The 57671-nt window shown below is 27.4% G+C and carries 60 protein-coding genes and 1 pseudogene (1 of these 61 running past the window's edge); 42 read left to right on the top strand and 19 right to left on the bottom strand.

Features of this window, described 5'->3' with window-relative positions:
• Positions 1-76 carry the 5' end (the start) of a transcriptional regulator gene (locus ACH5BK_RS09885; protein WP_404306903.1) on the bottom strand. Its footprint begins 533 nt before the window's first position, so the window shows 76 of its 609 coding nt (coding positions 1-76); the start codon lies at positions 74-76; the stop codon falls past the left edge of the window.
• Between the two features lie 107 nt (positions 77-183).
• On the opposite strand from ACH5BK_RS09885, the gene ACH5BK_RS09880 reads away from it, so the two are divergent.
• The 11 genes from ACH5BK_RS09880 (at position 184) to ACH5BK_RS09830 (ending at position 10797) form a co-directional block, all read left to right on the top strand.
• On the top strand, positions 184-534 hold the full coding sequence (locus tag ACH5BK_RS09880; RefSeq protein ID WP_404306901.1) for a CidA/LrgA family protein: 351 nt from the start codon (positions 184-186) through the stop codon (positions 532-534).
• Positions 531-1247: an LrgB family protein gene (locus tag ACH5BK_RS09875; protein WP_404306899.1), complete on the top strand. Its 717-nt coding sequence runs from the start codon at positions 531-533 to the stop codon at positions 1245-1247. The genes ACH5BK_RS09880 and ACH5BK_RS09875 overlap by 4 nt, the downstream gene beginning before the upstream one ends.
• 3 nt (positions 1248-1250) lie before the next feature.
• Entirely contained in the window at positions 1251-1937 is a 687-nt protein-coding gene (locus ACH5BK_RS09870; RefSeq protein ID WP_404306897.1) for an MOSC domain-containing protein, read from the top strand.
• 86 nt (positions 1938-2023) lie between these two features.
• Positions 2024-2329, top strand: a complete 306-nt coding sequence (locus tag ACH5BK_RS09865; protein WP_404306895.1) for an ArsR/SmtB family transcription factor — start codon at positions 2024-2026, stop codon at positions 2327-2329.
• Positions 2329-2679 (top strand): gamma-glutamylcyclotransferase, encoded by a 351-nt coding sequence (locus ACH5BK_RS09860; protein WP_404306893.1) that lies wholly within the window; start codon positions 2329-2331, stop codon positions 2677-2679. The genes ACH5BK_RS09865 and ACH5BK_RS09860 overlap by 1 nt, the downstream gene beginning before the upstream one ends.
• A 78-nt stretch (positions 2680-2757) precedes the next feature.
• Complete coding sequence (locus ACH5BK_RS09855) at positions 2758-4026, top strand: arsenic transporter (protein WP_404306891.1); 1269 nt, start codon at positions 2758-2760, stop codon at positions 4024-4026.
• A gap of 27 nt (positions 4027-4053) precedes the next feature.
• A complete protein-coding gene (locus ACH5BK_RS09850; protein ID WP_404306889.1) occupies positions 4054-4455 on the top strand; it encodes an arsenate reductase ArsC in 402 nt (133 codons plus the stop codon).
• Complete coding sequence (arsD, locus tag ACH5BK_RS09845; RefSeq protein ID WP_404306887.1) at positions 4455-4778, top strand: arsenite efflux transporter metallochaperone ArsD; 324 nt, start codon at positions 4455-4457, stop codon at positions 4776-4778. Before ACH5BK_RS09850 ends, arsD begins: the two co-directional genes overlap by 1 nt.
• Positions 4779-4789: 11 nt before the next feature.
• On the top strand, positions 4790-6568 hold the full coding sequence (gene arsA / locus ACH5BK_RS09840) for an arsenical pump-driving ATPase (RefSeq protein ID WP_404306885.1): 1779 nt from the start codon (positions 4790-4792) through the stop codon (positions 6566-6568).
• 93 nt (positions 6569-6661) lie between these two features.
• Positions 6662-7300 carry a MerR family transcriptional regulator gene (locus ACH5BK_RS09835; protein ID WP_404306883.1) on the top strand — a complete coding sequence of 213 codons (639 nt, stop codon included), beginning with the start codon at positions 6662-6664 and terminating at the stop codon, positions 7298-7300.
• Positions 7300-10797, top strand: a complete 3498-nt coding sequence (locus ACH5BK_RS09830; protein WP_404306881.1) for an acyl-[ACP]--phospholipid O-acyltransferase — start codon at positions 7300-7302, stop codon at positions 10795-10797. The genes ACH5BK_RS09835 and ACH5BK_RS09830 overlap by 1 nt, the downstream gene beginning before the upstream one ends.
• A gap of 18 nt (positions 10798-10815) precedes the next feature.
• Here the strand turns inward: ACH5BK_RS09830 and ACH5BK_RS09825 are convergent, their stop codons facing one another.
• Both ACH5BK_RS09825 and ACH5BK_RS09820 read right to left on the bottom strand, forming a co-directional pair.
• Positions 10816-13350, bottom strand: coding sequence for an HD domain-containing protein (locus ACH5BK_RS09825; protein ID WP_404306880.1), 2535 nt, complete (start codon positions 13348-13350; stop codon positions 10816-10818).
• Positions 13347-14099: a Fis family transcriptional regulator gene (locus tag ACH5BK_RS09820; RefSeq protein WP_404306878.1), complete on the bottom strand. Its 753-nt coding sequence runs from the start codon at positions 14097-14099 to the stop codon at positions 13347-13349. The genes ACH5BK_RS09825 and ACH5BK_RS09820 overlap by 4 nt, the downstream gene beginning before the upstream one ends.
• 182 nt (positions 14100-14281) lie before the next feature.
• Here ACH5BK_RS09820 and ACH5BK_RS09815 point away from each other — a divergent pair, with 182 nt between their 5' ends.
• The gene (locus ACH5BK_RS09815) at positions 14282-16075 is read left to right on the top strand and encodes a sensor histidine kinase (RefSeq protein WP_404306876.1); all 1794 of its coding nucleotides are present in this window, start codon (positions 14282-14284) and stop codon (positions 16073-16075) included.
• Between the two features lie 2 nt (positions 16076-16077).
• Here the strand turns inward: ACH5BK_RS09815 and ACH5BK_RS09810 are convergent, their stop codons facing one another.
• Positions 16078-16941: a hypothetical protein gene (locus ACH5BK_RS09810; protein WP_404306874.1), complete on the bottom strand. Its 864-nt coding sequence runs from the start codon at positions 16939-16941 to the stop codon at positions 16078-16080.
• A gap of 229 nt (positions 16942-17170) precedes the next feature.
• On the opposite strand from ACH5BK_RS09810, the gene ACH5BK_RS09805 reads away from it, so the two are divergent.
• The 6 genes from ACH5BK_RS09805 (at position 17171) to pyrC (ending at position 22981) form a co-directional block, all read left to right on the top strand.
• The gene (locus ACH5BK_RS09805) at positions 17171-18358 is read left to right on the top strand and encodes an EAL domain-containing protein (protein WP_404306872.1); all 1188 of its coding nucleotides are present in this window, start codon (positions 17171-17173) and stop codon (positions 18356-18358) included.
• Between the two features lie 117 nt (positions 18359-18475).
• Positions 18476-19690 (top strand): ammonium transporter, encoded by a 1215-nt coding sequence (locus ACH5BK_RS09800; RefSeq protein WP_404306870.1) that lies wholly within the window; start codon positions 18476-18478, stop codon positions 19688-19690.
• Positions 19691-19702: 12 nt separating this feature from the next.
• Positions 19703-20041: a P-II family nitrogen regulator gene (locus ACH5BK_RS09795; protein WP_404306868.1), complete on the top strand. Its 339-nt coding sequence runs from the start codon at positions 19703-19705 to the stop codon at positions 20039-20041.
• Between the two features lie 129 nt (positions 20042-20170).
• Positions 20171-21355 (top strand): ammonium transporter, encoded by a 1185-nt coding sequence (locus ACH5BK_RS09790; protein ID WP_404306866.1) that lies wholly within the window; start codon positions 20171-20173, stop codon positions 21353-21355.
• A gap of 262 nt (positions 21356-21617) precedes the next feature.
• Complete coding sequence (locus ACH5BK_RS09785; RefSeq protein ID WP_254576450.1) at positions 21618-21956, top strand: P-II family nitrogen regulator; 339 nt, start codon at positions 21618-21620, stop codon at positions 21954-21956.
• On the top strand, positions 21956-22981 hold the full coding sequence (gene pyrC, locus ACH5BK_RS09780) for a dihydroorotase (protein ID WP_404306864.1): 1026 nt from the start codon (positions 21956-21958) through the stop codon (positions 22979-22981). The genes ACH5BK_RS09785 and pyrC overlap by 1 nt, the downstream gene beginning before the upstream one ends.
• 20 nt (positions 22982-23001) lie before the next feature.
• Here the strand turns inward: pyrC and fliM are convergent, their stop codons facing one another.
• Both fliM and ACH5BK_RS09770 read right to left on the bottom strand, forming a co-directional pair.
• Entirely contained in the window at positions 23002-24120 is a 1119-nt protein-coding gene (fliM, locus tag ACH5BK_RS09775) for a flagellar motor switch protein FliM (protein WP_404306862.1), read from the bottom strand.
• A gap of 1 nt (position 24121) precedes the next feature.
• Positions 24122-25180, bottom strand: coding sequence for a flagellar basal body P-ring protein FlgI (locus tag ACH5BK_RS09770; protein ID WP_404306860.1), 1059 nt, complete (start codon positions 25178-25180; stop codon positions 24122-24124).
• A gap of 90 nt (positions 25181-25270) precedes the next feature.
• Between ACH5BK_RS09770 and ACH5BK_RS09765 the strand changes: the two genes are divergently transcribed.
• From ACH5BK_RS09765 to ACH5BK_RS09715, 11 genes are all read left to right on the top strand, one after another.
• Positions 25271-26398, top strand: coding sequence for a hypothetical protein (locus ACH5BK_RS09765; RefSeq protein ID WP_404306858.1), 1128 nt, complete (start codon positions 25271-25273; stop codon positions 26396-26398).
• 2 nt (positions 26399-26400) lie between these two features.
• Positions 26401-26661: a flagellar biosynthetic protein FliQ gene (locus ACH5BK_RS09760; RefSeq protein WP_404306856.1), complete on the top strand. Its 261-nt coding sequence runs from the start codon at positions 26401-26403 to the stop codon at positions 26659-26661.
• A gap of 3 nt (positions 26662-26664) precedes the next feature.
• Positions 26665-27069: a hypothetical protein gene (locus ACH5BK_RS09755; RefSeq protein WP_404306854.1), complete on the top strand. Its 405-nt coding sequence runs from the start codon at positions 26665-26667 to the stop codon at positions 27067-27069.
• Positions 27070-27079: 10 nt separating this feature from the next.
• Positions 27080-27574, top strand: a complete 495-nt coding sequence (locus tag ACH5BK_RS09750; RefSeq protein WP_404306852.1) for a hypothetical protein — start codon at positions 27080-27082, stop codon at positions 27572-27574.
• Complete coding sequence (fliL, locus tag ACH5BK_RS09745) at positions 27574-28113, top strand: flagellar basal body-associated protein FliL (protein ID WP_404306850.1); 540 nt, start codon at positions 27574-27576, stop codon at positions 28111-28113. The genes ACH5BK_RS09750 and fliL overlap by 1 nt, the downstream gene beginning before the upstream one ends.
• Positions 28114-28122: 9 nt before the next feature.
• A complete protein-coding gene (locus tag ACH5BK_RS09740) occupies positions 28123-28548 on the top strand; it encodes a hypothetical protein (RefSeq protein ID WP_404306848.1) in 426 nt (141 codons plus the stop codon).
• Positions 28541-29245 carry a flagellar basal body L-ring protein FlgH gene (locus ACH5BK_RS09735; RefSeq protein ID WP_404306846.1) on the top strand — a complete coding sequence of 235 codons (705 nt, stop codon included), beginning with the start codon at positions 28541-28543 and terminating at the stop codon, positions 29243-29245. Before ACH5BK_RS09740 ends, ACH5BK_RS09735 begins: the two co-directional genes overlap by 8 nt.
• 56 nt (positions 29246-29301) lie before the next feature.
• Entirely contained in the window at positions 29302-31212 is a 1911-nt protein-coding gene (locus ACH5BK_RS09730; protein ID WP_404306844.1) for a flagellar hook-associated protein FlgK, read from the top strand.
• 13 nt (positions 31213-31225) lie between these two features.
• Positions 31226-32587 (top strand): flagellar filament capping protein FliD, encoded by a 1362-nt coding sequence (gene fliD / locus ACH5BK_RS09725; RefSeq protein WP_404306842.1) that lies wholly within the window; start codon positions 31226-31228, stop codon positions 32585-32587.
• A gap of 90 nt (positions 32588-32677) precedes the next feature.
• Positions 32678-33034 (top strand): flagellar export chaperone FliS, encoded by a 357-nt coding sequence (gene fliS / locus ACH5BK_RS09720; protein ID WP_404306840.1) that lies wholly within the window; start codon positions 32678-32680, stop codon positions 33032-33034.
• Positions 33010-33279, top strand: a complete 270-nt coding sequence (locus tag ACH5BK_RS09715) for a hypothetical protein (RefSeq protein WP_404306838.1) — start codon at positions 33010-33012, stop codon at positions 33277-33279. The genes fliS and ACH5BK_RS09715 overlap by 25 nt, the downstream gene beginning before the upstream one ends.
• Here the strand turns inward: ACH5BK_RS09715 and tilS are convergent.
• The 6 genes from tilS to ACH5BK_RS09685 form a co-directional block, all read right to left on the bottom strand.
• Positions 33268-34248 carry a tRNA lysidine(34) synthetase TilS gene (gene tilS, locus ACH5BK_RS09710; protein WP_404306921.1) on the bottom strand — a complete coding sequence of 327 codons (981 nt, stop codon included), beginning with the start codon at positions 34246-34248 and terminating at the stop codon, positions 33268-33270. The two genes, ACH5BK_RS09715 and tilS, sit on opposite strands and share 12 nt — an antisense overlap.
• A 2-nt stretch (positions 34249-34250) precedes the next feature.
• Positions 34251-36293 carry an EAL domain-containing protein gene (locus tag ACH5BK_RS09705; RefSeq protein ID WP_404306836.1) on the bottom strand — a complete coding sequence of 681 codons (2043 nt, stop codon included), beginning with the start codon at positions 36291-36293 and terminating at the stop codon, positions 34251-34253.
• A 21-nt stretch (positions 36294-36314) separates the two neighbouring features.
• Positions 36315-37667 (bottom strand): 30S ribosomal protein S12 methylthiotransferase RimO, encoded by a 1353-nt coding sequence (gene rimO / locus ACH5BK_RS09700; RefSeq protein ID WP_404306834.1) that lies wholly within the window; start codon positions 37665-37667, stop codon positions 36315-36317.
• Positions 37668-37846: 179 nt separating this feature from the next.
• A complete protein-coding gene (locus ACH5BK_RS09695) occupies positions 37847-38329 on the bottom strand; it encodes a YceI family protein (protein ID WP_404306832.1) in 483 nt (160 codons plus the stop codon).
• Positions 38330-38402: 73 nt separating this feature from the next.
• Positions 38403-39221, bottom strand: coding sequence for a pantoate--beta-alanine ligase (panC, locus tag ACH5BK_RS09690; RefSeq protein ID WP_404306830.1), 819 nt, complete (start codon positions 39219-39221; stop codon positions 38403-38405).
• 23 nt (positions 39222-39244) lie between these two features.
• Positions 39245-40204 (bottom strand): ABC transporter permease, encoded by a 960-nt coding sequence (locus tag ACH5BK_RS09685; RefSeq protein WP_404306919.1) that lies wholly within the window; start codon positions 40202-40204, stop codon positions 39245-39247.
• Positions 40205-40232: 28 nt separating this feature from the next.
• Between ACH5BK_RS09685 and acpS the strand changes: the two genes are divergently transcribed.
• Positions 40233-40583 (top strand): holo-ACP synthase, encoded by a 351-nt coding sequence (gene acpS / locus ACH5BK_RS09680; RefSeq protein ID WP_404306829.1) that lies wholly within the window; start codon positions 40233-40235, stop codon positions 40581-40583.
• A 34-nt stretch (positions 40584-40617) separates the two neighbouring features.
• Here acpS and ruvX read toward each other — a convergent pair whose 3' ends face one another.
• Positions 40618-40998, bottom strand: a complete 381-nt coding sequence (gene ruvX / locus ACH5BK_RS09675) for a Holliday junction resolvase RuvX (RefSeq protein WP_404306827.1) — start codon at positions 40996-40998, stop codon at positions 40618-40620.
• A 65-nt stretch (positions 40999-41063) separates the two neighbouring features.
• Here ruvX and serB point away from each other — a divergent pair, with 65 nt between their 5' ends.
• The 3 genes from serB (at position 41064) to ACH5BK_RS09660 (ending at position 44199) form a co-directional block, all read left to right on the top strand.
• Positions 41064-41684 (top strand): phosphoserine phosphatase SerB, encoded by a 621-nt coding sequence (gene serB, locus ACH5BK_RS09670; RefSeq protein ID WP_404306825.1) that lies wholly within the window; start codon positions 41064-41066, stop codon positions 41682-41684.
• An 11-nt stretch (positions 41685-41695) separates the two neighbouring features.
• Positions 41696-42688, top strand: coding sequence for a transaldolase (locus tag ACH5BK_RS09665; RefSeq protein WP_404306823.1), 993 nt, complete (start codon positions 41696-41698; stop codon positions 42686-42688).
• Between the two features lie 146 nt (positions 42689-42834).
• A complete protein-coding gene (locus ACH5BK_RS09660) occupies positions 42835-44199 on the top strand; it encodes a class II 3-deoxy-7-phosphoheptulonate synthase (protein ID WP_404306821.1) in 1365 nt (454 codons plus the stop codon).
• 59 nt (positions 44200-44258) lie between these two features.
• Here ACH5BK_RS09660 and ACH5BK_RS09655 read toward each other — a convergent pair.
• Both ACH5BK_RS09655 and gatC read right to left on the bottom strand, forming a co-directional pair.
• A pseudogene (locus ACH5BK_RS09655) lies at positions 44259-44555 on the bottom strand (arsenate reductase family protein); the annotation flags it as partial.
• Positions 44556-44617: 62 nt separating this feature from the next.
• Positions 44618-44908: an Asp-tRNA(Asn)/Glu-tRNA(Gln) amidotransferase subunit GatC gene (gene gatC, locus ACH5BK_RS09650; RefSeq protein WP_404306819.1), complete on the bottom strand. Its 291-nt coding sequence runs from the start codon at positions 44906-44908 to the stop codon at positions 44618-44620.
• 129 nt (positions 44909-45037) lie between these two features.
• On the opposite strand from gatC, the gene ACH5BK_RS09645 reads away from it, so the two are divergent.
• Both ACH5BK_RS09645 and ACH5BK_RS09640 read left to right on the top strand, forming a co-directional pair.
• A complete protein-coding gene (locus ACH5BK_RS09645; RefSeq protein ID WP_404306817.1) occupies positions 45038-45226 on the top strand; it encodes a hypothetical protein in 189 nt (62 codons plus the stop codon).
• Positions 45227-45238: 12 nt separating this feature from the next.
• Complete coding sequence (locus tag ACH5BK_RS09640) at positions 45239-45649, top strand: prepilin peptidase (RefSeq protein WP_404306815.1); 411 nt, start codon at positions 45239-45241, stop codon at positions 45647-45649.
• A gap of 8 nt (positions 45650-45657) precedes the next feature.
• Here ACH5BK_RS09640 and tgt read toward each other — a convergent pair whose 3' ends face one another.
• Both tgt and ACH5BK_RS09630 read right to left on the bottom strand, forming a co-directional pair.
• Entirely contained in the window at positions 45658-46776 is a 1119-nt protein-coding gene (gene tgt / locus ACH5BK_RS09635; protein WP_404306813.1) for a tRNA guanosine(34) transglycosylase Tgt, read from the bottom strand.
• A 43-nt stretch (positions 46777-46819) separates the two neighbouring features.
• Positions 46820-47302 (bottom strand): response regulator, encoded by a 483-nt coding sequence (locus ACH5BK_RS09630; RefSeq protein WP_404306811.1) that lies wholly within the window; start codon positions 47300-47302, stop codon positions 46820-46822.
• Between the two features lie 122 nt (positions 47303-47424).
• On the opposite strand from ACH5BK_RS09630, the gene ACH5BK_RS09625 reads away from it, so the two are divergent.
• From ACH5BK_RS09625 to nhaA, 7 genes are all read left to right on the top strand, one after another.
• On the top strand, positions 47425-48786 hold the full coding sequence (locus ACH5BK_RS09625; protein ID WP_404306809.1) for a TolC family protein: 1362 nt from the start codon (positions 47425-47427) through the stop codon (positions 48784-48786).
• 1 nt (position 48787) lies between these two features.
• The gene (locus ACH5BK_RS09620; protein WP_404306807.1) at positions 48788-50410 is read left to right on the top strand and encodes an ATP-binding protein; all 1623 of its coding nucleotides are present in this window, start codon (positions 48788-48790) and stop codon (positions 50408-50410) included.
• A 36-nt stretch (positions 50411-50446) separates the two neighbouring features.
• On the top strand, positions 50447-51880 hold the full coding sequence (locus tag ACH5BK_RS09615) for a COG3400 family protein (protein WP_404306805.1): 1434 nt from the start codon (positions 50447-50449) through the stop codon (positions 51878-51880).
• Between the two features lie 19 nt (positions 51881-51899).
• Entirely contained in the window at positions 51900-53036 is a 1137-nt protein-coding gene (locus ACH5BK_RS09610) for a succinyldiaminopimelate transaminase (RefSeq protein WP_404306803.1), read from the top strand.
• A complete protein-coding gene (locus ACH5BK_RS09605) occupies positions 53023-53604 on the top strand; it encodes a hypothetical protein (protein WP_404306802.1) in 582 nt (193 codons plus the stop codon). Before ACH5BK_RS09610 ends, ACH5BK_RS09605 begins: the two co-directional genes overlap by 14 nt.
• Positions 53605-54909 (top strand): UDP-N-acetylmuramate--L-alanine ligase, encoded by a 1305-nt coding sequence (gene murC / locus ACH5BK_RS09600; protein ID WP_404306800.1) that lies wholly within the window; start codon positions 53605-53607, stop codon positions 54907-54909.
• A gap of 79 nt (positions 54910-54988) precedes the next feature.
• Complete coding sequence (gene nhaA, locus ACH5BK_RS09595) at positions 54989-56179, top strand: Na+/H+ antiporter NhaA (protein ID WP_404306798.1); 1191 nt, start codon at positions 54989-54991, stop codon at positions 56177-56179.
• 22 nt (positions 56180-56201) lie between these two features.
• Here nhaA and ACH5BK_RS09590 read toward each other — a convergent pair whose 3' ends face one another.
• Positions 56202-56768: a GNAT family N-acetyltransferase gene (locus ACH5BK_RS09590; protein WP_404306796.1), complete on the bottom strand. Its 567-nt coding sequence runs from the start codon at positions 56766-56768 to the stop codon at positions 56202-56204.
• A gap of 73 nt (positions 56769-56841) precedes the next feature.
• Complete coding sequence (locus ACH5BK_RS09585; RefSeq protein WP_404306794.1) at positions 56842-57618, bottom strand: DNA-processing protein DprA; 777 nt, start codon at positions 57616-57618, stop codon at positions 56842-56844.
• Positions 57619-57671 lie beyond the last annotated feature (53 nt).

Genomic DNA, 57671 nt, shown 5'->3' with positions numbered 1-57671 from the left:
CAACTTCCACATTTGGATAAAAAAGCTTTCCTATTGAGTCACATAAAGGGGTAAATGTTTTTAAAATTTTATTCATAAAATATAATACAATAAAGAGCTTTAAAATACAAAGTGTCTATATGTTAAATAAAATTGACAAAATGTCTATATTGGAGTATACTTTCATTTTTTTAAGGAATTATAATGTTAAAAGGAATTATTACACTTTTAGTTTTTCAGTTTTTAGGTGAATGTATAGTAAAGCTTTTTGATTTACTTATCCCAGGTCCTGTAATAGGAATGGTCTTACTACTTATATTTTTAATGATTAGAAAATCAAGTTTTAAAAGTTTAGATAATGCAGTTTTTATTCACTTAAGATATTTACCAATGCTTTTTATACCAGCTGCTATGGGGATTGTAACTCAAATCGATATTATCTCAAAAGAGTTTTGGGCTATTGCTATTGCACTATTTCTAGGAACTATTATAGCACTAGCCTTTTGTGCTAAATTAATGGATTATTTAACTATAAGACAAGAGAGTAAAAAATGAATATAGACGCATTAATACAATATATATCAGACTCAACACTTATTTGGTTGATTTTAACTCTTGGTTCTTTTAAGATTGGAATAATAATATATGAAAGATTTAATAAGCATACTTTATTACAACCAATTATTATTTCATATTTTATAATCATAACTGTATTATTTATAACAGGAGTTTCTTATGAAGAGTATTTTAAAGGTGTTGAGATAATTCACTTTTTTTTAGGGCCAGCAACAGTTGCACTAGCATTGCCTTTATACAATAATCTTAAACATATAAAGTCTTTGTTTTTACCAATAATGATCACTTTAGTTGTTGCAGGAGTTTTTTCTATTTTAATAGCTGTTTTATTATTATGGGTTTTAGATGCAAATATGCCAACTATTTTATCAATGACAACAAAGTCTATTACTGCTCCTATTGCTATTATTACTAGCGAGCAAATAGGAGCTATTCCTTCGCTTGCAGTAGGTTTTGTACTTATTACAGGAATAATAGGAGCTCTTTTAGGAACTTTTATTTTTAAAATAATAAAGATAAAACATGATACTTCAAAAGGCTTTGCCTTAGGTGTAGTTTCTCATGGAATAGGAACAGCAAGAGCAGTTGAAATAAGTGAAAAAGCAGCGGCTTTCTCAGCTTTGGCAATGGGTTTAAGTGGTATATTAACAGCAGTATTTTTACCATTAATTGTTCAGTTTTTAAAAGGATAGTAATTGTTAAGTTATAAAATAAAAGATATTTATACTGGAAAAGAACAAGAGCATAAAAGAAAAGAAAAAGTATATAAAACTTCTTATCATAAAAAATCAATAAATAAAGCTCAATATGTAAATAAATTGGGTTTAGAAGAAGATAATCAAAGTGATAAAGAAAATCATGGAGGAGTTGATAAAGCTATTTGTATATATACACAAGGAGCATACGATTTTTTTAAAGAAGTGCACGGTATTGAGTTTCCAACTTGTGCCTTGGGAGAGAATATAACTCTACTTGGATGTGAAGATAAAGATTTTTGTATTGGAGATAGATTTTCTTGTGGAGAGGCTATTTTTGAAATAACTCAACCAAGAGAGCCTTGTTGGTTAATCTCAAGTATTTTAGGAATAAAAAAACTAACAGCTTTAATAGTAAAAGAGGGTAAAAGTGGTTTTTATTTACGAGTAATAAAAGAAGGTAAAATCTCAAAAGATGATGAGTTTATCTTGCTAAATAGAACAAATAAAGACATAAATATTGAGTATGTGAATAAGTGTTATTATAATGCAAAAGAACATCAAGAAGATATTAGAAAAATTTTAGAATGTAAGGAGTTATCATCTTCTTATAAAGAAGCTTTACAAAGAAGATATAAAAATAAAGAGTTTGGTCTTGAAAGTTTTCAAAAGGATAAAGAAGAGTAGATAAAAATACTTTTCTTATCGATATATCAACATATCTTGATGTATCCAAAATATTATGATATACTTTCAAAAATCAAAGGAAGTGTATGGATATTTTTTTAAAAACAGTTTCAGCTTTAAATGATGAAACAAGAGTAAAACTACTTAAATTTATAAATATTCATGGTTCTTGTTGTGTTTGTGATTTAGAACACTCTTTTGATATGATTCAATCAAGATTATCTAGGCATTTAAAGATTTTGAAAGAAGCAGGCTTTTTAAGAGTTGATAGACAAGGAAGATGGGCTTATTATAGTGTAAGAACTCCCCTTGATGAATTTAGAAGCCATGCTATTAAAGAGATTATGACTTTAGATATTCAATTACCAAATTTAGTAAAGGCTTGTAGTTAATGAAAGAAACACTTTTTGTTTACGGAACACTTATGCCAAACTGTCCAAATGGACATGTTTTAGAAAATATTGTAGGTAAATTTGTTCCAGCAACTGTAAAAGGAAAACTAATAGATGCAGGTTGGTCAGCTTCTATGGGTTATCCAGGAATTAATTTAGAAGCTGGAAATGATACTATTCACGGGTACTTATTTTATTCTGATAATCTAATCGATAATTGGGATTATTTAGATGAGTTTGAAGGTGATGAGTTTTTAAGAAAAGAAGTTACGGTTGAAAGGTATGATGAGTTAGAAGTAGATACTTTTATCTATACTTTAAAACCAGAAGTTCAAGAAATGGAAGAGTAACCAAGGTGTTACTCTTTTTTTATAGAATTATACATCAATATATCTTGATATATAAAATTAAAATAGTTTAGGATTTATATGTTTTTAGCAAGTAGTATATTTATTATTACACTTATTTTTGTAATATGGCAACCAAAAAATCTTCAAATTGGAACAACGGCTGTTATTGGTGCAATAGTTGCACTTTTATTAGGTGTTGTTTCACTCTCTGATGTTTGGGTTGTAACTGATATAGTTTGGGATGCGACTTTGTCTTTTATAGGTATTATTATTTTATCTATGGTTTTAGATGAGATTGGCTTCTTTGAATGGTGTGCATTAAAAATGGCAAAATTCTCAAATGGTAGTGGAATGAAAATGTTTGTTTATTCTATTTTACTAGGAGCTTTTGTTTCTGCACTTTTTGCAAATGATGGGGCGGCACTTATTTTAACTCCTATTTTACTTGCTAAGATGAGAATTTTACAGTTAAATATGAAATCAATTATTGCATTTTTATTAGCAGGTGGATTTATTTCTGATAGTGCTTCTTTACCTCTTGTTTTCTCAAACCTTACAAATATTGTAACTGCAAACTATTTTGATATAGGTTTTGCTGACTATATGGTAAATATGATAATTCCTTATATTGTAAGTGTTATTGCTTCAATTTTCTTCTTATGGTTGATTTTAAGAAAAGATATTCCAAAGCAAGTTGATATTTCACTTTTAAAAGAACCTAGTTCTGCTATAAAAGATGAAAGAATGTTTAAACTTTCATGGGTATTTTTAGCTTTACTTTTAGTTGGATACTTTGTAGGAGATGCTTATGATTTACCAGTAGCTGTTTTTGCTCTTGGTGGAGGAGTTATATTTTTACTTATAGCAACTGCTTTGAAATCAGTAGAACCAAAACATATTATCAAAGAAGCGCCTTGGCAAGTTGTATGGTTTAGTATAGGTTTATATATTGTTGTTTATGGACTTAAAAATGAAGGTTTAACTGATTATTTAACGGTTCTTCTTCATGATTTTGCTTTAAGAGGTGATACTTTTGCTATCGTAGCAACAGGATTTTTATCAGCATTTTTAAGTGCTATTATGAACAATATGCCAACAGTTATGATTATGGATATAGCTTTAGATAACATGGGTGAAAATGTTAATCATGCCTTAGCTTATGCAAATATTATTGGTTGTAACTTAGGGCCTAAAATGACACCTTTTGGTTCACTGGCAACTCTTCTTTGGCTTCATGTTTTAGCTAAAAAAGGTGTGAATATCTCGTTTGCTCAATATAGTAAGTTTGGTCTAATCATAACACCACCTGTGTTATTGATAGTATTATTAACACTAGCTATTTTTTAAATTTTAATATAAAGGAAGATAAGTATTATGGAAAAAAAAGTTTTAATTTTATGTACAGGAAATTCGTGTAGAAGTATTATTGCAGAAGCATTAATAAACGCAAAATTAGATGGTATTAGTTCTGATTCAAGTGGTGTAAGAGCAAGTGGAAGAGTAAACCCAAATGCACAAGAGTTATTAACACAAAAAGGAATTTGGAGAGATGAATACCACTCAAAAACTATTGATAAAGTAATTGACAATGAGTATGATTTAGTAATAACTGTTTGTGACCATGCAAATGAGACTTGTCCAATGTTCCCAAAAGCTACTAAAGTTATTCATGTTGGATTTGAAGATCCAGATGGAAAAGGTTTTGATGCATTTGAAGATACATATGCTGAAATTGAAGAAGTGTTATTACCAAAAGTTATAGAGGCTTTAAAATAATGAAAACATTAAAAATATACGACCCTGCAATGTGTTGTCCTACAGGAGTTTGTGGAACTGATGTGGATACAAAGTTAGTTCAACTAGCAAATTTTTTAAAATCACTTGATAGATCAAAGTTTGATGTGAAAAGATATGGTTTAACAACTGAACCAGCAGAATATGTAAGCAATAAAGAAGTTGCTAGAATTCTAAATGAAGAGGGTGTTGATAATCTGCCTTTATTTTTTATTGATGACGAATTAGTTTTTAAAGGTGAATATCCACAAATTCCAGAACTAAGTTCAAAACTTGGCCTTGCTTCTTTTGTAGCAAAATTTTAAGATAGTCAAAAATGGAAAAATTAATAAATAAAATACCAAAATTCCTTTTCTTTACAGGAAAAGGAGGGGTTGGTAAAACATCTATGTCTTGTACTATTAGTGTTAGTTTAGCTCTTAAGGGGAAAAAAGTACTTTTAATCTCAACTGACCCTGCATCAAATCTTGATGAGGTTTTAGAAACACCTTTAAGCTCAAGTGCTACAAAAGTAAAAAGTATTGAAAATCTTTATGCTATGAACATAAACCCAGTAGTCGCTGCAAAAGAGTATAAAGAGAAAATCGTAGGACCTTATAGAGGAATTTTACCAAAAGAAGCAATACAGCAAATGGAAGAGCAGTTAAGTGGTGCTTGTACTGTTGAGATTGCAGGTTTTAATGAGTTCTCAAAATATGTTGGAGATGAAAGTATTATAAATGAGTACGACCATATAGTTTTAGATACAGCACCAACAGGACATACTTTAAGACTTTTAGAACTTCCAAGTGCTTGGAATGATTTTATTGAACATAATAGTAATGGTAGTTCTTGTTTAGGGCCTGTTTCTGGTCTTAGTGATTATAAAGATTTATATGATAGTGTGGTTGAAAATCTAAAAGATGAGAGTAAAACTCTACTTATTTTAGTTTCAAGAGCTGAAAGGTTATCTTTTATTGAAGCTTCAAATGCAAGTGTTGAACTTAAAAATCAAGGCTTAACAAACCAACATCTAATCATAAATGGAGTGTTTACTTCAAATGATAATGATGAGATTGCAAAGGCTTTTGAGGAAAAATCTAAAAAAGCTTTTGAGTTTTTACCAACTAATCTTAAAAATTTAGAAAAAACACAAATAGGTTTTTACCCAAATGGTGTAGTTGGAATACAAAGCTTAAAAGCAATAGGTCAAAATGAAGTAGCAAAAGAGTTTGAAAACTCATCAGAAGAGTTAAATGAACACTTAAAAACAACACTTGATAATACTTTAGAGTTTAATGAGCTTTTAGAAAATATTGAGGCCAATAAAAAAGGTTTAATTATGACTATGGGTAAAGGTGGAGTTGGGAAAACTACAATGGCTTCATTAATCGCTTCTCAACTAGCAAAAAGAGGACATAAGGTAACTTTATCTACAACAGACCCAGCAGCTCACTTAGAGTATATAACGCAAGAAAATGAGAATCTTCAAATTGAGAGAATTGATCCTAAAGTTGAAATAAAAAGACATGTTGATAATGTAATAGCTAAAAATGAAGGTATTTTAAGCGATGATGATATGGATCTTTTAAAAGAAGAGCTAAGTTCACCTTGTATTGAAGAGATTGCAGTTTTTGAAGCCTTTGCAAATACAGTTGATAGGGCAAAAGATAGATTTATTGTTTTAGATACAGCACCTACTGGACATACTTTACTTTTATTAGATGCTTCAAAAGCTTATCATCAAGAAGTGTTAAAGAACACAAAAGATGATATGAGTGAAGCTCTTAAAAATCTTCTTCCTAGAATAAAAGACGAAAAGTTTACTAAAATTTTACTAACAAGTTTAGCAGAAGCTACACCAACACATGAAGCACAAGATTTACAAGAGGATTTACAAAGAGCCCAAATAAAACCTTATGCTTGGCTTGTAAATAGATGTTTTAGTCTAACAAACAGTTCAAATAATCTTATTTGTCAAAAAGGTTTAAATGAATTAACTTATATAAATAAGATTAAAAATGAACTCTCAAATAAAACAGTTTTAATTCCTTGGGTAAAAGAGGAAATTACAAGTACACAAGACTTAGAAAATCTTATAAAAATCAAAAAGTAAAGAGTTGTACTCTTGACTTTTTGATTTAATTTATCTATACTTTCAAAATAAAATTAAAAGTACAGAGTTTAACTCTTTACTTAAGGAACAAAAATGAAAGTTATAGATGATAAAAACTACTATAAAATGAGTGAACTTGTAAACCAAACAGGTTTAAGTAATCACACAATCTCTTTTTATCACAAAAAGGGTTTACTTCCAAATACTTTAAATACTTCTAAAAATATGAAGTATTATCCAGAAATCACAATCACAGTTTTAAATATGATTAAATATTTCAAAGATAATCTTAGTTTTTCAATAGATTATATAAAAGAGCTATTTGATTACTATAATATAAATTTTGATGATAGAGCAGATTTAATACTTCAATCTATTCAAATGATTTCAAGTGAGATAAAAAATCCAGTTTCACAAAAAGACTTAGAAGAGTTTAGCTTAGAAGAAGCGATAGCTTTAGATTTAGTAGATAAAAAAGATATTTATTTTAAAACAGAAGTTGAAGTAATCAAGACTTTTAATGAGTTAAGAAAATATGATATTTCATCTGAACTTATAAATGAATATGTAACTACAAGCAAAAAACTTGCACTGCTAGAAAGAGAACTTAGTTCTAAGGTTTTAGAGAAAACAGGGTTTTTACCAGAAATTTTGGTTTTGGATATTTTAAATTCATTTAAACCATATATTTTCAATAGATCAACTATTGAAGAGTTTAAAAAGGATATATAATGAGTAGTTTATCAAAAGGTATTAATAATTTGATATTAATAAAATTCGCTTTTTTATTTGTGGTTTTTGGCAATGTAATTGTTGATGTTTCTCACAAGATCTTATTACAAAATATTGCATTTAAGATATTTGATGGAAGTACTCAAGTTGTTTGGATTTCTATTATAAATGCTCTAATTTTAGTGCCATTTTTACTTTTATTTACAGTAAGTGGTTTTATATCTGATAAATATAATAAGAAAAATATTTTAATTTATGGGGCAATTTCTTCTTTTGTTTTATCTGTTCTTATGATATTTTCTTATTTAAGTGGTAATTTTTATTTGGCAATGATAAATTTAGTTTTATTAGCTGCCCAAAGTGCTATTTATTCTCCTGCAAAATTTGGAATTATTATAGATATTTGGGGAAAAAAGAATCTAGCACGTGGAAATTCAGCACTACAAGCTGTGTCTATTATAGCAATTTTATTTGCTATTGCTAGTGGATCTTATATATTTGAAAGCTATTATGTAAGTAACTCTTTAGAGACTTTAAAGACAAAAGAAGAGCTTTTAATAGCAACTCAAACTCTGACTTATTTTATAGTTCCCGTAGCTTTTTTAGAAATGATTGTTTCTTTATTTATTTTAAGAAAGGTAAACACTTCCCATAAAAATAATGATTCTTTATCTTTAAATAAACAAGAACTATTTAAAGGTAAACTTTTATCAAAAAATATAAAAGCAATTAGTTCAAATAAAGTGATTTTTTTATCAGTAATTGGATTATCAGTTTTTTGGGGTATTTCTCAGGCTTTAATGGCAGTATTTCCATCTTATGCTAAACAGTATTTAGATGTTACAGATGTATTTGTAATAAATGCAGTTTTAGCAGCTTCAGGAATTGGTATTGCTATAGGTTCTATAATTTATTCAAGAATTTCTAAACACTATATTGAAGTTGGAACTATTCCTTTATCAGCTTTTGGTATGGCTTTTATGATTTATGTTTCAACTATTGTTGAGTCATCTTTTATGCTTAGTATGTCATTTTTAGTATTTGGTATTTTTGGTGGAATGTTTGTAGTTCCTTTAAATGCTTTAATACAATTTAATGCTAAGAAAAGGGTTTTAGGAACAATTCTTGCTGGTAATAATTGGTTTCATTCCCTAGCAATGTTTTTTATGCTTTGTTTAACTACAATTGTATCTTTATATAATTTAGATCCTTTAAATACTATATATCTGATTTTGTTAATTACTATAATAGGAACAGTTTATACAGTAGTTAAACTGCCTCAATCAATGTTACTTTTATTTGTAAAAAGTGTAGTTGGATTAAAATATAAACTTGAAGTAAATGGAGTTAAAAATATTCCTTCAAATGGTGGAGTTTTACTTTTAGGAAACCATGTTTCATGGATTGACTGGGCTGTGATTTTAATGTCTACACCAAGGGAAGTTAGATTTGTTATGCATAAACCAATATATGACAAATGGTATCTAAACTGGTTACTTAAAATATTTAATGCAATACCAATTTCAAATGCTTCTAGTAAATCTACAATGAAAGAAATAGCTAAACAATTAGATGAAGGTCATGTTGTTGTATTGTTTCCAGAAGGTTCTATAACAAGAAATGGTCACCTAGGTGAATTTAAAAAAGGCTTTGAAAAAATATTAGAAATGACTCAAAATGATGTAAGTGTTGTATCTTTTTATATTAGAGGTCTTTGGGAATCTATGTTTAGTAGAGCAAGTAAAAAATATAAAAATTCATATAAAACAAATACTGTAACTGTTTCATTTTCAAAGCCTATTAAAAAGCACAAAGCAAATGTTGTAAGCGTAAAAAATGAAGTTATTGCTTTATCAACAAAAGCTTGGAATGAACATATCCAAAATCTTGATACTATTAGTGAAACTATTTTTGATAGATTAAAACAAGTTGGAAGTGATTTTATTTTTGCTGATTCAACTGGTTTAGAGTTAAGTGGAAATAAGTTTTTAACTGTTTCTATTTTATTTAAAGATTTACTAAAACCAAGAATTAAGGGTCAAAATATTGGTTTATTATTACCTTCAACAGCAGCAGGTGCGTTTATAAATACATCTATTTTGATGATGGGAAAAACTGCTGTAAACTTAAATTATACAGCTCAAATTGAGTCTTTGAAAAAAGCTATTCAAAAAGCGGAAGTAAAAACTATAGTTGCTTCAAAGAAGTTTGTAGAAAAACTTGAAAGTAAAGGTATTGAAGTAAAAGAGGTTTTAGAATTAGTTGATGTGATTTATGTTGAAGATTTAAAGCCTAAGATTTCAAAATTAAAAGGTTTATTAACGCTTATAAGTGTTAAATTTTTACCTAGTTTTATTTTAAAAGCTATTCATGTAAAAAAGATAAAAAAAGATGATACTGTAGTGATTTTATTTTCATCGGGAAGTGAAGGTGAACCTAAAGGGATTGAACTTTCAAGTGATAATATTGTAGGTAATTCACAACAAATAGCCTCAATTTTAAATGCAGATAAAGAAGATATTATAGTAGGATCTCTTCCAATTTTCCATGCTTTTGGTATAACAGTTACAACTTTTTTACCTTTAATTGAAGGAATTAAATGTGTAGCTCATCCAGATCCAACAGATGGTCTAGGCATAGGAAAACTTGTATCAAAATATAATGCAACAATTATGACAGGAACATCTACCTTCTTTAGACTATATACTAAAAACCCTAAAGTTCATCCTTTAATGTTTGATAGTTTAAGACTGGTAGTTGCAGGTGCTGAGAAGTTAAGAGCTGATGTTAGAGAGGATTTTAAAAAGAAATTTGGAAAAGATATATTAGAAGGGTATGGAGTTACTGAAACAACACCTGTTGCTGCTTGTAACTTACCAAATTTTTTAGCACCTGATTATAGTGTTCAAGTTGGACAGAAATTAGGAAGTGTAGGTATGCCAATACCAGGTACTAGTGTTAAAATTGTTGATCCTTATACTTATACTGAACTTGAAGTTGGAAGCGAAGGAATGATAGTAATCTCAGGTGTTCAAGTAATGAAAGGTTATTTAAAAGATGAACAAAAAACATCAGAAGTCTTAGTAAAAATAGGTAATAGAACATATTATATTACAGGAGATAAGGGAAAACTTGATGAACATGGTTTCTTAACTATTGTAGATAGATACTCAAGGTTTGCAAAGCTTGGTGGTGAGATGGTTAGTATGGGAGCAATAGAAGAGGGTATTTCTAAAGCAATAGATTTATCAGAGGATAGTTTAGTTGATTATATTGCAACATCTATTGAAGATGAGAAAAAGGGTGAAAAGATTGTTTTGCTTATCTCAGATGTAGATGAAGAGTTTGTAAATGAACTAAAACAAAAAATAAACAGCTCTTTTGATAATAAACTAATGATTCCAAGTTCAATTTATATAGTAGATGAAATTCCAAAACTAGGAACAGGGAAAAAGGATTTTAAACAAGCAAAAATACTGGCTTCTAACTTAGTTTAAATAAAGCAGTTTACTGCTTTATTTATCTGTACACATAAGTTCTAAAATTTCATCTTGTTGTGAACAGAAATTTCCATTTTTTTCAATAAGTATTAAATCTCTAGCAAGATTTTTATGGGTGTGAATTTTTGCACTTTCAATATCTATACCAAAGTCATCGAAAATTCTAGCAATATATGCAAAGAGACCTTTTTGATCTTTTTCTTTAATTTGCATAGATGCTAAATAAGCTGTATGATTACAGTTTATTGTAATATTTTCTTTTTTAATAATAGGTGTTAAAAGTTTAGTTGTTCTGTTCATATCAAATGAATCATCGATGATTTTCTCAATATAAGGAATATCTTCATCATCTACTCTCTCACTAAAAGAAATATAAAAAGCTTTTTTATCATCAAATAGTTTAAAAATATTCATAGAAGCTATATTTAAAAACTCTAGTTTACCAAGTAAGTATCCTAAATTTAAAGGAACTTTTCTAATAATTCTAATAGTTAAATGCGTGGGTTTATTTACAATCTTATAAGTATAATTTTGCACATTTAAAGCATGAAGTGCAATATCTAAAATATCTTCTGCTTTTAACCTTAAGAACATTTGATTTGAAGCTATATAGTTTATTTTTTTCTTTTTTATATTTGGAAGATTTTTATATCTTTCAAGTTTTTTAATTGTATTTAGTTTTTCAACTCTTCTAGCCCCTTCATTTAAAAGGTTTTCATCTTCAAAAGCAGGCAAAGACTGTAGATATAACTGTTTTAATAAAGATGAAGTTGAGTTATTAAAAATATTTTTTCCTACAGCTGAAATATCACAGTATGTAACTACATACAACATTTTTAAGGCTACTTCTGTTTTTATCAAACCTGTAAAGTTTAAGATAGTTTTTTCTGAATAAATATCTTCATGGGTTGCGACAAAAGACATCATATTATGGTATCTAACTAATCTAGCTCCTAATTGAGTTAACTTTTCATCAAAACCAAAAACTTGTCCCATTTCTTTGAAGATTCTTTCCCCTAATATATGATGGTCTTGAGTCCTACCTTTTCCTATATCATGGAAAAGTGCTACAAGTCTTACAATAACTTTTTGGGAAGAATTAAGTGAGTTAAAAATAGATTTTATATAATCATCTTCTATATTTTGAGCAAATTTTAGTGTTTTGAGTGAATGTACATCAGTTGGATGCTGATGATAGCCATCAAATTGGGGTTGATCGATAATAACCTTTGCCCAAGGAATAACTACTTCAAAAAGTCCTGCATTATATAAAAGTTTTATTACAGGATATAAACTAGGTTTAAATAAAACTGATTTGATACTTTTTTTTAACTCTTTTGATTGTGTTTTAGGAAGTTTTGTTTTACTTGCATAATATATATATGATCTATCAAATCTTGTAACTTCATCGGGTAAAGAAATCAACTCTTTTAATAAGCCATTTAAAGTTTTAGGTTTTGCATTAAAAGAAGTATATAAAGTATTTCCTACTATATATAAATTCTTTTTAAATCTTGATTCTTTAAGTTTTACAATATTTTCATTTTTAAAGATAATAGTTCTTGTAAACTTTTTTATCATAGTTGCAGAGAAGCTATGAATTGTATGTAAACTATTTAAAAGTTTTGCCATACATTGTCGCTCTTTTGTATATCTAGATTTATTTAAAAAACCTAATTTTGAACTTAAATCAGGAAGAATATCAAAAGTAACTTGATCTTGTTTTTTTCTTGCTATATTATGTAAAGCATTTCTTACTCTAAATACAAACTCTAAAGCTTGTCTATATTTTCTATACTCTTCTTCTGTATACTCTATTCCTATAAGTTGTTTTGTATTAGTTGCACCATATAAAACATTTGCCATCCAATACATCATATTTGATTCTCTAACTCCACCAAAACCATCTTTTATATTGGGTTGCATTTTTAGTGGATATTTTAAAAGTCTTTGTTTATGTTCTTCTAATTTTTCTAAAACAAACTCTTTTTGTTTTGTTTTTCTGATTGTTGTTAATACTTTTTCATAAGAAAACCAAAGATATTTTGAACCATAAATAAGTCTTGATTCAATAATTGAACTTTTAATAGTAATATCTTCTTTTACACTATCTTCAATCTCTGATAACTCATGTACTCTTGAACCTAGTTTTAGTCCACAATCCCAGGCAAGAGTTATAAACTCTTCCATAATTTCTCTTAAGTTATAACCTTTTATATCTTCATATAAAATCATAATATCAATATCAGAATAAATACATAACTCTTCTCTACCATAAGAACCCAATGCAATAAGTGAAATAGGTACAGAAGTACTCATAGGTTGATATGAACCAAAGTTTTTTCTTAAGACATATTTATAAAGTTGGATCAAAAATTTATCAGTGTGTTTAGTGTGTTTTATAAAAAAGTCTTTACCACCAGTGCTTTCAAAAGTAGTATCAATTGAATTTACATAGTTTTTAAAATAAGTTTTAAAAACCTTGGAAATTTCAAAATCACTAGCTTCTTTTGATATCAGTTCTTCTATTTGTAAATTCAACTCACTCATAATAACTCTTTATGAATGTCTATTTTTTTTCTTAAAGTAATTCTATTTAAACCTAGATTTTTAGCTACTTGAACTTGTGATTTATATTTTTTTGTTGAAGCTTTTATTAATGGTACTTCAAATAGATATATCAGGTCTTTATAGACATTTTCACCATCTAAGTGCTCACTTAAATATCTTTCTAAAAACATTAAAATCTCTTCTTCTCCAATAGTTTCAAAAAGGTAAGAAAAATAAATAGATTTTCTTAGACTATGGGCATTATTTGAAATATTTATAATAAGTTTTGAGCTTGTTATTGTTTGCATATCTAAAGTTGAACTAGCTTCTTTTGAAAACTTTTGTACTAAAAGTTTTGTATCATTTTCTCTTTTTATAAGGTCAGGTATTTCAAGGTTAATAGAAAAAATATCTTTTAATTTCTGATTTAGTATTTCACTATTAGAAATAGCAATAACCCTAATTGAGTTTTCTTCAAGCCATTTTAAAAGTAAGTTAACATTTGTGATTTCTTGGATTTTATCTATAATAATAGCATCATTTTTTATTGTGATTACTTCATCTATAATATCTTGTTGTAAAGCTTTTGCTTCAAATATTTTAGACTTTGGAAGTATATATTTTGCTAGAGATTTTTTTCCAACACCACTAGAGCCTATAATAAGAGCATTTACATTAACTGCTTGTAGTAGCTTAGCTGAGTTTAGAATTTCTTTTGATATTTCATCTTGGGCGATATATTCTTGCATACAATTTAACCTTATTTTATATAAAGATATTATACATAATTTGTCTATAGAGTTTATTATACTGTATATTTTTACTATAAAACATAGGTGATTGTATATTTATTAATCAGTTTATTAATTAATTGAAATAAATTTACTTTTTTCTTGACAATAGAGTATTTAAAATGTAAAATAATAACTTAATGAGAAAAAATATATATAGAATAACTACAATAATCACATACTTAACTATCTCTGTATTAGCCTTAAGTATTACATCAAACTATATTATAAAAAAAGAAAATAAGCTTCTTGAAAAAAAGTATAATATTATTAGTAATAATTTAAAAGATAAGATTAATTCCTTAATTATTAAAAAGAAAAATGCAACATTAGCTCTTACAATTACTTTAGCAAACAATATTGTAGTAAATGAAATTTTACATACTCCCAATTACAATAAAGATAGTTTAAAAGATTTATCTCTTTTATTAAGAAAAGAGACTGCTTTTAAGAATGTGTGGTTTCAAGTTATAAATAAAAATGGCTATTCTCTTTATCGTTCATGGGATAATAAACGAAATGATAATGTGTCCTTACTAAGAAATGATTTAAAAAAAATGATTCAAAATCCGAAAATAAAAAGTACTATTAGTGTAGGAAAATATGATATTACTTTTAAAGCAATGGTACCTATATATATAAATGGTATTTTTGAAGGTGTCTTAGAATCAATTACTCACTTTAACTCTATTTCAAGAGGCTTAAGAAAAAGTGATTCAATTGAACCAATTATTATAGTTGAAAAAAAATATACACAACAATTAAGAGAAAATGCTTTTACAAAAATATTTATTGATGATTATTATGTAGCAAACTTATCAGTTAAAAAAGATATTTTAGAGTATTTAGAAGAGTCTAAGATAGAAGATTTTTTAAATATTGATAATTATTTAGTGAAAGATGAATATTTGATTATTAATACTCCAATTATTTTTGATGATATAAAATTGGGAAATTTTTTAAGCTTTAAACGACTTGATGAAATAGATACAAAATATATAAATGAATATAAACAAAAAGCTTTTTTATACCTAGGTTTTTTTGTTATTTTACTTGGTTTAGTTTTATATAGTATTAGTCATTATTTATATTCAAGAGAACTCAAGAAACTATATAATCGCCTAAGTGAAAATCAAGATAAATTACACACTTTAAATAGTTCTTTAAAGAAAACTGTCGAAGAAGAAGTATCTAAAAATTATGAAAAAAATAAGATTTTATTTCAACAAAGTAAAATGGCAGCAATGGGTGAAATGATAGGAAATATAGCTCATCAATGGAGACAACCATTATCTGTTATTACAACTGCTGCCACAGGTATAAAAATGAAAAAAGAAGTAGGAATTTTAAGTGATGAAGAGTATAAACAATCTCTTGATATGATTGTGAACTCTGCAAATTATTTATCTACTACTATTGATGATTTTAGAAACTTTTTTTCTCCTCATAAAGATAAAAATAGTGTTAAGGCAAAAGATTTTATTCAAAAAGTATTTAATTTAATAAGTAGTAATTATCAAAGTAAAGATATAGAGATAATCACAAATATTGAAGATATAGAAATATTTATTTATGAAAATGAACTTCTTCAAGTAATGATAAATCTTTTAAATAATGCAAGAGATGAGTTTGAAAAAATTAAAGATTTTGATTCTAAGTTTATTTTTATTGACTTATTTATGGAAGAGAATATGATAATCATAAGTATTAAAGATAGTGCAGGTGGGATAGATAATAATATCATTGATAGAATATTTGAACCATATTTTACTACAAAACATCAATCTCAAGGTACAGGAATAGGACTTTTTATGTGTGAAGAAATTATTTGTAAACACATGCACGGAAAAATAGAAGTTTTAAATGATGAATACACATATAAAAATATGCAATTAAAAGGTGCTAAATTTAAACTAAGTATTCCTATGGACTAGGATTACTTAATTTTTTTATTTGAATAGTTGATAAATACAGTAAGAGAAATAAGTATTAAAGAGATACCAGCTATTAGATAAAAGGCATTTATCATTTTGTCATAATTATTTAAAGCAATTTTAAATACAACAATTAAAGCTTCAATTGATAAAGCAATAATAATAGTACTTAAAAACTTAGTCAATATTTTTGTTTCAACTTTAGAGTTTTTAGAATAAGATTTAAAAAACACTTCTTGTTCCAGTATAGTTTTAGCTAAATCAAAAATAGCAATACCTAAAGTAAGTGCAATTATTGGTTTAAACATAACTTCCAAAGAAATATCTTTTTTTATAAACAAATAGTATAAAAAATCATAAAGAGAAAAAGCAATAGTTATAATGGCTAAAATAATCATAGAAAAACCTGCAAAAATATAAAAACCTTTAGTTAAAGAATGAAAAGGTTTATTTAATTCTAGTAAGTTTAATTTCTCTAAAAGAATATCAATTCTAAAATCTAAAAATATTATTTCATTTCCTTCTTTTACTGTTACCGTAATACAATTACTTCTTGTTGCACTACTTATATAAGGAGTTGAAAATGCCATATTATTATCTTTAAATTGTAACTTAGAAATAATAGATGATCTATCTTTATTTTTTGCGCTTAAATCTATTTTATCTTTATATACATTTTCAGAGGTTTGTATTTTTGTTTCTTTATTTGTAATGTACACAAGCTCTAAAGAAGGAAAAAGATTAAATAGTTGTTTGAAATTGTCTTTTTTTAAACTACTTATATGCCCTAAATTGCGGATACTTTCTTGTATAAAGAATTCTATATCTTCTTTATGCTGTTTGTAGGTTTCTATAAACTCTTTCATACTTTTCCTTATATTTTTTATTATTATACATTTTTATAATTAATAATGAAAATATTACTGTATATTTTTTACTCATCTGTTTAGTTTTTGTGAGAAAAACTTTTACTATATGAATAAAAAATATTATAAATTAGAAAATATCTACAACTGTATATTTGCTATACAAAGAGTTTTTTTGATAATAATTTTATTGTGTTATAGTTTAGAACTTAAGTAAAGGAATAAAATTATGATTGATAAAATAATTGAAAATAGTTTAATAGATATTCATTTCCAACCTATAGTTTCAGTTAGTACAAAAACAATTTTTGCATTAGAAGCTCTTACCCGATGTGAATACAATAATCAAAATATCCCACCTGATTTACTTTTTAAAATGGCTAAACAAAATAATCTTCTTTTAGAACTAGATATTCTTGCTAGAAATAAAGCAATTAAAAAGTTTCTTAAATATTATAAGAAAAATAATGATCTAATTCTTTTTTTGAATTTTGAATCATCATTACTAAATGATTTAGAATCTTTTGAAAAGATAAATAGTTTTTTAGAAACAATTATAGAGTTGAAAATACCTTTTAAAAATTTTGTTTTAGAGATAAAAGAAGATGAGATATCAAATACAGAAGTTTTAAATAAATTTTGTAAACAATATAAAAAACTAGGTTTTTATATAGCTTTAGATGACTTTGGTACAGGTAGCTCAACCTTTGATAGAATTAATCTTATTCGACCAGATATTATTAAAATTGATAAGTCTTTATTTACAGATTTTGAAAATCAAATTAATAAAGAAATAGTAAAAGCAATAGCAAAAATGAGTCATAATCTAGGTATAAGAGTTTTAGCAGAAGGTGTAGAGGAAGAACAAATAATATGTGCATCTTTAAAAAGCTTAATAAACTTATATCAAGGTTTTTATTTTTCGAAACCTAAAGCTTATATAGATAATAATGATATGGAAAAAATAGAAGAAAAAATAATATATATAGCTAATATTTTTAAGGAAAAAAATATTAAGACATTAAATGATAAAAGAAAATTTATAACTACTTATGATCAAATGATTACAAAAATAATATCTCAAATTAACTCTTTAGATTCATTTATTTTAAGTTTAAAAAAATCTATATTGATTTATGAAAATGTAGAAGCTATGTATCTAATCGATGCAAAAACATCTAAGCAAGTTTATGACACTTTTATAATAAAAAATATAAATGATAGATTTAAGCCAACGAAAGATGGTTTTGAACACTATTTAAAAGAATATTATTATATAACATTAGAATCAAAAAAAGGAATTTTTTTAAGTCAAAAGTATATTTCTTATGCAACAGGTTCTCTTTGTAAAACTTTTGCAAAAAAGTTTACTGTTTCCAATAAAGAGTATATTTTGTGTATAGATATAGTTTTATAGTTTTTTATACTGTTGAATATATATTTATATAATTGAGTAAAAAATATACAGATATTATGTTTACACTTTTGTTGGTTTGTTTTATAATGACTGTAGATAAATTGACAAAGGAGTCTTATGGAAAATTTTACTGATGTAAAATATATACTAGATGGTTTCCTGTTTGTATTTTCAGGAGTTTTAGTAATGTGGATGGCAGCTGGTTTTGCCATGTTGGAAGCTGGTTTAACAAGAACAAAAAACAATGTAACTGTTTTAACTAAAAATATTGGATTATTCTCAATATCTTGTATTATGTTCTACTTTGTAGGTTATAATGCAATGTATGGTGATGGAAATGCTTTCATTGGTTCTATCTCAATGTTTAGTGGTGAAAATGCATCAGATGCTGCATATCCAGCATTTGCTGATTTCTTCTTCCAAGTTATGTTCGTAGCAACTGCTGCATCTGTAATTTCAGGTACAGTTGCTGAGAGAATGAAATTATGGCCATTCTTAATCTTTGTTGTTGTGTTATCATCTTTAATTTACCCAATTCAAGGTCACTGGACATGGGGAGGAACTGAATTAGGTGGTTTAATCGCTGGTTTCTCTGACTTTGCTGGTTCAACTATTGTTCACTCAGTTGGTGGATGGGCTGCATTAGCAGGTGTATTAATCCTTGGAGCTAGAAAAGGTAAATATGGTAAAAATGGACAAGTAAGACCAATCCCAGGTTCAAACTTAACATTAGCAACATTAGGTACATTTATTTTATGGATGGGATGGTTTGGATTTAACGGTGGTTCTCAATTAGCATTAGGTTCAAAAGCTGATATTGATGGAATTGCTTTAGTTGTAGCTGATACAAACATGGCTGCTGCTGCTGGTGCTATTGCAGCTGCACTTTTAACTCAACTTATTTACAAAAAAGTTGATTTAACAATGGTTTTAAATGGTGCTTTAGCTGGTCTTGTTTCTTGTACAGCAGGTCCTGATTTAGGTATGTTAGTTGCATTTGTTGAAGGTATTGTTGGTGGTGCTTTAGTAGTATTTGCTGTTCCTTTCTTTGACAAGTTAAGAATTGATGATCCAGTTGGTGCTTTATCAGTTCACTTAGTAGCAGGTATTTGGGGGACATTAGCTGTTGGTATCTTTAATCCAGATGTTACAATATTAGCACAACTTAAAGGTATTGTTGTGATTGGTATCTTTGTATTTATATCTTCATTCCTTGTATGGAAAATATTAGATATTACAATGGGACTTAGAGTTGATGAAGAAACAGAAGTTAATGGTCTTGATATTCATGAAACAGGACTTGAAGCTTACCCAGAGTTCAAAAGAGCCTAAGGAGTATTATAAATGAAAAAGATAGATGTAATTATAAAACCGTTTAAATTAGAAGATGTAAAAGATGCTTTAGTAGAAGCTGGAATTACAGGTATGACCGTAACTGATGTGAAAGGTTACGGTAGACAACAAGGTCACTCTGAATTATATAGAGGGGCTGAGTATGTGGTAGATTTTTTACCAAAAATCAAAATTGAGATGGTAGTAGCAGAAGATATGGTTGATACAGCTATTAAAGCTATAACGGAATCTGCAAAAACTGGAAAAATTGGTGATGGTAAGATTTTTGTTTCTTCTTTAGAAGATGTAGTAAGAATTAGAACTGATGAAAGAGGCGAAGAAGCCATTTAATTAGTTATTATTTATACAATACAATCCAAGTTATACACTTTTTCTTGGATTGTATAAAAAGTATACAGTAAACTTCTATACAAATATTTTTTATACCTATATAATAAAAGAAAAATTAAGGAATCTTTTATGGGTGTAGAAGTATCTTACGTGATTGACACGCTATATGCAATCTTTGCAATGACTCTTATTATTTTTATGGTACCAGGCTTTGCTATGCTTGAAGCAGGTATTGTTAGAACAAAAAACGTTACGGCAGTATTAACTATTAATACTTTAATTTATGCTATTGCTTCTTTAGCATTTTTACTTATAGGTTATTCAATAGCTTTTGGTGATTTTGGAGCTGATGGAATGAGTAAATGGGCGGCTTTCCTTTTCCAAATGGCATTTGTTGGTAAAGTTGTAAACATCATGTCTGGTGGTGTTAGTGAAAGAGCTAAAGTAATTCCCTTAGCATTATTTACTATTATCATGGCAGCTGTTATATATCCTTTAGTTGTAAATGTAACATGGGGGTCAAACTTTCTTGAAGGAACTGCTTTAGCTTTATCTATGTATGACTTAGCTGGTTCAACAGTAATTCATAGTACAGGTGGTTGGGCATTGTTAGCTGCAATTTTGATTATAGGTGCAAGAAAAGGAAGATATACTCCAACAGGAGGAATTAGAGTAATACCAGCTTCTAATATTCCTTTACTTACTTTAGGTGCTTTTCTTTTATGGATTGGTTGGTTTGGATTTAATGGTGGTTCAGTAGGTTCAATTGCTTCAAAAGAAGGAGCAGATGCAGTAGCCTTAACTATTATGAATACAAATACAGCAGGTCTTGCAGGTGCTATTATGGTAGCAGTTATAATGTATATAAAGTATAAGAAACTTGATATTACAATGATTCTAAATGGTGCCTTAGGTGGTTTAGTAGCTATTACAGCAGGACCTGATCTTTATGATATTCACACTCCAATCTTAATTGGTGCAATTGGTGGAGCTTTAGTTGTATTTGGTGTATCTTTCTTTGATAAATTAAAACTAGATGATCCAGTTGGTGCCTTATCAGTTCACTTAGTAAATGGTATTTGGGGAACATTAGCAGTAGGTATCTTTGCTTCAAATGGAGAAGATATTACTTTTTTAGGTCAATTAAAAGGTGTTATAGTTATAGCAATCTTTGCATTTGTAGTTTCTTACGTAATTTTATATCTTATAAATAAAGTAATGCCATTAAGAGCACATAAAGATGAAGAAGTTCAAGGGCTTGATGTTGAAGAGTGTGGGGTTGAGGCATATCCAGAGTTTAAAAGAGCCTTCTAAAATTGTAGTTATTGAGCATCTTTTGCTTAATCTCTGCGTTGAAGTATAAGTTTTACTACTCACTTACTTAAAGTAAGCTCCTACGTAAAACTTATACTCCGCCTTGATATTGAACAAAATCTACCAACTCTTTGCCAATTCTTTTTTCAAAGTTTTGTAGAGATTTTGTTTGGTTTTATAATTAAATAGTTATAAAAATGACTAGATAATTTAAATTTAAAAAAATTTTGTTAAAATATACGAACTTAAAAAAGGATTAATAGTGAAAAAAATTGAAGCTGTGATTAAACCGTTTAAATTAGAAGATGTTAAAGATGCTTTAACAGAAGCAGGGATTACTGGTATGACTGTTTCTGATGTGAAAGGTTATGGTAGACAACAAGGTCACTCTGAACTTTATAGAGGTGCTGAGTATGTTGTTGATTTTTTACCAAAAATCAAATTAGAATTAATAGTTTCAGAAGAAGATGTTGATTCGACTATATCAGTTATTACAGAAGCTGCTAAAACTGGAAAAATTGGGGATGGTAAGATATTTGTTTCACCAATTGAAAAGATTGTGAGAATTAGAACTGGCGAAGAAGATGAGGAAGCAATCTAATGAGTAGTGTAACTACTTTTGAGATAAATGAACCTTTAGATATGCACCTTCACTTACGTGATGGTGATATGTTAAAACTAGTAGGTCCACTAACATCAAATACTTTTAGTGGAGCTTTAATTATGCCTAATTTAGTACCACCAGTTACAACTAAAGAAGCATTATTATCTTATAAACAAAGAATTAAAGAAGCATGTGTTGGTGATACTTTTGAGCCTTATTGTACGCTTTTTTTTCAAAATGATTATTCTTATGAATTTTTAGAAGATATTAAAGATGATATTATAGGTATTAAACTTTATCCAGCAGGAATTACTACAAATTCTGAGACGGGTGTTTCATCTATGGATGTTGAGGTATTAAGACCAACATTAGAATCAATGAGTAAACTTGGAATTCCTTTATGTGTTCATGGTGAAACTAATGGTTTTGTTATGGATAGAGAAAAAGAGTTTATGCCAATTTATGAATCAATTGCAAGTGCATTTCCTGATTTAACTATTATTATGGAACATATTACTACAAAAGATGCAGTTGAATTAATGGATAGGTATGATAATTTATATGCAACTGTTACTCTTCATCACTTACTTATAACTCTTGATGATGTTGCAGGTGGAATGTTACAACCACATCTATTCTGTAAACCAATAGCAAAAAGATATGAAGATAAAAATGCATTATTAGATGCAGCCTTAAAAGCTCATCCAAAACTTATGTTTGGAAGTGATTCTGCACCACATCCAAAACATAAAAAAGAGTGTTGTGGTTGTGCAGCTGGTGTATTTACTTCACCAATTGCACTGCAAGTTTTAACTGAGTTATTTGAAAAGTACCAAGCTTTAGATAATTTAAATGCTTTTGTATCTTTAAATGCTCAAAAAATTTATAAATTCAAACCTTTAACTAAGAAAATTAAATTAGTTAAAAAAGATTTTGAAGTACCTGCAATTTATGAATATAAAAATGAAAATGTAGTACCTATGTATGCGGGGGAAACTTTATCTTGGAGTATAGAAGATTAAAGTTTAAAGATAAGGAGAAATTAGTATTTCCCTTTTCTTTTCTCTTCTTCTTTTTCTTTTAATAATCTTCTAATATTTTCAGAAGTCTCTTTTGCTTTTAAGATTCTTTCTTCTCTCATTTCTCTTAAAGTGTCTAATGTTTCTTGTTTTTCTTTGTCTAAATTAGTTTGAATTTGTACGGCTTTTCTATTGTTTGAAACTCCTGAAACTGTAAGAAACTTCTCTTTTTTATTGATATAAACTTTTGTAGAAGCAGAAGTTGCATTTTTATTAAACACTATTACGTCATTTTCTTTTAAGTTTAGTATCTCTTCTGCTGTTAATTCTGTTTCAGCCATAATAGCTTCAATTTTCATTTTAGCACCAGAAATTAAAGTTGTAATATCTCTTTTTCTACTTGATTTTCTATTTTTACCCTCTGAGAAAACTTTTTCAACTACTTTTCCTAATAAAGGTTCAATATAAGAAATAGGGTAACAAATAGATAAGAAACCTGACTCTTCATCAATAGTTACTTCAAGTACTACAAGTAGTACAATTTCATGATCTGAAATAATTTGAATTGCATTTGCATTTGTGTCTTTTGATTCTACTTTAAAATTAAGAGTTGATACATCATCCCAAGTTTTATAAAGATTTTTTATTACTAACTCATAAAAATGATCAAGTATTTCAACTTCAATTTCTGTAAGTTCTCTATCTAAATTATCACTTGTATTTACAGCACCTGAACCTAAAAGTTCAGCAATAATTTTATGGGAAATTCCAGGGTTTGACTCAATTACAATTCTTCCTTCCATAGGTTTAATAGAAAGTGTATTAAGTGATGTAATTTGAGGAATTGATAAAATAAACTCCCCATAAGTCATTTGTTCAATTGAATAAAGTTTAATATCAACAATTTTTCGAAGCATTGCTGATAAATCAGTAATAAAATCTCTTAACATTTTATCATGCATTGTTGAAAAGGCTTTAAATTGTTCTGGAGATATTCTATTTGGTTTCTTAAAATCATAAATAGAGTAATTTTTTTCTTTAGATACTACTTTATCAGCAGGTGTAGCATTATCTATATCCTCACCTTGCTCTGCAATATCTAATAGTGCATCAATTTCATCTTGACTTAAAAATTCTGCCATTTTACCCTCTTATCTCAAATTCAACATCAATTGCACCAAGCTCTTTTATCATTTTTAAGGTATCAATTATTTCTGTCATAGGAAGTTTCATAACTTTCATAGCTCTAACCAAATCAGATACAGTTGGTTGATTTTTTGTATCAATTCTAGCATTATTGATATCTACTACTGGTTTATCAATTATTTTTACATCATCTCCAACATCTACACCTTTGTTTAATTTTTCATCTTTCCATTGGTTATCATTAAGAGGTGATTTTTTGATTCTTAAAGTAAAAGAATCTCTAGCTATTGTTACAGGATCTATAACTATTTCTCCTCCTGTAATAACAGATTGTCTATTCATATCAATAATAATTTTCTTTTTAAAACTTGAATCAAGTTGAATGCCTTCAACAATAGCAATAAATTTAACTATTGACATTTCAGGTGGTTTTATTACATCAATAGTTCTTGTATCAAGAGCTGTTGCTAATTTTCTTCCAAATTGTTTATTAATTTTTGTTTGTATTAAATCTGCATTTTTTGCTGAACTTTTAAGTAAACTTAATCTAATAGAGTCTTCATCTTTTAAATTAAAGTCAATTTCATTTTCAACTGTAGCCCCATCATAAATAAAACCTGTAGTTTCATTTCCTGCATCTGCAACAATAGTTCCTTGGGCAAGGGCATAAACTTTTCCATCTACACCTTTTAATTGTGTGATTAATAATTCACCTTTATCAACTGACTTTGCATCACCAATTGTAGATACTTTTACTTTTATTTTATCCCCTTGTCTGGCAAAAGGAGGCAACTTACCAGTAACCATTACAGCTGCTATATTTTTTGAATTAATTGAACCTGCTGGGATTTTAATATATGAATTTCTAAGAAGGTTTTGTAAACTTTGCATTGTAAATTTTGATTTATCACCAGTTCCTGCAAGTCCTACTACTAAACCATATCCAATAAGTTGGTTTTCTCTAATTCCAATTATGTTTGATATATCTTTTATAGTTTGCGAATATAGCGATGAAATAAATAATAATACTAAAAAAAAATACTTCAAAATAAACACCCTCTAGTTAAGTACAATTATTTTATCAAAAATTTAATAAAAAAAGGTATAATCTATACAATAAAAATGATTGTATTATAGGGTTTTGGTTTGAATGTATATATTTATGGCAATAGCGGATTTAAAAAAGAAATTCATGAGACTTTAGAACACGCTAATATTAAATTTAAACTTGATGATGATAGTGTTATAAAAGACATCAATAGTTTAGATGAATTAAAAAATATAATTAAAAATAACCCTAATGATATATATTTAATTGATGATGAAAAAATCATCAAGAAAAATGGAATTTCAAAGAAAATAAAATTTTTAACTCCTAAAGATGGAATTGAAGAAGAATTTTTATTAGACAATGGAATAGCCGACTTATCAGTAGATTCTTTAAAAGAAATCCCTAAATATATTATTCAAAAACACGAACAACAAAAAAAGATTGAAACAGAAGATATCCAAAATTCTATTGCAAATATAGTTGATGATGCTTATAATAAAGAAGAAGAAAATAATAAAATCAAAGAAGATGAAAACTCAATGGATGATGAGTTTAGCGATGATTTTGAACTAGATCCAGAACTTGCAGCATTACTAGAAAAAGATGAAGATGCACCTATTGAAATTATTGAAGAAGAGACTATTAACAAAGACAATTTTGAATTGAAAACTGATGATGAAAATTTAATGTCTGAAAAAGAATTAGAAAATTTAATGAAATTTGATGAAGATGTTGGTTTAAATAACACATCTTTTGATTATGATGATGAAAAAAGTAAAGAAGATGAAAATGAAAATGATTTAGAAATAGATTCACTCATGAATGATTTAGAAAATGATGATATAATAAATCAATTAGATAACGAAATAGACTTTGAACCCATTGAAGAGAATATTGAAGAAGATCATGAGAACTTAGATGAGTTACTTGATGAAGATATGAATACAAATAGTTTTGAAGAATCTATAAAAGGAGAAAAAATGAGTGATGAATTTTCAGAATTAGACTCATTAAATGAAAGTGACATCTTAAGTGCAATTGAAAACTTAGATGATATTAAACCTTTGAATACAAAAAATGAAGAAAGTAAAATATCAAATAATTCTTCTAAAAGTGAGCAAAGTGTTGAAGTTAGTAGCTCAAGTGCACAAGATATTACAGAATTAATAACAAAATTATTGAATAATAAAACATTAGAGATTACAATTAAGATAAAAGATTAATCATGGATTTAATGTCTATTGCTGAAAACACTGTAAAAATTATTCTTATTTTAGGAATGCCATCTTTAATAGTAAGTATGATAATAGGTTTAATAATCTCTGTCTTTCAAGCAGTAACTCAAGTAAGTGATGCTTCTTTAGCTTTTGTACCTAAGATGATTTTTGTATCAGCATTTATTTTAGTTACTTTACCTTGGGTTGGAGACCATATAGCAACATATACTAAGGATTTATGGGATTTAATGTTGATTTTTGGGAATTAAATTATGATAGAAAAACTTTATAATCTAAAACAAACTCAAACAGACCAAAAAATGATGGAAAAAGGTCAATTACAAGCCCAAATTGATACTATAAGTGCTGAAATAATGTTTACTCAAAATAAAATAGACACAGCAACATTACATAAATTTGGGTCAATTTCAGATTTTGCAGTACTAGCAATGCATAAAAACACTATGAGACAACATATTCAAGAACTTGAATTAAAAAAAATAGAACTTGAAAAAATAATGGAAGTTATTGTTGAAGAAGTAGTAGAATTACAAAAAGAAACAGAACAATATGCTTATATTCTTGAAGAAGAAAAAAGAGAAGCTTTAAAAAAGTTACTTTTAGCAGAACAAGAAGCCTCAGAAGAGTATATACAAAGTAAATATATAAGTGGATAAGGAGAGTTTTTTGTTAAAAAATTTAGTTGTATTATTTTTATTATTTTCTATTTTAAATGCACAACAGACAAATAGTAGTAGTTCTTTAGTTAAACAAAAATTAGAGATTAAAGAGCTAAAAAAAGAGTTAAATATATTTTATGAGCAAAAAGAAAAAGAGTATCAAGAAAGAAAAAAAGAGTTAGAAACAATTTTAGAAAAAATTGCATCAGAAAAAAAACAAATTGAAACTTTATATAATAAAAATACTCAAATTTTAAGTGACATAAATCAGACTGTTGAAAGTAAAACTACTAAAATATTTAATAAAATGAAACCTAAAATTGCTGCAGCAATTTTTGATGAAATGATTGCTGAGGGAAAACTTGAAGATGTTTTTGATATAATCATTAGATTAAAAGAAAAAAATATTACATTATTATTTAAATCATTAAGTGTTCAAAATGCAGCACAACTAACTGAAATGTTAGAAAAATTTAATATAGAAGAAAAAAAGGGAGAATAATGGCAGAAGAAACAGCAGAACAGGCAAAAAGTTCAGGTGGTGGAAAAGGTTTAATGATTGTGCTAATAGCACTAGTTGTTGTCTTACTTTTAGCTGTTGTAGGAGGAGCTTATTTCTTATATTCTCAAGGTGTTCTTTCTCCAAAACCAGAAGGTGAGCAACAAGAGAAAATGGTACAAAAAGAAGAAGCAGGTGATTCAAAAGATACTTATAAAGCAGAAATTAATGACTTAGTTTTAAATATCACAAATTCAAAAGGTAGAGAGAAATTAATGAAACTATCTTTTGCGATTAAAAGTGTAGAACCAAGTATTGCTGCTTTAACAGAAGAGTATAAAGCAGAAATTATAGATGTTGTAATTAGACAAATAAGTGCTAGAAGCTCTGAAGAGTTATTAACTGTTGGTGGAAAAGCTTTGTTAAAAGAAGAATTAATTGAAGAAATAAATTCTGTTTTAAATGATGTAACATCTTCAAATGAAGAAATTAAATCGAATCATATTAAACAAATATTATTTACAACTTTTGTAATTAAGTAAGAAGATAAAATGATAGTTGCTGTAAAAAGAAATAGAAAGCAAAAACTTATTAAGTTTTTGTCTTTATTTGTAGTTACACTTATGTTTGCAGGATATTATTTTCATACAAGTAGTGAATTACAAAAGCAACAAGAAGAACAAATGAAAGCTAAACAAGCAGCTCTTCAAGAAGAAAAAGCAAAGGCTAAAGAAAAGAAAAAAGTTGAAGGTATAATTGTAGATGAAGTTCAAAAAGCAGTGAGCCTAGTTGGACAAGAAAATGTTAGACATGTTAAAATTATTGAAGATAAATTAATTTTAATTTGTGAGTTAGATACTAACCTTGAACCATTAATGGTTAGATATGGCACAATGGCATTAGTTAAAAATACATTAAATGAAATAATTGTTGCTATAGATGTTCAATATATATTAAAAAGTAGATTAAATGCATAAGTTAATAATTCCATTTCTAGTAATCATATTTTTTTCTGCTTGCGCTACAAGTGAACCTGAAATAAAATTTGAAGAACCCAAAGTTCAGATACCAAAACCCCAGCCTAAACCTAAAAAAAATAAAGGTTCTCTTTACTCTATGGAAGGAACATCTCTTTTTGCTGATAAAAAAGATCTTCAAGTTGGAGATATTATACAAATCAATATTAATGAGAATTTATCATCTAATTCTAATAATAAAAGAGAATTATCAAATGATAGAAGTAGTAGTTTGGGTGGAGGAATTTTAGCAGCAACTGGTACAAATAACCTAGGTGGCACAGCCGCTGGAATAGCAAATAAATTTAATAGAAATTTAGGGATAGATTTTTCTACTAAAAGTTCAAATGCTGATACAGGTGAAGTAAAAACTAAATTTGATGAAAGTTTTTCAACTTCAATTTCTGCAATAATTCAACAAACTTATCAAAATGGTAACTATTATATAAAAGGTTCAAAAGAGTTATTATTAGATGGGCAAAAACAAGTTATAATAATTACAGGAGTAATTAGACCTTATGATATTAGTTCTGAGAATTCTATTAATTCTAATCAAATAGCTAATTTAAAACTAATGTATGATAAAGAAGGAACTGAGGCAGATATAATGGAAACACCATGGGGGATTAAGCTCTTAAGAACTATATGGCCATTTTAATCTAATTTTAAGAAATGTAATGCAATAATTAGACAGTATACTACAAAGGAGTCTCTATGCTTAATACATTAAATGTTTCGCAAACAGGTTTATCAACTGCAAAAATAGCAGTTGAGAATGTTTCTAATAATATAGCAAATCAAAATACTCCTGGGTATAAAAAAAGAGTTGTTGATATGAAGGAACTCGAACAAACTGATACTCGATTTACAGGTCGAGGTGTTGGTTCTGATAATGCTTATAGAATTACTAATCAATATATGTTTGACAGACTCATGACAGAAAATACTAGGCAAGAAGGTTATACAAAGCTTTCAAGTATTTTAGGAAGTGTAGAGACAGCTTTTAAAGAGACAGATACAAGTGGTTTTTCTTCTGATTTAAATAGATATTTTCAAGCAGTGGAAAACTTAAGATCCAATCCAAATTCAGAAGTATACAAAAATGGATTGATAAATGAGGGAAAACTATTAGTAGAATCTTTACAAAATTTATATACAGGAATTGAAAGAGCCCAAGAATTAGAAGAACAAGAATTAAGATCAAATGTTGATAAAGTAAATGATATTCTTCAAGAAATAGGTTCTATAAATGAAAAATTAGGAAAACAATCAGACGCAACAAATGATTTATTAGATAGAAGGGATTATCTTGAAGAAGAGTTATCTGCTTATGTAGATGTTAAAGTAGATAGATCATTTAATGAGTATGAGCTTAGAATCGCAGGTAATGTTGCTGTAAGATATAATACTAATGTTAGAGATATTAGTGTAGAAGAAGAACATAAAGCTCAAATTGATAGATTTGCTAATGAAGATGGTACAGCAAGTAGTATTAAGTTTAAAGATAATACTACAGGTGCTGTAACTAGTATCCCTGAAACAGGTGATAAAATCACCTATAAACTTAATAATGAACAAGAAGTAAGTATTACTATTGGTAGTTCTCAATATACTGATCAAAATGGTAATACTGTAGATATTGATATTGACCAAGATGGTACACCTGATACAGTAGATGCTTCTAACTATGTTAGAGCTTTAGCTTATGCTATCAATGATAATCCTAGTACTAAGGGTTTAATTACTGCATATAATGGTAATTATAGAGTTGATGATGATGGTAATAAAATTGATACCACTGGTGAAGATAAGTTTTTATTGATTGAATCGGATAGTCCTGGTGTTAATGGAAAATTTGAAGGTAGAATTACAGTAACAGAAAGTCATGATGTTGATGGTGATGGAAATGCTGATGAAGTAAGAAATAGTTTTTATAAAGATGAATTACAAAGTTCAGACGCTGTTAGTAGGACTTTTGTAACTATTTATGATAAAGAAGTAGAATTAAAATCAGGTGTATTAAAAGTTCAAACTGATAATTTAAGTTCTGATTCTCCAAATAATAAACTTGAAGTCTATAAAGAAAAACTTGATAAATTTGCTAAAGTTTTAGCTGATGTTACTGATAAATATATAAGAACAGGTGTTGATTCATATAAGTTTGGAGAAAAAGCTTTAGATGAATTAGATAGTACAGTTGGAGAAACTGTAAAAATTGGTTTATTTTCAGGAAGTAGTGTAAGTACATTAAAATTTAATGAGTCTGCAATTAATGATTTAGATCAAAAAGATTTAGATTATCTTGCTGAACTTCAATGGAAAAAAGACTTGTCTTTTACAGATGGGGCACAAGATCCTACTAATAATGATAGAACTTCTTTCAAAGAGTTTTTTCAAGAGATTAGAGCAATTGTATCAGGAGATAAAGAAAGTACGGATTTTGTTTTAGATACACAAAAAGATATAAAAGCAGCTTTAACATCTTCCTATGATAAACTTGTAAAAGTTGATAAAGATGAGGAAATGCTTAATCTAATTAAGTTTCAAGCAGCCTATACAGCAAATGCAAAACTTGTAACTGTGATTGATGAAATGTTAGAAACTTTATTGGGTCTTAAAAGATAGTAAGGAGTAAACTATGGCTGAAGGAATTTTAGGATTAGGTACAGGGCAATCTGCTTCTTTAAATCAAGAATTAATTGATAAATTAAAAGGTGCAGAAAGAAAAGCAAGAGTTGAGCCTTTAGAAACAAGAATTGAAGATATCACTAAAGAAAGAGAAACATATACTCAAATTGATACAAAAGTAAGTGAATTGTTAGCTGCAATTAAACCTTTTGATCTTTTTGTAAGTGGTGGTACAAATGCTTTTGAAGAAAAATCAGCTACTACATCAGGTGATTCTGTTGTATTTAATGCAACAGATTCATCAAAATTAAATAATGGTATTACAACAGTTGATGTAAAATCATTAGCACAAAAAGATGTATATCAATCAAATACAATAGATGCAGCTTCAAAAGATGCTTTAGGTGATATTGGTACATTAAGTATTGGTGTTGGAAGTGAAACTTTTACTTTTAATACAGCTGATTATTCAACTTATGATGAATTAGCAACAGCTATAAATGATAAAACAGGAATTAATGCATCTTTAGATCAAGTAGGTACAGACTCTTATAGATTGATTTTAAAAAGTGAAGAATCAGGTATTTCAAATGCTTTATCCATTTCAGGAACAGCTAGCCAAGCATTAGGTTATACAACAGATGGAACAACAGTTAATGCTACAAATCATACTTTAACAGCTCAAGATATGAGTGTTGAAATTGATGGGGTTTCTTATAATAGTGCAGAAAATAGTATTACAGTAGATGGTTTAGATATAACTGCAACTAAAACAGGTATATCATCTATTAATATAAAAGATGATACTTCTGTTATAACAAGTCAAGTACAAGAGTTTATTACAAAATATAATGAACTTGTAGAATTGATTGGAACAGAAATTGATAATGCTGATAGTGCAATATCTGATAAATCTTCATTAAGAAGTATTTTATCTGAAATTAAAAATGAGGTATTTGGATCGTATGGTGCATCTGATGATAAATCTTTATTTAATTATGGTTTTGAATTAGATAAGTCTGGTAAATTATCTTTAGATACAACAAAGTTTAATGATGTTCTTACAAATAACCCTGATGAACTAAAAGAATTATTTGTTGGTACTGCTGCAAAAGAAGGTTTTGGAACACAATTAAAAGCAACATTAGATGAAATGAATTTTTCAGGTGGATTACTTGATGCCTATGAAAAGGGTATTGATTCAAGAAATCAAACATTAGAAAAAGAGAAAGAAAAAGCAGTAAAAGACTTAGATGATAAATATAGTCAATTAGCAAATCAATTTGCTGCTTATACTTCTATTATAAGTCAATTTGAGAGTACATTCTCAGGTCTTAAAATGATGATACAACAATCTACATCATCAAACTAATAAAAAGAGAAAATTATTTTTTCTCTTTTTTGTTTAAAATTAAGCTAAGATATAATATACTTATTGCTACAAGAATAACGGAGATACTTTATGGGATTAGATGTATATAATCAACAAAATGCAGTTTCAGACGACCCTTATGTACTGATACTTAAATTATACGAAGGTATAATTAAATATCTTTCATTTGTTAAAAATGCAATGGAAGAGGGTGATGTTGAAGCAAAGTTTACTTATATAAATAAAACTATCGCTATTTTTGATGAACTAAGAAATGTTTTAGATTTTGATGGTGGAGATGTAGCTTATTATCTTGATGGATTATATCTTTATCAAATTGAGACACTTTTTTCTGCTGGTATTGATGATAATGTAAATGCTGTTAATCAAGTAATGAAAGTAGCACAAGGGCTAATCGAAGCATGGAAAGAAGAGACAGGTCTGTAAAGGCCTTAAACGAACTAATAAGAATTGATTCTTTAGATTCTTATGATAAAGCTGATGCTTTAGTTGCATGGTATGAAGAATATATAGGTCAAGATAGTATAGAAAATTTTGACTTAGAACTTCAAGAATTAAAGCAACTTGAAGAACTTTTTTTTAAAAGTATAAACTTTCTAAATAAACAAAAATTAGAAGCTAAAAATGATTTAGAAGAAGCACGAAAGATGAAGAAATTTCTAAATAACTAGATCTTCTATTTCTACTTTTTTTTCATATAAATATGCTCTTATATTTTTAGGTATTTTTTTTACTCTACATTTTTCTTTAAATTTTTTATCCATAGATGTTTTTGAAACAGGACATATAAATATATATTCCGAATTTATACTTACGGCAATCTTATGAGATATAATAATTTCTTTTTGTTTTATAATTTCATCTCTTGAAGCTTTTGATAAAACAAAGCCTCTTTTTTTGATACTTTTATCTATAATTCTAATGTTTAGATTATTATCATTTAGATTTTTATAAATCTCAAGCTCTTCGATTTTTTGTAAAGCAGATATACTTATATTTAAAGAGTTAATATCTTCTTGTAAATATTTAAAAGAATTAATAACTCCATTTTTAAACTCACTTAAAAACTTATCACTAAAATTATGTCTAAAATAATTTCTTTTATATTTTATATCATTATTTGTTTCATCAATAAAATACTTTAAACCATTTGTTTTTAAATATTCTTCTAATTCATCTTTTGTAATATTTAAAAGAGGTTTATATATCTTATAATAATCTTTATCTTCCCATGTATTAAAGCCTATAAGCTCACTTAATCCTGCGCCTTTAGATAATTGCATCATAAACCATTCTAATTTATCATTTAATTGGTGAGCAGTAATTAAAGTATCATATTTTTCTTCTTTAATGATCTCTTCAAAAAAGCAATATCTTATATCTCTTGCTTTTTTTTCAAAGTTTGAACCACTTAAAGAGACTTCTTTTAGAAATATTTTTTTATTGTATTTTTTAGCTAGTTCTTTAGCGAATAAAACTTCTTCTTTTGACTGGGCTCTTTCATTATAGTCTACAATTGCTATATCAAAAGAAACATTTTTATCAAGAAGTAGAAAAAATAGTGCACTTGAATCTATTCCTGCTGAAAAGGCTAAAAGATTTTTTGTATTTTTTAATTTTTCTAAATTTAGTTTTAATATAATTAATCCTTTTCTTTAAAACTTTTTACAGATTTTGGTTCACCTAGATGATATCCTTGAGAATAATCGATATTAAGTTCTTTTACTTTTTGATGTACAACTTCATTATGTACATATTCAGCAATTGTTTTTATTCCAAGTTTTTTGGCAAAATCAACAACAATTTCAGCAACTGTTTGTGCATTTTTATCGTTGTTTATATTTTTGATTAAAGAACCATCAATTTTAATAAAATCAACATTTAGTCTCATTAGATATTCAAAGTTTGAATATCCTGTACCAAAATCATCAATTGCTATTTTACAACCATGTCTTTTCATATTTTCAATAAAAGAACTTACTTCATCAAAGTTTTCTATTCCTTCTGATTCAACTATTTCAAGTACAATTCTATTTGCTACTTTGTACTTTAAAATTTTATCAATAAAGTAGTGCATTGTCTCAGGATTTAGTATATCTTCAATAGTTAAATTAATAGAAAATTCATCACTTCTATTTTCAAAAAACTTACAAGCTTTATCTATTACTACTTTTGTAATATTTGAATAAAGTCTTGATTTCTTTGCTACTTCTAAAAAATGATAAGGAGAAACTATTTCCCCATTTGGTTCAATATATCTAATAAGACATTCATATTTTGATGTTTCTTTTGTATTATTTGAAATAATAGGTTGTAAAAAAATATCAAATCTTTCTTCAAAAAAACCTTCTCTTAGTTTTTTAGTCCATAATAAATTAGAATAATGTCTTTCTTTTAGATTTTGACATCTATCATAGTAAACATATTCTATATCATTACTTTTAGCATATTCAAGTGCTGTTTCAGAGTGTAAATATACATTTGTTGAGTTTGATATGGCACAAGTAAGAGAGATATTAAAACTATACTCTTCTACTTTAAAAGTTTGTTTTTTTATTTTTTTATTAAATTCTTTAATTTTTTCGATAAAAATATCATCACTAAAATGATTTATTTTTAAAATAGCAAATTTATCTGCATTTATTCTAAAAATTTTTGATATATCTTTAAATTCATTTTTAATTATAGTTGATACTTCTATTAATAATTTATCACCAATACTATAGTCATAACATTCATTTATCTCTTTAAATCTATTTATATCAAATAAACAAAGAGCAGGATTATTTTCATTTTTTAGCTCTTCAAAAAGTTTAAGTCTATTAGGTAGCTTTGTAAGTGGGTCTGTTGTTTGTTGTTGTATTTTTTTTTCTTTATTTATCAAATCAGTTACATTACTTCTAATAGACATAAATTCATTAATCTCATTATTTTCATTTAACATGGGAATAATTGTAGTTGCTACATAATACTCTTCTTTTTCTTTATTTTGATTTTTGATAACGCCTTTCCAAATCTTTTTCTTAAGAATTGTTTTCCACATATCTTTAAAAATTTCTTTAGAATTGTCAGGATGTCTTATTATACTATGAGGACTACCAATAAGTTCATCTTTTGAATATTTTGAGATCTTTATAAACTCATCATTTACATAAGTTATAATACCTTCTTTAGATGTTTTTGAAACAATTGAGCTTTTATCTACGGCTTTTTTATATTCATTTAATAAAGTAACATTTATTAAAAGTTCTTTATTTCTTTGACTAAGAGTTTTATTTAATTTTATTTCTTTTTGTTTATTTTTTGTAATATCTGTTACAAACCCTTCAAGGGCAATTACTTTACCATTTTCTTTTATAGCAAGGCCTTGTTCCCATACCCATTTTATATTTCCATTTTTTGCTGTTATTCTATATTCAACTTTCCATGGAATATTTTCTTGAATAGCTTCATCAACTATCATATCTACTTTTTTTCTATCTTCTAAAACAATTAAGTCCATATAAGATAAAGTAGCATTATTGACTAGGTCTTTCTTTGAAAATCCTGTTAAATCTTCACATCCATCACTAATTACTTCCATGGTCCAAAAATTATCATTTTTACATCTGTATAACATTCCAGGTAAATGATGTATCAATGATAGTAGATATTCTTTTTTTAAAAAATCGAATTCTTGGGCCATGGTAGCACTCCCTTAGGTATTTTAAGCTATTACAGTTGCAAGTAGTTTATCTCCCACAAGTTCTGTTATTTTTACTTTATATATCTTACCAAATTCTAACTTTTTTTGTTCACCTTTTTCATCAAAAAGTTCATTATCATTGATATAAATTTCTCCATCAATATCAGGAGCCCAAATAGTTTTTCTAGCACTTAATAAATATTCATGCTCATCACTCTCTCCATCAACATAAACTTCAAAAGTTTTACCTACTTCTTTTTCAAGTGATTCTTGAGTTGTTTTATCAATAATTTCACCTAAAATATCTGCTCTTTCATCTATGATTTCTTGTGCAACTTTAGCATCTGATTTTGAAGCAGTTGTTCCCTCTTCATCAGAATATGAGAATACATTTGCTCTATCAAATTTATACTCTTCAACATATTTTGCTAAAGCTTCAAAATCTTCTTGTGTTTCACCTGGGTGACCAGCTATAAATGTAGTTCTTACAAAAGAGTTTGGTTTTGATTTCATCTGATCCATAAGCTCGATTAGCTTTTCAACACCTTTTCCTCTTTTCATTATTTTTAACATTGAAGGTGTGATATGTTGAAGTGGCATATCAAAATAGTTTACAAATACTTTAGAGTCAGCTATCTTATCAATAAGTGATAATGTAGTTGTTGATGGGTAAAGATATAAAATTCTCGCAGTTTTAATACCTTCAACTTTCTCAACAGCTTCTACTAATTGTTCTAAACCATCTTTATGTCCTAAGTCTCTTAAAAAGGAAGAAGAGTCTTGAGAAACAAAAGAAAAATCTACAAAGCCTTGAGATACTAGTGATTTAACTTCTTTTATAAGTGATTCAAGTGTTCTTGAATGAAGCTTTCCTTTAAAACTAGGAATAGCACAGAATGAACAGGCCTGATTACAACCTTCACTTAATTTTACATAAGCATGATAGTTTGAACCTGTGATTACTCTATCATTAGTTTCACTTGCTAAAAATACATCATTTGTGAAGTTTGATCTTTTAGCATTTACAAGTTCATCAATTCTATCGTAGTCACCAACCCCTGTAAATACATCAATTTCAGGTAGTTCTTTTTGTAATTCTTCTTTATATCTTTCACTTAAACAACCAGCCATTACCAATACTGATTCTTCTTTTCTTTCATCATGTAAATTTAAAATTGTATTGATACTTTCTTCTTTTGCAGAGTCAATAAAACCACATGTATTTACAATAATAACATCTGCATTTGAAGAGTCATTTGTAAGTGTATAATCTTTTAATTTTCCAAGCATTACTTCTGAATCTACAAGGTTTTTTGTACAGCCAAGTGAAACAAGATGTAATGATTTATCGGGATTTTGAGTTGTAAATTTCATTTATTACCTATTACTTTTTTCGCAATTTTATCATAAATTTAGTAAAAGTTTAAATTTAAATAAAATATAGAAAAAAGTAAAAGATATTTTTAGTTGACTTTTTCTTTTATACCTTGAACATCAATTAGAAGTTTTACATTATTGCTTACTGCAACACCACCCATTTCTAAAGCTTTGTTTCATTTAATACCATAATCTTGTCTATTAATTTTTCCTTCAAGAGAAAAACCTGCTCTTTCATTTCCCCAAGGATCTTTTACTGTAGAAATTTCATTTATATCTAAAGCAATATTTTTTGTGATACCTCTTAATGTGAAATCACCATAAGCTTTACCATTTTCAATTTTAGTAAGTTTAAATTTAATTTCTGGGAACTTTTTAGCTGCAAATAATTCTTCTTCTTTTAAGTGTTCGTCTCTTTCTTTATCTGCTGTGTTAATTGAAGCAACCTTTATTGTTGCATTTAAATTTTTTAGTTTTTTAGTTTTCTCATCATAAATAAATGAACCATCAAAATTATCAAATGAACCTTTTACATTTGAAATCATCATGTGTTTTACTTGAAATCCTACGTTAGTATGGCTTTTATCTACTTTATATGTTCCTGCAAATAAAGACCCTACTAATAAAGCACTTGATAATAATAGTCTATCTAATTTCATATATAATTATTTTTGATTTTAATTATCAGAATTATAAGTATGATAAGCTTAAATTATCTTGAATGGTATTTTATTATAACCAAATATTATCAAGAAGTCTTGTATTCCCAAATCTAGCAACTACTAGAATTACTGTATTTTTAAGCTCAATAGTTTCTATTTCATTAAACTGCTTATCAACTATTGCAACATACTCCACATCAAGACTTGACATAACCTCATAGATTTTCTCTTCTACTTTTTTTACATCGAGTTCACCTTTTGCTATAAGTGAAGCAGCACTGTAAAGTGACTTTGAAATAAGTAATGCATCTTTTCTTTGAGTTTCATCTAAATATACATTTCTTGAACTCATAGCAAGGCCATCTTTTTCTCTTACGATATCACAAGGTACTATGTTTATTGGTAAGAAAAGGTTTTTAACCATTTGCTCTATAAGTGATAGTTGCTGTGCATCTTTTTTACCAAAGTATGCGTTTGTTGGTTGAGTTAATCCAAATAGTTTTAAAACTACTTGTAAAACACCATCAAAATGACCTGGTCTACTTTTGCCTTCTAACATATAGCTTTTATTTGGAGCTTTTATTAAAATCTCTTCACTTCCATACATAGTAGAAATTTCAGGCATGAAAAGATAGTCAACTTTACACATCTCACAGATTTTTTTATCTGCTTCATCACGTCTAGGGTAGGCGTCTAAATCTTCTCCTGGAAGAAATTGTGTAGGGTTTACAAAGATAGATACTATAACTATTTCATTTTCTTCTCTTGCTTTTTTGATTAAAGAGATATGTCCATCATGTAAAGCCCCCATTGTTGGTACAAAACCAACTGTTGAGTTGATATTTTTTCTAACTTCTTGTAACTGCTCAATAGTTTTTAAAACTTTCAATTATGTTTCCTTAATTAAATTTCTTATTTTCCGTCATAGTTTGGGTTTAGTTTTAGTAGAACTAAGTCTGCTAAGATATTTCCAAGAAGTGTTAAAAATGCTCCAATGATTAATATTCCCATAATTACAGGATAGTCATGGGCTAAAGCACTTTGGAAAAATAAAAGTCCCATTCCATCAATAGAAAAAATTGTTTCAAGTATTACTGAACCACCAATAATTCCTGGAAGTGATAATCCAAGTAATGTAATAACTGGTGGATATAGATTTGGTAAGATATAGTATCTTAGAATTTGTTTGTTATTTAAACCTCTTGCTTTTGCAAAGAAAATATAATCAGACTTTAAAATCTCAATAGTTAATGATCTAATATATAAAGTCAAACTTCCAATTCCACTAAATATTATGATAGAAATAGGAAGTATTAAGTGCCATGCAAAATCTAAATAGTAAGTTAAACTTCCATCATCTGGTACGGAGTGTAAACCTGCTATTGGTAAAACTTCAAAGTTTATAGCAAAAATTAAAACTAAAAGCAAGGCTAAATAAAAAGATGGCATAGAAAAACTAAGAAGTGATAACTGTCCTGTGAATCTATCAAAAAAACTATTTTTATTTAATGCTGCTTTTATTCCAAGATAAAGTGAAATAAAAAAGATAAAAACCATTGAGATTATATTTATAGTAAGTGTGATTGGAATTCTACTTAATATCTCTTCTTTTACTTGTGAACCACTAGCAAAGGAAATACCAAAATCAAGTTGAACCATAGCTATAAGCCATGAAAAATACTGTACATATAAAGGCTTATCTAAACCATAAATAGCTTTTAGTTGAGTAATTGACTCTTCTGTAATATTAGGGTTTAACTGCCCACTTGCAAAAAAAGAGTTTGGCGCTGCATTTATAGCTATAAATGAAATCAAACTAATTATAAAAAGCATGATGATAAGGTATAATAGTTTTTTAGCAAATATTTTCATATTTGAATTATACACAATTAGGACTAAAATGATAGGTATAGATGTAGCTTCTGTTGATAGAATAAAAAGAATGTACGAGAAGTTTGGACGAAAAGCTTATGAGAGATTTTTAGATGATGAAGAGATTGAACTTATAAAAAGACCTGAGAGTGCTGCTGGTTTTTGGGCTGCTAAAGAGGCTGCTTCAAAAGCTTTGGGTACTGGTATTGGTAAAGAGTGTGGTTTTCATGATATTAAAATCAAAAAGTCAAAGCTTGGTGCTCCAAAAATAAAATATAAAAAAGAAATAAGAAAAAAGTATAAAATCAAAAAGTCTTATTTATCAATTACTCATGACCAAGGTTTAGCAATTGCCGTGGTTCAAAATACAAGAAAATAGATTTTAAAAAAAGATAAGACGGAGATATTTAGTATTAGTTTTTTGCTAAATATCTCTCTAGTATAATTTTTGCAGCAAGGGAGTCAACTCTTCCATCTCTTTTGTATTTGATTTGCCCTTTCATCATATCTTCTGCTTCAATTGAGCTCATATTCTCTTCTTGAAGTTCATAAGGTATATCAAGTTCTAGTAGTTTTACAAAGTGATTAATTCTTTTTTGCATATCTTCACTTGCACTAGGAAACCCAACTATTAATTTCTCTATTTCCCACTCTTTTAAAAAAGCATTTACATCATTTGAGGCTTGATTTCTATTTTTTCGTAGAATGGCTTCTTGTGGTGTTACTATGTTTGAACTAAGACAGATTGCAACTCCTATTCTTTTAAGTCCTATGTCAATGCAAGCTAGTTTCAATCAGTTTCCTTTAGTTAATTTTAGGTATTATTATAACCTTTAAAGAATAAAACTAGGGAAAATTAATGAAATTAGCTGTATTTGATTTTGATTCAACACTTATGGATGGAGAGACTATTGACTTTCTAGCAAAGCCTTTAGGATTAGAGGAAAAAGTTGCAGGAATTACAGAAAAAGCAATGGCTGGAGAGTTAGACTTTTTTGAATCTTTAATTGAAAGAGTATCTTTACTTAAGGGTTTAGAGTATGCAAAAGCTGTAGAGATTTGTAAAGATTTACCTTTAATGCCAGGTGCTTATGAGATTATTCCTGAACTTAAAAAGATGGGCTATAAAGTTGTATGTTTTTCAGGTGGATTTAGAATAGGAACATCACCTGCTAAAGATAAACTTGGACTTGATGCAGACTTTTCAAATGTACTTCATGAAAGAGATGGTATTTTAACTGGACTTGTTGGTGGAGATATGATGTTTGGATATTCAAAAGGTGATATGATTCAAAGATTACAAAATATTTTAGGTGTTTCAAAAGCTGATACTTTAGTTTGTGGTGATGGTGCAAATGACTTATCAATGTTCGCTCATGCTGATACTAGAGTTGCTTTTTGTGCTAAAGAAGTATTAAAGAAAGAAGCTAATATTATAGTTGATACAAAAGATTTAACAAAAATCTTAGATAATTTATAAGGGAAACAAACATGAGTTTAAAAGAAGAAATTAACTACTCTTTATGGTGTGATTTTATTGAAAGAGATTTCTTGGAAAACAGATTTCAAGAGATTATAAAAGATGAAATAATCCAAGGTGCTACTTCAAACCCTGCGATTTTTGCATCTTCTATTACTAATTCTGTTGCATATAAACAACAACTTGATATGTTACAAGCAAATAATGCAAAAACAATCTATGAAGAATTAGCTCTAACAGATATCAAAAGAGCTGCTTGTTTACTTGATGAATTACATAAAAACGATGCTGATGATGGGTTTATCTCTATTGAAGTTGACCCTACACTTTGTGATGATGCCCAAGGGACTATTGAAGAGGGAATTAGATTGCATAATTCAATCGGACTTGATAATGTAATGATTAAAGTTCCTGCAACACAAGCTGGATACATTGCTATGAGAGAATTAACATCAAGAGGTATTCATGTAAATGCAACACTTATTTTTTCAGTTGACCAAGCTATCAAATGTGCGCAAGCTTTAGATGAAGGAATTAAAGAATCAAATAAAGATATTAAAGCTGTAATTTCTGTATTTGTTTCAAGATTTGATAGATTGTGTGATAGTGATTTTGCTTCAAAAGGTTTAGAAACTTCAAAACTTGGAATTGTAAATGCAACAAAATGTTACCATGAAGTGAATAAATTTGAAAATAAAAATATCAGAACATTATTTGCTAGTACAGGTGTAAAAGGTGATGAATTAGCTCCTTCTTATTATGTTGATAACTTAATTTATCCAAATTCTGTAAATACTGCACCTTTAGCAACTATTGAAGATTGGGTACAAGTAGGTTCAAAAGAACAGTCAGAAGTAATGACTGATAAGCAATGTGATGAATATTTTGAATTAATAGCTTCAAAAGGTGTAAAAATGGATGAAATCTATGAAACACTTTTAAGCGATGGATTAGATGCCTTTAAGGTATCTTTTAAAGAGTTACTTTCTAAATTAGTAGCATAATCTTACAGACATATTAGACTTTCTAATATGTCTTTTTTCTTATAAAAGCCCACTACTGTTACAATTTAGTAACAAAATTAATTTTTCATATTAAGTATAGTTTAGATAAAATCATCCATTATTAAATAAAAGATAAAGGCAATAAAATGAAAAATTGGAATCCAAGTAGCTGGAGAGATTTTCCAATCAAGCAACAACCAACATATAATGACTTAGATAAATTAAAGAAAGTAGAAAATGAACTAGCTTCATATCCACCTTTAATTTTTGCAGGTGAAGCACTAAGTTTAAAAAGTAAGTTAGCTGATGTAGTAAATGGAAAAGCTTTTCTTTTACAAGGAGGAGATTGTGCTGAGTCATTTGCTGCATTTGATGCAAATAATATAAAAGATTTATTTAAAGCAATGATGCAAATGGCTGTAGTCTTAACTTTCTCTGGTGGATGTCCTGTTGTAAAAGTTGGACGAGTAGCAGGTCAATTTGCAAAGCCAAGAAGTGCAGACTTTGAAGAAATAAATGGTATTTCTTTACCTTCATATAGAGGTGATATTGTAAATGATATGGCATTTACTGAAAAAGCTAGAAATCCAAAAGCTAAAAAATTATTAAAAGCTTATAATCAAAGTGCTGCAACTATGAACCTTTTAAGAGCATTTTCAAGAGGTGGAATGGCTGATTTAAATCAGGTTCATTTATGGAATTTAGGATTTTTAAAAGATCATGAATTAGATGAAAGATATCAAGATGTTTCAAACAGAATTTCTGAGGCATTAAACTTTATGAAATCATGTGGAATTACAAGTGAAAATACTGCACAATTAAGTGAAACATCACTTTATACTTCACATGAAGCACTTTTACTTAACTATGAAGAAGCTTTAACTAGAAAAGATTCAATTACAGGTGATTGGTTTAACTGTGCTGCTCACATGTTATGGATTGGAGATAGAACAAGAGACTTAAAAGATGCTCATATTGAATACTTTAGAGGTATTAAGAATCCAGTTGGGTGTAAAGTAGGCCCTTCTATGAAAGAAGATGAATTAATTCAATTAATTGATAAATTAAATCCAGAAAATGAAGCAGGAAGATTAAATCTTATTGTTAGAATGGGTGCAAATAAAATTGAAGATCATTTCCCTAAACTATTAGCAAGAGTTAAAAAAGAGGGTAAAAATGTATTATGGTCATCAGATCCAATGCATGGAAATACTATTAAAACTGATAATGGTTATAAAACAAGAGATTTTGAAGCTATTTTAAGTGAAGTTCGAAAATTCTTCCAAATTCATAGAGCAGAGGGTACTTATGCAGGTGGTATTCATTTAGAAATGACTGGTCAAGATGTAACAGAGTGTACAGGAAGTGCAAGTTCAGCTATTACAAAAGAAGGATTAGCAAGTAGATATCATACTCAATGTGATCCAAGATTAAATGCTGATCAAGCTTTAGAATTAGCATTTATGATTGCAGATACTCTAAAAGAAGCTAGAAAAGATATCATTGTTTAGTTTATATCTTTGATGGCATAAAAAAAGGGAAGAAGTTTTACTTCTTCCCTTTTTTAGTTTTATAAAAATTTTTCTTTATATTCCTCTTCATTGAAACCAACAACAACATCATTGCTCATTTCAACTATTGGTCTTTTTAAAAGCATAGGCTCTTTACATAACCACTCAAATTTACCTTGTTCATCAAGATTAAGCTCTTTTAACTTTAAACTTCTGTACTTAGTTCCTCTACTATTGAAAACTAAATCAATTCCTGCTTTTTCAATCCAAAACTCGATAGAAGTTGAAGTAGGTATTTCTTTTTTTGTATCAAAAAATTCTACTTCTATATTGTTGTCCTTAAAAAACCTTAAGGCTTTTCTAACAGAGTTTCAGGTTTTTATTCCATAAACCTTAAACATTGTTTTCCTTTTATTTATTACTCAATAATCTTTGGAACTATAAAGTATCCATCTTCGCTCTTTGGCGCATTTTCTAAAATATGATTTGATAATTCTAAATCTTGTTTCGCAACATCATCTCTTAAAGGTGTACCACCTTCTACTGTATTAAATGTAGCTTCAATTTTTGATACATCAATTTCATTTAAATTCTCAACGAAGTTGATAATATCAGCTAGCTCAGATTTTAAGTTCTCTTTTCTTGACTCATCAATCTCTAAACTAGAAAGTCTTGATAATTTTTCAATTAGTTTATCATCTACAGTCATAGTTTTCCTTGTTGTTGTATATAAATATGATTATATCTAAAAAGAGTTTGTTATGGCTTTAAAAGATTTAGAATAAATTTATAGTATACTTTTGTATTAATAAATCTAAAAAATTTTAAAGGAAAAAAAATGTTAAATTTTTTAATAAAGAAATTTAAAGATGAAAAGGGAGCTGTTGATAAAATCTTAGTTGCCTTACTTTTGATTATTTTTGCTCTATCAGCAATCGTTATATATAATACTTGGATTATGGATGAAAGTGAAAAATTACAAAAAAAAGCTTTTTCTGAGAGTGTAATTAGTAAAAAGCATACTTAATATAAATTTTAAATGTTTTATATAGTTTTTTATGTTTTTTCTCTTTTTTTAAGTTACCTAGACCTAAAAAAATATATAGTACCAAATATTATGCTTATAACGATGTTTATAATGTTAGTAGTTTTTGGTTTATTAGAAGATAGAATTTTTATAAATTCTATTTACTTGGCTTTTTTAATGTTTGTTTTTTTTATAGTGATATTTTTATTAAAAAAGGATTTACTACTAGGAGGAGGTGATATAAAGTATATGCTTTTAGTTACATTACTTTTTGAACCTATAGCTTTTTTTCTATTTGTTTTAATCACTGGAATTATACAAATAATATTTTTAATATATTTTCAAAATATTAGAAAAAAACCTATGACTCCTATGATTCCTAGTATGTTTATGTCTGTTGTTTTGGTACAACTTTTTTATTAAAAGAGTTTTTAGGCTCTTTTTTCATAAAATTCTGTTCTAAATTCATCCCATCTATTTTCTAAAATCGCTGTTCTTGCTTGTGTCATAAGATTTAAATAGTAGTGAATATTGTGCATAGAAGCTAATCTAAAATATGTCATTTCACCTGCTTTATATAAATGATTTAGATATGCTCTTGTAAAATTTTGACAAGTATAACAAGTACACTCTTCATCAATAGGTTTTGCATCTTCTTTAAATTGGGCTTTTCTGATATTTAATCTACCAAAAGAAGTAAATAAAGTACCATTTCTTGCATTTCTTGTTGGCATAACACAATCAAACATATCAACACCTCTGTGAATGTTTTCTATTAAATCTTCTGGTAATCCAACACCCATTAGATATCTTGGTTTATCTTCTGGCATAAATTGTGTTGTCCACTCAACTGTATCATACATATCAGCATTTGGTTCACCAACACTTAATCCACCAATAGCATAGCCATCAAAATCAGTTAGAGAACATAATTGTTCAGCACTTAGTTTTCTAAACTCTTTATCTGTACCACCTTGAATAATAGCAAAAATATTTTGATTTACTCCTATTCCTTTTTCTTGTTGGCTTTTATGATATGTAATAGCTTCTTTTGCCCATTTTGTAGTTCTTTGAATAGATTCTTTAATTCTTTCTCTTGTATTTGGTAATGCAACTAAATCATCTAAAATCATCATAATATCACTACCTAAATCATATTGTGTATCAAGTACACTTTGAGGAGTGAAGTAATGTTTACTTCCATCAATATGTGATTTGAACATAATGCCATTATCATCAGGTTTAGAGTTATCACTTAGTGAAAAAGCTTGAAAACCTCCACTATCAGTTAGAAAAGAGTTTGGAAATTTAGAAAAGCCATGAAGTCCACCAAATTTTTTTATTATTTCACTTCCTGGTCTAAGATATAAGTGATAAGTATTTCCAAGAATAATTTTTGCACCCATGCTTAGAAGTTCATTTGCATCTAGTGCCTTTACAGTAGCTTGGGTACCTACTGGCATAAATACAGGTGTTTGTATTGTACTATGAGCTGTTTTTATTGTACATGCTCTAGCTTTATTTACAGTTGCGTCTATTTTAAATTGCATATATTTCATTAACCTTGATTAAAATTTCGCAATTATATCTAAATTAAGTTGATACTTTTTCTTCTAGTTGTTCTTTTAAAGCTTGATTTTCTTGTTTTAATGTTTCTATTTCTTTAAGTAATTCTTTTTTTTCATTTACAATCTCAAGTGCTTTAGAAATTGATTTAATAATATTTCTAATATCTATAGGTTTTATAATATATGAAGTAATTCCAAGCTCAATTGCTTTTTTTAAATAACTTATGTCTTGATGTGCTGTAGTTATTAATACTGGGATATCTTTGTTGATTTTTTTAATTTCTTCAATCATTTTTAATCCATCCATATTTGGCATGGATAAATCAGTTAAAACAACATCAATTTCTTCTTGATTTTGTTTATATTTTTCTAAACCTTCTTGCCCATCATTCGCAGAAATAATAGTGGCATTAACTAGTTTTAGAGTAATAATTGTGTTTTGTTGAATAGCTTGATCATCTTCTACATATAAAATAGTAGTATTTTTTAGCATTTGTTCATTTATCATGGGATTTAACCTTATTTGTTGAATTATATTAGCGATTCTTCAATAAAAAAGTTATTAAATTAAACTAAAATAAAAATTATTTATTTTTAGATATAATGAGATAATTTTATATAAGGGTATAAATGAATTACTTTTTCTTACTTGTTTTTAGTGTAAGCTTTCTATTTTCTAAAGAATTAAAATCAATATCCTTAGAAGAAGCAATACAAATAGCTTTAGAAAATAATAAAAAAAATAAAGTATCAAAATTAGCTTTAGAACTAGCAAATGCCCAATACAATAAAGCCCTTAGTGCAAATTATCCAACTATAAATGCAATGCTAATTGGGACAAGAAAAGATGAAAGTCCTATTTATCAGCAAAAAGGGGAGTTTCAACTTCCAAATGATTTATCACTTATGTTAGGAAGAAATTCAATTCCTGCAAATATTAATACAACTAGCTATGGTAGAGACACAGTAAAAGGTTCAATAAACTTACAATATCCAGTTTATACAGGTGGAAAAATCTCAGCTATTATAGAACAGGCAAAGTTAAATAAACATATTGCTTTTAACGCTATGAAAAGAGAAGAACAAAATGTTGTTTTTGATACAAAAAAGTATTTTTATGGATATGTTTTAACAAATGAACTTTATAAAATTGCTAAAGATTCTTATGAACGAATGCAGTTTATTTCTGATTTAACTAAAAACTTTTATGAAAGTGCAGATTCTTTAATGGTAAAAAAAACTGATTATTTATCAGTTCAAGTAACAGTTACACTAATTGAGTCAATTGTATCTAAACTAGAAGCAAATAGAAATCTTGTAAAATCAGCTCTTATAAACTCTATGGGCTTACCTTGGGATAGTGACATAAAAATCTCATACACAAGTAGATTGGTACCACCTAATTATACTCTTGCTAAGTTAGTAGAAAAAGCTTATTCCTCAAATCAAGATATAAAAGAAATGGATATAGCTTTAAGAATTACAAAAGAGCAAATAAAAGAAAAAAAAGCAGGGCATTATCCAACATTAGCTTTTATGGGAGAAGTATCAAAAACATACAACTCTTATAAATATGGGTTTTTAAATGAAAATCAAAGAAACAGATGGAATATCGGTTTTGCAGCAAATTTACCACTTTTTGATGGCTTTAAAACAACAAATGAGATTGAAGAAAAAATGCTGCAAAATAAAAAAATATATTTATTAAGAGATATGTTAAAAGACGCAATTGCCATGCAAATTAAAAATGAGTTAAATAATGCACTTATTGGTTTTAAACAAATAAAAACATTAAAAAAAGCGAAAAAACTTGCTAAAGAAAATAGAGAGTTAAACATAAGAGCTTATCAAATAGAAGCTGTAAAAACAGAAGAGGTAGTTCAAGCTCAGTATATAGAAGCTTATGTGAAAGCTGACTATTTAAAATATGTTCATGATTATTTAGTAGCTTTAGCAAAAATAGATAAATTAATAGGAAAAGAAATAAAATAAAATGTCAGTATATAGCAAAAATAAATTATTTAAAAAAGTATATAGTTTACTATTCTTAGGAATTACTTTTATAACCATTATTTTTGCAGTTATTGGGGTTTCTTTACACAAAAAAGCTGTATTAGAACTTATGCAATCAGAAGCAAAAGGTTTAACTCAATCTATAACTTTTGTAATATCAAAAGCTTTGTTAAAAGGTGATAACTCATCAATTATTGATTTTAATAAACAGTACATAAAAAAGACAGATAAAGTTAAAAGTGTTATTATCTCAAAAGTAAATAAAAATGAATATTTTTTGATAAAAAAAGATTCTTGGAGTCATAAAAAAACTATAGATGAAGTTTTTTTAAATATGCAAAAAGATAAACCTTTTAGTTCTATTTTATACTCAAGTTTTTTAAAAGAAGAAGTTTTTCATTATGTTTATCCTATGAATATATCTGGCAGTACGTGGGGTTGGTTACATATAAGTTTAGATTTAGAAAAATATAACGAGAAACTTGATAGTTTATATACTCAATATCTAGTATTATTTATTTTGTTTACAATTTTATCTTTTATTATTTCTTTTTATATAGCAAAAACTTTTGTAAGACCAATTGTTGAACTTAATAAAATTGTATCAAAAGTTAGTTCTGATAATTTAGATGTTAAAGCCCATAATATAAGTAATGATGAGGTGGGAGAATTAACTAAAGCTTTTAATTCTATGATATCACAATTAAGTACTTCTCAAAAAAATCTTAAAAAATATCAAGCAGATTTAGAAAAAAGAGTACATGAAAGAACAGCTGATTTGGAAAAAGCAAATAAAAGTCTAAATGAAAAATCAGAACAGTTAGAAGAGTTAAACAAAAATCTTGATACAAAAGTAAAAAGAGAAATAGAAAGAAGAAAAGAACAAGAACAAATGCTTTTACAGCAGTCAAGACTTGCTGCAATGGGTGAAATGGTAGGAAATATTGCTCATCAATGGAGACAGCCTTTAAATGCTTTAGGTATTATCATTCAAAATATAGATTTATCATATAGAATTGGAAAACTAAATGAAGAGTTTATGAAAAAATCCATTGATGAATCTTTGGATTTAACTACTATGATGTCTAAAACTATTGATGATTTTAGAAACTTTTTTATTCCAAATAAGAAAAAAGAAAACTTTTTATTACATGAAAGTTTAAATAGTTCTTTAGAATTAATTGGTTCTACTTTTAAAAATTATAATATTAAAGTTGAAAAAAATATTGATAAAGGTTTAGAAGTTTATGGCTTTCCAAATGAATTTGCGCAAGCTTTATTAAATGTATTATCAAATGCAAAAGATGCTTTAATAGAAAAAAAGATATCAAAGCCTATAGTTTTAGTTGCTTTAAAAAAAGAAAATAATATTGGAAAAATTTCTATTAGTGATAATGCTGGGGGAATTGATAACAAGGTAATAATGAAAGTGTTTGAACCTTATTTTACTACAAAAGAACAAGGTAAGGGAACAGGTATTGGTTTATATATGTCAAAGATGATTATCGAACAAAATATGAAGGGAAAAATTTACGCTAAAAATATAGAAAATGGTGTAAGTTTTGTTATTGAAATACCTTTAAAAGAGCAAAAAGAAGATTAAAATCTACTATTAATTTAATTAAGATATAATATCAAAATGAAAAAGATATTAATAATTTTAGATGGTATTGTTGCTAAAAAGCTAATGCATAGAATTGTTGAGGCAAATACTAATGATAACGCTTATGATGTTATATATATGAGTGATTTGATTCTACCTGTACAAAAGCCTTCTAATTTTACTTTTTATAAGTTTGATCCAACTTCAAAATCTAAACTAGCTATGGTTTTAGATAAAAATATTCATACAGAAGTTTTAATAGCACTTAATTCAAAAGATGAAATGATAAGTGTGATTAAAAATATCAGAGAACATAAACAAAATCTTCAAATGAATGTACTTGATTATTGGGGTTTAGAAGTTGATGATCCTTATGTAAATGTTTATAAAGGTATAGAAGTTTTAGCAAATGGTATGGTTGAAAGACTTCCAAATATTCCTGTTGTGGCACAAAATATTGGGCTTAAACAAGGGGAAATTATGGAAATTAGAATTCCTTTTGGTAGCTCTTATGCTTATAGATATATAGGTTCAATTGAACAAAAAAAATGGAAAATCTTTGCTTTATATAGAAATCAACAACTTCTTACTATAAAACCCTCATTAGTTTTAAAACCCAATGATGTGATATTAGTAGTTGGAAAACCTTATGTTTTAATGCAAGTATTTAATGCAATTGGCAAAAATCAAGGGCAATTTCCTATGCCTTTTGGACACAATATATATTTATATTTAGATTTATATTTACAAAGTGAACAGAGTGCTAGAAAAGCTATTATTGAAGCAAAATTTTTGAATCAAAGATTAAAAAATAAGAAATTAATAGTAAGAGTTACTAGACCAACAAGTGTTGGGATAATGAATTTTATAAAAGATGAATTAAGACATTTCCCATCTATTAAACTTTGTATTGATTATGCAAATTCAGGTTTATTTAAAATACTAAGAGAAGATTTTAGAAAATTTGATATTGGAATGATTGTATTAACTCAAGAGATGTTTAAAGACAAGGAAGCTGTATCAAGATTAATTGAGTTTAAAGTTCCTATTTTCAAACTAGGGAATGAAAAGTTAAAATCTGTAAAAAGTACAGTTGTTGTTTTAAATGATACACCATCTTATGAGCAAATATCTCCTATGGTATTTGATGTAGCAAGTCAAGTTAAAACAAAAACAAGAATATTTGATTTAGATCCAATTGGGGAAGAAGAAGATAAGTCAAACCTTTTAGATCATTTTGAGAATTTAGCAAAAATTTTTAATGAAAAAGTTGAAATTATTTCAAGTACTGAAAATCCAATAAGAAAACTAAAAAAACAAAAAAATATGGTTCAAATTTTGCCACTTAAAAAAGAGATGTTCAAAAAAAGATTTTCATTTAAGTTTTTTTACACAAATACAGACTATATATCTTTTGATATGAATGAATATAACCAACTGCTAATTCCCGTAGTTGAAGAACAAAATTAAATTAAGGATAAATTTTATAATGAATTTTGAAAAATACCCTTTTGAAAGGTTAAATGAGCTATTAGCTGATGTAGTTCCAAATGAAAAGTATGAATTATCAGCATTAACTATAGGTGAGCCAAAATTTGAAACTCCTGGTTTTATTCAAAAAACTTTAAAAGAAACAACTTCTTCTTTGAAAAAATATCCAGCTAGTGCTGGTTTACCAGAACTTAAACAAGCTATGGTTAATTTTGTAAAAGAGAGATTTGATGTAGAAATCAAACAAAGTGAAGTAATACCTACATTTGGTACGAGAGAAGCACTTTTTAATTTTCCTCAGTTTGCATTATTTGATAAGAAAAATCCAGTTATGGCTTTTACAAATCCTTTTTATCAAATCTATGAAGGTGCTGCTATTGCTAGTAGAGCAGAAGTTATTCATATAGATTTAACAAAAGAAAATGACTTCAAAGCAAACTTAAGTGATGAAGAACTTAAAAGATGTGATTTAGTAATTTTAAATTTCCCAAATAATCCAACATCTGCTGAAATGACAAAAGAAGAACTAGGTGTATGGGTTAAAAAGGCTTTAGAGTTTGATTTTATTTTAATCAATGATGAGTGTTATTCAGAGATTTATTTTGATGAAGATGATAAACCAGCATCACTTTTAGAAGCAAGTATTGCTGTTGGAAATACAAGCTTTAAAAATATACTTGTAATGAACTCTATTTCAAAAAGAAGTTCAGCTCCAGGACTTAGATCAGGTTTTGTTGCAGGTGATGAAGAGATTTTAAAAGCATATATGAAGTATAGAACTTATGTTGGATGTGCTTCACCTGTACCTTTACAAATAACAGCAGCAGTTGCTTGGAATAATAAAGAACATGTTGATGAATTTAGAGCTGTATATAAAGAAAATTTCGAATTAGCAAAAGAGATTTTAGGAATAAATCCTCCAAAAGCAACTTTTTATATTTGGCTTGAAGTAAAAGATGAATTAGAGTTTACAAAAGAGCTTTATAGACAAAAACATATAAAAGTTTTACCAGGAAGTTTCTTGGGAAGAAATGGCATTGGTAAAGGTTATGTAAGAATTGCATTAGTTGAAAATGCTCAAAAAACTAAAGAAGTATTAACAAGATTAAAGGATTTTATTGATGGACAAAAATGAGTTAAATGAAGCAAGAACAAACCCCGATTTTCTTAAGTATTTAGAAGAAACTAGGGTTTCATCTATGGAAAATAAAGATATTTCAGCTATGTATGAAACACTTGATTCTATGCTTGTTCTTGGTTTAGATGAAGAAAAAATAAACTCTTTATATGAAGTTATCTTAAAAACTGCATTTGAAAATGTAGAAAAAATAGTAAATGAAAATAAAAAACTTGATCTAGTTGATAAAAATTTACTTTATGTGAGAGCTTTTTATGAGCATGCAATTGAGAAATGGTCTTATGATAATTTTGATGGGGCAAAAGAGTTAGTTTTTGTTTTAGCAAATATCATTAAAGATGAGATCTTAGAACAAGCCTTAAATGTATTACTTATAGTTTTAAGTAAAAAAACACCTCTTGATGACTTTTATGAAACACAAGTTAATTTAGATACAAATAGTTCAAATGAAAAATATGGATATTTCTTAGTTGATTTTAAATTTGATGCAAGTAAATTTTTAGAAGAGAATAAAGAGCTTTTACAAGAAGAATATAAAAATTTACAACCTTTACTGGATGCTTAAATGAAAGTACATTTTATTGGAATAGGTGGAATTGGACTTTCTGCCTTAGCTAGATTTTTAAAACATGATGGTCATGAAGTTTGTGGTTCTGATATGAAAAGTACACCTATTACAAAAGAGTTAGTAAATGAAGGAATAAAAGTTTCATGTCCACAAGACGCTTCAAATATTACTGATGGTTTAGATTTAGTAATTTATTCAGCTGCTGTCACAGATGAAAACCCTGAACTTATTGAATCAAGACTTAAACAAATTAGAACACTTTCAAGAAAAGAGGCTTTACCTATTATTTTAGGAGATAAAAAAAACTATTGTGTTGCAGGAGCTCATGGTAAATCAACTACAACAGCTATCTTAGCTTCAATTTTAGATAGTTCAGCATTAATTGGGGCAATTTCAAAAGATTTTGGTTCAAACTTTAGATATGTAAATGATTTAGTCGCTTTTGAAGCAGATGAGTCTGATGCTTCTTTTTTATTATCAAATCCTCATTGTGCAATTGTAACAAATGCAGAACCTGAACACATGGAATATTATCATTATGATTATGAAAAGTTTTTTCAAGCTTATGAAAAGTTTATTAATTTAGGACAACAAAATGTACTAAATGGTGAAGATGAATATATCAAAAAACTAAATATTAAAAATCCAAACTTTTTATATCCAAGCTCTGATATTAAGAACTTATGTTTTTTACTAAAAGATGGAGAGCCTTTTACAAAGTTTGATTTAAAAGACTTAGGTTCATTTGAAGTTTGGGGCTTTGGGTATCATATTGCTTTAGATGCTTCCCTTGCTATTCTAGCAGCACTAGAAGAGTTAGATATTGAAATTATTAGAAAAAATCTTTTAAATTACAAAGGTATTAAAAAGAGATTTGATATTGTTCAGAAAAATGATAAGATGGTAATAATTGATGATTATGCTCATCATCCAACTGAGATTGAAGCTACAATGAAATCAGTTGAAGTTTATGATAATCTTACAAATTTAGATAAAAGAATTGTAATCTGGCAACCGCATAAATACTCAAGAACTCATGATAATTTAGAAGGCTTTAAAAAATGCTTTAGAAGATGTGATCAATTAGTAATTTTACCTATTTGGACTATTCCAGGAGAAGTGGTACTTGATATAGACTTCGAAAAAGAGTTTACTTCTTATAATCCTATTTTTGCAGATAGATTAAAAACAAGTGATGGGAAAATTGAACTTATTAAAGATGATAAAATTATTTCTGTTTTAGATGAAGGAATTATTTTAGGTGTAGGAGCAGGAGATATTACATATCAATTAAGACATTAATTAATTCTTTTTAATAAATAATAAAGATTTTTGTAATAGAATGATAACTAAACACCAATAATTATAAAAGGTTAATTAAATGAAGGTTTTAGTTAGAAAATTTTTAAAAAAAGAATCAACTTCAGGTATTATCTTAATGTTTGTAACCTGTGTTGCTTTGATATTTAGTAATACATTTTTATCAGACTTTTATAATACCTTTTTACATACCCCAATAGTTTTTAAAATTGGAGATTTTCTTAATATTTCAAAACCCTTAATACTTTGGGTAAATGATGGTTTAATGGCAATTTTCTTTCTTCTAATAGGCTTAGAAATAAAAAGAGAATTGCTTTTAGGTCATTTATCTTCCTTTTCTAAGATAGCATTACCTGCAATAGCTGCAGTTGGTGGGATGTTAGTTCCAGCTTTAGTTTTTTTATTTTTTAATCAAGGAGATGATTTTGCTCTTAGGGGATGGGCTATTCCAACTGCTACTGATATTGCATTTGCTTTAGGAATTTTAGCTTTATTAGGTAAAAGAGTACCAACTTCTTTAAAAATATTTTTGATGGCTTTAGCTATTTTTGATGATTTAGGAGCTATTTTAATTATTGCATTTTTTTATACATCATCATTATCTTTTGAGGCATTATCTTTGGCCTTATTTTCAATAGTTATTTTGTATTTAATGAATAGAATGAGAATACAACTTTTAGGTGCATATATAATAGTGGGACTTTTCCTTTGGGTGTTTATTTTAAAATCAGGTATTCATGCTACTTTAGCTGGTATTATTTTGGCATTTTTTATTCCTTTACGTATGAAAGATGAGTTAAAACAAAAAACAGTCTCACCTATGAAAAACTTGGAGAATCAGATACATTTTTGGGTTGCATTCTTTGTATTACCTATTTTTGCTTTTGTAAATGCAGGAGTAGATTTAAGAGAAATGTCATTGGAAAAAATAACAAATCCTGTATCTTTAGGAATTATATTAGGTTTATTTTTTGGAAAGCAAATAGGGGTGTTTTTATTTACCTTTTTAGCTGTAAAACTTAAACTTGCTAAGTTACCTAAATGTACATCATGGGCTCAAATATATGGAATTTCTATACTTACTGGTATTGGGTTTACAATGAGTTTATTTATTGACTCACTAGCATATAATGATTCAGATGCTTTCTTTTATACTGATAAGTTAGCAATTCTAATAGGATCTGTTTTATCAGGAGTATTTGGGTATTTAGTTTTAAGAGTTGTAAAAGGAAAGAAAAACTGTAGTATCTAAACTACAGTTTTTACTAGTATTTTTATCTTAGAACTCTTTTACTAGTGTCATATACAAATTCATAATATTCATTATTGTTATATTGAAATTCTTGAATAACTTCAAGTCCAAGTTTTCTTTTATGAGCTTCGTATGATCTAGGGTTTATTTTATTTACAAATGTAACTAAAATATCATATCTTTTTGACATATAATCAAGTGCAAAATCAAAAAGTTTTTCAAGTACACCAGAACCTCTTACACTTTTATCTACACAAACAGGTCCATATTGATATGAGTTATCTACAGTGATTCTTTCACCCTTATAACTAAGATTTGGTAAGTCTTCTATCATAAAAGCAAACATTGGCCATTTTGACCAATATTGCCATGAAGCAGACATTACGTAGGCTATAACTTCATTATTATCGTTTGTGGCAATAAAAATCCCTTTTTCTTTATTTATTATATCTTCTAATTGCTCTTTACTAAAAGCAGTAGTTACAAATCCATCTTTTTTATCTTTTTCATCAATAGAATCAATTTGATATTTGTTATGTAGTTTTAATATCGAAGCCACATCTTCTTTTTGAGCTACTTTTAAATTCATAGTTTATTCCTAAAACTTTTTATTTATGATAGTGAATTAGAAGTTATGTATATAATAAATTGCTATGAATATTTTATATTAAGAATATTTTTCCATTTTTTATTTCGATTTTTCCCATTAATTCATATTCAAAAACTTTATCACTATATTTATAAACAGCTTCATCATAAAGTGGAGACGTTTCGCAAAAAAGTAAAAACTCATCTTTTTGAATTTCTTTAACTTGTTTAGGAACTAATAAATTTATAAATTCATCAATATCATAAATAGGCTCAATTAACTTTTTTTCTACTAGTTTTTGCGTTCCTAAACTTTCATTTAATCTATGAGGTAAGGTATAGACTTTTTTACCCATTTTAAGTGCATAATCCACTGAAGTTAAGCTACCAGAGTTTAAGTCTGCTTGTGTGACAATTAACACTTTACCTAAGGCTACAACTATTTCATTTCTTAGTACAAAAGTATAATTTCTAGCTTTTTGTTTTTCTTTATAAGCAGATAAAACAAGACCTTGTTTTTCAATCTCACAAATCATATTTTTATTTACGCTTGGATATATAATATCTAAACCATTAGCCACAACAGCAATAGTTTGATAATTCTGACAAGCTTTATGTGCTATAGCATCAACACCCATTGCAGCACCACTTACAATGGTAATACCTGCAAGGGAGAGTTTAGAAGAGAGTTTATGTGTAAACTCTTTTGTATATGAATTGGGTTTTCGTGTACCTACTATTGAGACCATAGGTGTTTGTAGAAGCTTATCATTTCCAATATAAAAAAGATTTTTAGGATAACTCTTCATACTTTGAAGTTCAGGAATTTGATAGTTAAAGTTTTTAATCATATTTAGTCTTTATAATAAAATAAATTATTATACTTTAAATATACATATTTTTA

This window comes from Arcobacter sp. YIC-80, assembly GCF_044841725.1.
Lineage (GTDB): Bacteria > Campylobacterota > Campylobacteria > Campylobacterales > Arcobacteraceae > Arcobacter_B.
Note: the sequence above shows the minus strand (reverse complement) of the source record. Positions and strands in the feature narration are given on the sequence as shown.

What these genes read in the sequence shown, in the direction of transcription:
- ACH5BK_RS09880 (WP_404306901.1), top strand. Translation starts at nt 184, where the DNA reads ATGTTAAAAGGAATTATTACACTTTTAGTTTTTCAGTTTTTAGGTGAA.
- ACH5BK_RS09875 (WP_404306899.1), top strand. Translation starts at nt 531, where the DNA reads ATGAATATAGACGCATTAATACAATATATATCAGACTCAACACTTATT.
- ACH5BK_RS09865 (WP_404306895.1), top strand. Translation starts at nt 2,024, where the DNA reads ATGGATATTTTTTTAAAAACAGTTTCAGCTTTAAATGATGAAACAAGA.
- ACH5BK_RS09860 (WP_404306893.1), top strand. Translation starts at nt 2,329, where the DNA reads ATGAAAGAAACACTTTTTGTTTACGGAACACTTATGCCAAACTGTCCA.
- ACH5BK_RS09855 (WP_404306891.1), top strand. Translation starts at nt 2,758, where the DNA reads ATGTTTTTAGCAAGTAGTATATTTATTATTACACTTATTTTTGTAATA.
- ACH5BK_RS09850 (WP_404306889.1), top strand. Translation starts at nt 4,054, where the DNA reads ATGGAAAAAAAAGTTTTAATTTTATGTACAGGAAATTCGTGTAGAAGT.
- arsD (WP_404306887.1), top strand. Translation starts at nt 4,455, where the DNA reads ATGAAAACATTAAAAATATACGACCCTGCAATGTGTTGTCCTACAGGA.
- arsA (WP_404306885.1), top strand. Translation starts at nt 4,790, where the DNA reads ATGGAAAAATTAATAAATAAAATACCAAAATTCCTTTTCTTTACAGGA.
- ACH5BK_RS09835 (WP_404306883.1), top strand. Translation starts at nt 6,662, where the DNA reads ATGAAAGTTATAGATGATAAAAACTACTATAAAATGAGTGAACTTGTA.
- ACH5BK_RS09830 (WP_404306881.1), top strand. Translation starts at nt 7,300, where the DNA reads ATGAGTAGTTTATCAAAAGGTATTAATAATTTGATATTAATAAAATTC.
- ACH5BK_RS09825 (WP_404306880.1), bottom strand. Translation starts at nt 13,350, where the DNA reads ATGAGTGAGTTGAATTTACAAATAGAAGAACTGATATCAAAAGAAGCT.
- ACH5BK_RS09820 (WP_404306878.1), bottom strand. Translation starts at nt 14,099, where the DNA reads ATGCAAGAATATATCGCCCAAGATGAAATATCAAAAGAAATTCTAAAC.
- ACH5BK_RS09815 (WP_404306876.1), top strand. Translation starts at nt 14,282, where the DNA reads ATGAGAAAAAATATATATAGAATAACTACAATAATCACATACTTAACT.
- ACH5BK_RS09810 (WP_404306874.1), bottom strand. Translation starts at nt 16,941, where the DNA reads ATGAAAGAGTTTATAGAAACCTACAAACAGCATAAAGAAGATATAGAA.
- ACH5BK_RS09805 (WP_404306872.1), top strand. Translation starts at nt 17,171, where the DNA reads ATGATTGATAAAATAATTGAAAATAGTTTAATAGATATTCATTTCCAA.
- ACH5BK_RS09800 (WP_404306870.1), top strand. Translation starts at nt 18,476, where the DNA reads ATGGAAAATTTTACTGATGTAAAATATATACTAGATGGTTTCCTGTTT.
- ACH5BK_RS09795 (WP_404306868.1), top strand. Translation starts at nt 19,703, where the DNA reads ATGAAAAAGATAGATGTAATTATAAAACCGTTTAAATTAGAAGATGTA.
- ACH5BK_RS09790 (WP_404306866.1), top strand. Translation starts at nt 20,171, where the DNA reads ATGGGTGTAGAAGTATCTTACGTGATTGACACGCTATATGCAATCTTT.
- pyrC (WP_404306864.1), top strand. Translation starts at nt 21,956, where the DNA reads ATGAGTAGTGTAACTACTTTTGAGATAAATGAACCTTTAGATATGCAC.
- fliM (WP_404306862.1), bottom strand. Translation starts at nt 24,120, where the DNA reads ATGGCAGAATTTTTAAGTCAAGATGAAATTGATGCACTATTAGATATT.
- ACH5BK_RS09760 (WP_404306856.1), top strand. Translation starts at nt 26,401, where the DNA reads ATGGATTTAATGTCTATTGCTGAAAACACTGTAAAAATTATTCTTATT.
- ACH5BK_RS09755 (WP_404306854.1), top strand. Translation starts at nt 26,665, where the DNA reads ATGATAGAAAAACTTTATAATCTAAAACAAACTCAAACAGACCAAAAA.
- fliL (WP_404306850.1), top strand. Translation starts at nt 27,574, where the DNA reads ATGGCAGAAGAAACAGCAGAACAGGCAAAAAGTTCAGGTGGTGGAAAA.
- ACH5BK_RS09740 (WP_404306848.1), top strand. Translation starts at nt 28,123, where the DNA reads ATGATAGTTGCTGTAAAAAGAAATAGAAAGCAAAAACTTATTAAGTTT.
- ACH5BK_RS09735 (WP_404306846.1), top strand. Translation starts at nt 28,541, where the DNA reads ATGCATAAGTTAATAATTCCATTTCTAGTAATCATATTTTTTTCTGCT.
- ACH5BK_RS09730 (WP_404306844.1), top strand. Translation starts at nt 29,302, where the DNA reads ATGCTTAATACATTAAATGTTTCGCAAACAGGTTTATCAACTGCAAAA.
- fliD (WP_404306842.1), top strand. Translation starts at nt 31,226, where the DNA reads ATGGCTGAAGGAATTTTAGGATTAGGTACAGGGCAATCTGCTTCTTTA.
- fliS (WP_404306840.1), top strand. Translation starts at nt 32,678, where the DNA reads ATGGGATTAGATGTATATAATCAACAAAATGCAGTTTCAGACGACCCT.
- ACH5BK_RS09715 (WP_404306838.1), top strand. Translation starts at nt 33,010, where the DNA reads ATGGAAAGAAGAGACAGGTCTGTAAAGGCCTTAAACGAACTAATAAGA.
- ACH5BK_RS09705 (WP_404306836.1), bottom strand. Translation starts at nt 36,293, where the DNA reads ATGGCCCAAGAATTCGATTTTTTAAAAAAAGAATATCTACTATCATTG.
- rimO (WP_404306834.1), bottom strand. Translation starts at nt 37,667, where the DNA reads ATGAAATTTACAACTCAAAATCCCGATAAATCATTACATCTTGTTTCA.
- ACH5BK_RS09695 (WP_404306832.1), bottom strand. Translation starts at nt 38,329, where the DNA reads ATGAAATTAGATAGACTATTATTATCAAGTGCTTTATTAGTAGGGTCT.
- ACH5BK_RS09685 (WP_404306919.1), bottom strand. Translation starts at nt 40,204, where the DNA reads ATGAAAATATTTGCTAAAAAACTATTATACCTTATCATCATGCTTTTT.
- acpS (WP_404306829.1), top strand. Translation starts at nt 40,233, where the DNA reads ATGATAGGTATAGATGTAGCTTCTGTTGATAGAATAAAAAGAATGTAC.
- serB (WP_404306825.1), top strand. Translation starts at nt 41,064, where the DNA reads ATGAAATTAGCTGTATTTGATTTTGATTCAACACTTATGGATGGAGAG.
- ACH5BK_RS09665 (WP_404306823.1), top strand. Translation starts at nt 41,696, where the DNA reads ATGAGTTTAAAAGAAGAAATTAACTACTCTTTATGGTGTGATTTTATT.
- ACH5BK_RS09660 (WP_404306821.1), top strand. Translation starts at nt 42,835, where the DNA reads ATGAAAAATTGGAATCCAAGTAGCTGGAGAGATTTTCCAATCAAGCAA.
- gatC (WP_404306819.1), bottom strand. Translation starts at nt 44,908, where the DNA reads ATGACTGTAGATGATAAACTAATTGAAAAATTATCAAGACTTTCTAGT.
- ACH5BK_RS09645 (WP_404306817.1), top strand. Translation starts at nt 45,038, where the DNA reads ATGTTAAATTTTTTAATAAAGAAATTTAAAGATGAAAAGGGAGCTGTT.
- ACH5BK_RS09640 (WP_404306815.1), top strand. Translation starts at nt 45,239, where the DNA reads ATGTTTTATATAGTTTTTTATGTTTTTTCTCTTTTTTTAAGTTACCTA.
- tgt (WP_404306813.1), bottom strand. Translation starts at nt 46,776, where the DNA reads ATGCAATTTAAAATAGACGCAACTGTAAATAAAGCTAGAGCATGTACA.
- ACH5BK_RS09630 (WP_404306811.1), bottom strand. Translation starts at nt 47,302, where the DNA reads ATGATAAATGAACAAATGCTAAAAAATACTACTATTTTATATGTAGAA.
- ACH5BK_RS09625 (WP_404306809.1), top strand. Translation starts at nt 47,425, where the DNA reads ATGAATTACTTTTTCTTACTTGTTTTTAGTGTAAGCTTTCTATTTTCT.
- ACH5BK_RS09620 (WP_404306807.1), top strand. Translation starts at nt 48,788, where the DNA reads ATGTCAGTATATAGCAAAAATAAATTATTTAAAAAAGTATATAGTTTA.
- ACH5BK_RS09615 (WP_404306805.1), top strand. Translation starts at nt 50,447, where the DNA reads ATGAAAAAGATATTAATAATTTTAGATGGTATTGTTGCTAAAAAGCTA.
- ACH5BK_RS09610 (WP_404306803.1), top strand. Translation starts at nt 51,900, where the DNA reads ATGAATTTTGAAAAATACCCTTTTGAAAGGTTAAATGAGCTATTAGCT.
- ACH5BK_RS09605 (WP_404306802.1), top strand. Translation starts at nt 53,023, where the DNA reads ATGGACAAAAATGAGTTAAATGAAGCAAGAACAAACCCCGATTTTCTT.
- murC (WP_404306800.1), top strand. Translation starts at nt 53,605, where the DNA reads ATGAAAGTACATTTTATTGGAATAGGTGGAATTGGACTTTCTGCCTTA.
- nhaA (WP_404306798.1), top strand. Translation starts at nt 54,989, where the DNA reads ATGAAGGTTTTAGTTAGAAAATTTTTAAAAAAAGAATCAACTTCAGGT.
- ACH5BK_RS09590 (WP_404306796.1), bottom strand. Translation starts at nt 56,768, where the DNA reads ATGAATTTAAAAGTAGCTCAAAAAGAAGATGTGGCTTCGATATTAAAA.
- ACH5BK_RS09585 (WP_404306794.1), bottom strand. Translation starts at nt 57,618, where the DNA reads ATGATTAAAAACTTTAACTATCAAATTCCTGAACTTCAAAGTATGAAG.